53 protein-coding genes and 1 riboswitch (1 of these 54 running past the window's edge) are annotated in these 57104 nt (G+C 56.3%); of the genes, 22 read left to right on the top strand and 31 right to left on the bottom strand.

Features of this window, described 5'->3' with window-relative positions; translation table 11 throughout:
* Positions 1-1015 carry the 5' portion of an ABC transporter transmembrane domain-containing protein gene (locus tag ACFSOY_RS10080; RefSeq protein WP_386046218.1) on the bottom strand. It extends 785 nt beyond the left edge of the window, so the window shows 1015 of its 1800 coding nt (coding positions 1-1015); it begins with the start codon at positions 1013-1015; the stop codon falls past the left edge of the window.
* 423 nt (positions 1016-1438) lie between these two features.
* Here ACFSOY_RS10080 and ACFSOY_RS10085 point away from each other — a divergent pair, with 423 nt between their 5' ends.
* The 4 genes from ACFSOY_RS10085 to ACFSOY_RS10100 all read left to right on the top strand — a co-directional run bounded on the left by ACFSOY_RS10085 (position 1439) and on the right by ACFSOY_RS10100 (position 4959).
* Complete coding sequence (locus ACFSOY_RS10085; protein WP_386046221.1) at positions 1439-2056, top strand: GNAT family N-acetyltransferase; 618 nt, start codon at positions 1439-1441, stop codon at positions 2054-2056.
* Between the two features lie 22 nt (positions 2057-2078).
* On the top strand, positions 2079-2957 hold the full coding sequence (locus ACFSOY_RS10090; RefSeq protein ID WP_386046223.1) for a carbon-nitrogen hydrolase family protein: 879 nt from the start codon (positions 2079-2081) through the stop codon (positions 2955-2957).
* A 201-nt stretch (positions 2958-3158) separates the two neighbouring features.
* Positions 3159-3773, top strand: a complete 615-nt coding sequence (locus ACFSOY_RS10095) for a DsbA family oxidoreductase (protein WP_386046226.1) — start codon at positions 3159-3161, stop codon at positions 3771-3773.
* Positions 3766-4959, top strand: a complete 1194-nt coding sequence (locus ACFSOY_RS10100) for an MFS transporter (protein ID WP_386046228.1) — start codon at positions 3766-3768, stop codon at positions 4957-4959. Before ACFSOY_RS10095 ends, ACFSOY_RS10100 begins: the two co-directional genes overlap by 8 nt.
* Positions 4960-5004: 45 nt before the next feature.
* On the opposite strand, the gene pcp is transcribed toward ACFSOY_RS10100, so the two are convergent.
* The 7 genes from pcp to ACFSOY_RS10135 form a co-directional block, all read right to left on the bottom strand.
* Complete coding sequence (pcp, locus tag ACFSOY_RS10105) at positions 5005-5652, bottom strand: pyroglutamyl-peptidase I (RefSeq protein WP_386046230.1); 648 nt, start codon at positions 5650-5652, stop codon at positions 5005-5007.
* A 53-nt stretch (positions 5653-5705) separates the two neighbouring features.
* A complete protein-coding gene (locus tag ACFSOY_RS10110) occupies positions 5706-6662 on the bottom strand; it encodes a DUF979 domain-containing protein (RefSeq protein WP_386046232.1) in 957 nt (318 codons plus the stop codon).
* A gap of 6 nt (positions 6663-6668) precedes the next feature.
* A complete protein-coding gene (locus tag ACFSOY_RS10115; protein ID WP_386046234.1) occupies positions 6669-7358 on the bottom strand; it encodes a DUF969 domain-containing protein in 690 nt (229 codons plus the stop codon).
* A gap of 51 nt (positions 7359-7409) precedes the next feature.
* On the bottom strand, positions 7410-8171 hold the full coding sequence (locus tag ACFSOY_RS10120; RefSeq protein ID WP_386046237.1) for a LamB/YcsF family protein: 762 nt from the start codon (positions 8169-8171) through the stop codon (positions 7410-7412).
* Between the two features lie 95 nt (positions 8172-8266).
* Positions 8267-9274, bottom strand: coding sequence for a 5-oxoprolinase subunit C family protein (locus tag ACFSOY_RS10125; protein WP_386046239.1), 1008 nt, complete (start codon positions 9272-9274; stop codon positions 8267-8269).
* A 30-nt stretch (positions 9275-9304) separates the two neighbouring features.
* Positions 9305-10045 (bottom strand): 5-oxoprolinase subunit PxpB, encoded by a 741-nt coding sequence (gene pxpB, locus ACFSOY_RS10130; RefSeq protein ID WP_386046241.1) that lies wholly within the window; start codon positions 10043-10045, stop codon positions 9305-9307.
* Positions 10046-10060: 15 nt separating this feature from the next.
* Positions 10061-10831: an IclR family transcriptional regulator gene (locus ACFSOY_RS10135; RefSeq protein ID WP_386046244.1), complete on the bottom strand. Its 771-nt coding sequence runs from the start codon at positions 10829-10831 to the stop codon at positions 10061-10063.
* 140 nt (positions 10832-10971) lie between these two features.
* Between ACFSOY_RS10135 and mscL the strand changes: the two genes are divergently transcribed.
* The gene (gene mscL, locus ACFSOY_RS10140) at positions 10972-11424 is read left to right on the top strand and encodes a large conductance mechanosensitive channel protein MscL (protein WP_386046804.1); all 453 of its coding nucleotides are present in this window, start codon (positions 10972-10974) and stop codon (positions 11422-11424) included.
* A gap of 61 nt (positions 11425-11485) precedes the next feature.
* Here mscL and ACFSOY_RS10145 read toward each other — a convergent pair whose 3' ends face one another.
* From ACFSOY_RS10145 to ACFSOY_RS10160, 4 genes are read right to left on the bottom strand one after another with little or no spacing between them, the layout of a single operon-like run.
* Positions 11486-11920: a DUF350 domain-containing protein gene (locus tag ACFSOY_RS10145; RefSeq protein WP_386046246.1), complete on the bottom strand. Its 435-nt coding sequence runs from the start codon at positions 11918-11920 to the stop codon at positions 11486-11488.
* 18 nt (positions 11921-11938) lie between these two features.
* A complete protein-coding gene (locus tag ACFSOY_RS10150) occupies positions 11939-13180 on the bottom strand; it encodes a glutathionylspermidine synthase family protein (protein ID WP_386046248.1) in 1242 nt (413 codons plus the stop codon).
* A gap of 12 nt (positions 13181-13192) precedes the next feature.
* A complete protein-coding gene (locus ACFSOY_RS10155) occupies positions 13193-13660 on the bottom strand; it encodes a hypothetical protein (protein WP_386046250.1) in 468 nt (155 codons plus the stop codon).
* Positions 13660-14124, bottom strand: coding sequence for a hypothetical protein (locus tag ACFSOY_RS10160; RefSeq protein WP_386046252.1), 465 nt, complete (start codon positions 14122-14124; stop codon positions 13660-13662). The genes ACFSOY_RS10155 and ACFSOY_RS10160 overlap by 1 nt, the downstream gene beginning before the upstream one ends.
* A gap of 151 nt (positions 14125-14275) precedes the next feature.
* A riboswitch (purine riboswitch) is annotated at positions 14276-14378 on the top strand.
* A 194-nt stretch (positions 14379-14572) separates the two neighbouring features.
* Between ACFSOY_RS10160 and ACFSOY_RS10165 the strand changes: the two genes are divergently transcribed.
* Both ACFSOY_RS10165 and ACFSOY_RS10170 read left to right on the top strand, forming a co-directional pair.
* Positions 14573-15169: a xanthine phosphoribosyltransferase gene (locus ACFSOY_RS10165; protein ID WP_386046254.1), complete on the top strand. Its 597-nt coding sequence runs from the start codon at positions 14573-14575 to the stop codon at positions 15167-15169.
* Positions 15163-16467 (top strand): nucleobase:cation symporter-2 family protein, encoded by a 1305-nt coding sequence (locus ACFSOY_RS10170; protein ID WP_386046255.1) that lies wholly within the window; start codon positions 15163-15165, stop codon positions 16465-16467. Before ACFSOY_RS10165 ends, ACFSOY_RS10170 begins: the two co-directional genes overlap by 7 nt.
* Positions 16468-16574: 107 nt before the next feature.
* Here the strand turns inward: ACFSOY_RS10170 and ACFSOY_RS10175 are convergent, their stop codons facing one another.
* Complete coding sequence (locus ACFSOY_RS10175; protein WP_386046257.1) at positions 16575-16766, bottom strand: hypothetical protein; 192 nt, start codon at positions 16764-16766, stop codon at positions 16575-16577.
* Positions 16767-16871: 105 nt separating this feature from the next.
* Here ACFSOY_RS10175 and ACFSOY_RS10180 point away from each other — a divergent pair, with 105 nt between their 5' ends.
* Both ACFSOY_RS10180 and ACFSOY_RS10185 read left to right on the top strand, forming a co-directional pair.
* Entirely contained in the window at positions 16872-17735 is an 864-nt protein-coding gene (locus ACFSOY_RS10180) for a serine/threonine protein kinase (RefSeq protein WP_386046259.1), read from the top strand.
* A 51-nt stretch (positions 17736-17786) separates the two neighbouring features.
* On the top strand, positions 17787-19109 hold the full coding sequence (locus ACFSOY_RS10185) for a hemolysin family protein (RefSeq protein WP_386046261.1): 1323 nt from the start codon (positions 17787-17789) through the stop codon (positions 19107-19109).
* A 55-nt stretch (positions 19110-19164) separates the two neighbouring features.
* Here the strand turns inward: ACFSOY_RS10185 and ACFSOY_RS10190 are convergent, their stop codons facing one another.
* The gene (locus tag ACFSOY_RS10190; protein ID WP_386046806.1) at positions 19165-19344 is read right to left on the bottom strand and encodes a hypothetical protein; all 180 of its coding nucleotides are present in this window, start codon (positions 19342-19344) and stop codon (positions 19165-19167) included.
* 459 nt (positions 19345-19803) lie between these two features.
* On the opposite strand from ACFSOY_RS10190, the gene ACFSOY_RS10195 reads away from it, so the two are divergent.
* The 3 genes from ACFSOY_RS10195 to ACFSOY_RS10205 are packed head-to-tail and all read left to right on the top strand — an operon-like array spanning position 19804 to position 23478.
* Entirely contained in the window at positions 19804-20931 is a 1128-nt protein-coding gene (locus ACFSOY_RS10195) for a GerAB/ArcD/ProY family transporter (RefSeq protein ID WP_386046262.1), read from the top strand.
* Positions 20897-22333, top strand: a complete 1437-nt coding sequence (locus ACFSOY_RS10200; protein WP_386046263.1) for a spore germination protein — start codon at positions 20897-20899, stop codon at positions 22331-22333. Before ACFSOY_RS10195 ends, ACFSOY_RS10200 begins: the two co-directional genes overlap by 35 nt.
* The gene (locus tag ACFSOY_RS10205; protein WP_386046265.1) at positions 22330-23478 is read left to right on the top strand and encodes a Ger(x)C family spore germination protein; all 1149 of its coding nucleotides are present in this window, start codon (positions 22330-22332) and stop codon (positions 23476-23478) included. Before ACFSOY_RS10200 ends, ACFSOY_RS10205 begins: the two co-directional genes overlap by 4 nt.
* A gap of 34 nt (positions 23479-23512) precedes the next feature.
* On the opposite strand, the gene trhO is transcribed toward ACFSOY_RS10205, so the two are convergent.
* A complete protein-coding gene (trhO, locus tag ACFSOY_RS10210) occupies positions 23513-24508 on the bottom strand; it encodes an oxygen-dependent tRNA uridine(34) hydroxylase TrhO (protein ID WP_386046267.1) in 996 nt (331 codons plus the stop codon).
* A 68-nt stretch (positions 24509-24576) separates the two neighbouring features.
* Positions 24577-25806 (bottom strand): PAS domain-containing sensor histidine kinase, encoded by a 1230-nt coding sequence (locus ACFSOY_RS10215; RefSeq protein ID WP_386046269.1) that lies wholly within the window; start codon positions 25804-25806, stop codon positions 24577-24579.
* Between the two features lie 603 nt (positions 25807-26409).
* On the opposite strand from ACFSOY_RS10215, the gene ACFSOY_RS10220 reads away from it, so the two are divergent.
* Positions 26410-27081, top strand: a complete 672-nt coding sequence (locus ACFSOY_RS10220; protein WP_386046271.1) for a TerC family protein — start codon at positions 26410-26412, stop codon at positions 27079-27081.
* 119 nt (positions 27082-27200) lie between these two features.
* On the opposite strand, the gene ACFSOY_RS10225 is transcribed toward ACFSOY_RS10220, so the two are convergent.
* The 5 genes from ACFSOY_RS10225 to ACFSOY_RS10245 all read right to left on the bottom strand — a co-directional run bounded on the left by ACFSOY_RS10225 (position 27201) and on the right by ACFSOY_RS10245 (position 33324).
* Positions 27201-28250 carry a phosphotransferase enzyme family protein gene (locus ACFSOY_RS10225; protein WP_386046273.1) on the bottom strand — a complete coding sequence of 350 codons (1050 nt, stop codon included), beginning with the start codon at positions 28248-28250 and terminating at the stop codon, positions 27201-27203.
* Between the two features lie 170 nt (positions 28251-28420).
* Complete coding sequence (deoD, locus tag ACFSOY_RS10230; RefSeq protein ID WP_386046275.1) at positions 28421-29134, bottom strand: purine-nucleoside phosphorylase; 714 nt, start codon at positions 29132-29134, stop codon at positions 28421-28423.
* A 152-nt stretch (positions 29135-29286) separates the two neighbouring features.
* A complete protein-coding gene (locus ACFSOY_RS10235) occupies positions 29287-30006 on the bottom strand; it encodes a D-Ala-D-Ala carboxypeptidase family metallohydrolase (protein WP_386046277.1) in 720 nt (239 codons plus the stop codon).
* A 354-nt stretch (positions 30007-30360) separates the two neighbouring features.
* Positions 30361-31725 carry a 4-aminobutyrate--2-oxoglutarate transaminase gene (gabT, locus tag ACFSOY_RS10240; RefSeq protein ID WP_386046279.1) on the bottom strand — a complete coding sequence of 455 codons (1365 nt, stop codon included), beginning with the start codon at positions 31723-31725 and terminating at the stop codon, positions 30361-30363.
* Between the two features lie 216 nt (positions 31726-31941).
* A complete protein-coding gene (locus ACFSOY_RS10245; protein ID WP_386046281.1) occupies positions 31942-33324 on the bottom strand; it encodes a glycine--tRNA ligase in 1383 nt (460 codons plus the stop codon).
* 397 nt (positions 33325-33721) lie between these two features.
* Between ACFSOY_RS10245 and ACFSOY_RS10250 the strand changes: the two genes are divergently transcribed.
* Positions 33722-34288, top strand: coding sequence for a GNAT family N-acetyltransferase (locus tag ACFSOY_RS10250; RefSeq protein WP_386046283.1), 567 nt, complete (start codon positions 33722-33724; stop codon positions 34286-34288).
* A 24-nt stretch (positions 34289-34312) separates the two neighbouring features.
* On the opposite strand, the gene pdxR is transcribed toward ACFSOY_RS10250, so the two are convergent.
* From pdxR to ACFSOY_RS10270, 4 genes are all read right to left on the bottom strand, one after another.
* A complete protein-coding gene (gene pdxR / locus ACFSOY_RS10255; RefSeq protein ID WP_386046285.1) occupies positions 34313-35749 on the bottom strand; it encodes a MocR-like pyridoxine biosynthesis transcription factor PdxR in 1437 nt (478 codons plus the stop codon).
* Between the two features lie 78 nt (positions 35750-35827).
* The gene (locus ACFSOY_RS10260; RefSeq protein WP_386046287.1) at positions 35828-37234 is read right to left on the bottom strand and encodes a sensor histidine kinase; all 1407 of its coding nucleotides are present in this window, start codon (positions 37232-37234) and stop codon (positions 35828-35830) included.
* Positions 37216-37926, bottom strand: a complete 711-nt coding sequence (locus tag ACFSOY_RS10265; RefSeq protein ID WP_386046288.1) for a response regulator transcription factor — start codon at positions 37924-37926, stop codon at positions 37216-37218. The genes ACFSOY_RS10260 and ACFSOY_RS10265 overlap by 19 nt, the downstream gene beginning before the upstream one ends.
* 20 nt (positions 37927-37946) lie before the next feature.
* Positions 37947-39209: a hypothetical protein gene (locus tag ACFSOY_RS10270; RefSeq protein WP_386046290.1), complete on the bottom strand. Its 1263-nt coding sequence runs from the start codon at positions 39207-39209 to the stop codon at positions 37947-37949.
* A gap of 343 nt (positions 39210-39552) precedes the next feature.
* Here ACFSOY_RS10270 and ACFSOY_RS10275 point away from each other — a divergent pair, with 343 nt between their 5' ends.
* The gene (locus ACFSOY_RS10275) at positions 39553-40179 is read left to right on the top strand and encodes a pyridoxamine 5'-phosphate oxidase family protein (protein ID WP_386046292.1); all 627 of its coding nucleotides are present in this window, start codon (positions 39553-39555) and stop codon (positions 40177-40179) included.
* Between the two features lie 135 nt (positions 40180-40314).
* Here ACFSOY_RS10275 and ACFSOY_RS10280 read toward each other — a convergent pair whose 3' ends face one another.
* Positions 40315-41145 (bottom strand): aldo/keto reductase, encoded by an 831-nt coding sequence (locus tag ACFSOY_RS10280; RefSeq protein ID WP_386046294.1) that lies wholly within the window; start codon positions 41143-41145, stop codon positions 40315-40317.
* A gap of 74 nt (positions 41146-41219) precedes the next feature.
* Between ACFSOY_RS10280 and ACFSOY_RS10285 the strand changes: the two genes are divergently transcribed.
* Positions 41220-41495, top strand: a complete 276-nt coding sequence (locus tag ACFSOY_RS10285) for a hypothetical protein (protein WP_386046296.1) — start codon at positions 41220-41222, stop codon at positions 41493-41495.
* Positions 41496-41629: 134 nt separating this feature from the next.
* Here ACFSOY_RS10285 and ACFSOY_RS10290 read toward each other — a convergent pair whose 3' ends face one another.
* On the bottom strand, positions 41630-42589 hold the full coding sequence (locus tag ACFSOY_RS10290; RefSeq protein WP_386046298.1) for a methyl-accepting chemotaxis protein: 960 nt from the start codon (positions 42587-42589) through the stop codon (positions 41630-41632).
* A gap of 600 nt (positions 42590-43189) precedes the next feature.
* On the opposite strand from ACFSOY_RS10290, the gene ACFSOY_RS10295 reads away from it, so the two are divergent.
* Entirely contained in the window at positions 43190-43858 is a 669-nt protein-coding gene (locus ACFSOY_RS10295; RefSeq protein WP_386046300.1) for a FusB/FusC family EF-G-binding protein, read from the top strand.
* Positions 43859-44064: 206 nt separating this feature from the next.
* Here ACFSOY_RS10295 and hrpB read toward each other — a convergent pair whose 3' ends face one another.
* On the bottom strand, positions 44065-46515 hold the full coding sequence (gene hrpB / locus ACFSOY_RS10300; protein ID WP_386046807.1) for an ATP-dependent helicase HrpB: 2451 nt from the start codon (positions 46513-46515) through the stop codon (positions 44065-44067).
* Between the two features lie 233 nt (positions 46516-46748).
* Between hrpB and ACFSOY_RS10305 the strand changes: the two genes are divergently transcribed.
* The 4 genes from ACFSOY_RS10305 (at position 46749) to ACFSOY_RS10320 (ending at position 52772) form a co-directional block, all read left to right on the top strand.
* Positions 46749-47609 carry a GNAT family N-acetyltransferase gene (locus tag ACFSOY_RS10305; RefSeq protein WP_386046302.1) on the top strand — a complete coding sequence of 287 codons (861 nt, stop codon included), beginning with the start codon at positions 46749-46751 and terminating at the stop codon, positions 47607-47609.
* A 269-nt stretch (positions 47610-47878) separates the two neighbouring features.
* Positions 47879-49402, top strand: coding sequence for a radical SAM protein (locus tag ACFSOY_RS10310; RefSeq protein WP_386046304.1), 1524 nt, complete (start codon positions 47879-47881; stop codon positions 49400-49402).
* Positions 49403-49531: 129 nt separating this feature from the next.
* On the top strand, positions 49532-50770 hold the full coding sequence (locus ACFSOY_RS10315; protein ID WP_386046306.1) for an MFS transporter: 1239 nt from the start codon (positions 49532-49534) through the stop codon (positions 50768-50770).
* 442 nt (positions 50771-51212) lie between these two features.
* Positions 51213-52772 (top strand): ABC-F family ATP-binding cassette domain-containing protein, encoded by a 1560-nt coding sequence (locus tag ACFSOY_RS10320; protein WP_386046308.1) that lies wholly within the window; start codon positions 51213-51215, stop codon positions 52770-52772.
* A 195-nt stretch (positions 52773-52967) separates the two neighbouring features.
* Here the strand turns inward: ACFSOY_RS10320 and ACFSOY_RS10325 are convergent, their stop codons facing one another.
* Both ACFSOY_RS10325 and ACFSOY_RS10330 read right to left on the bottom strand, forming a co-directional pair.
* The gene (locus ACFSOY_RS10325) at positions 52968-53480 is read right to left on the bottom strand and encodes a hypothetical protein (RefSeq protein WP_386046310.1); all 513 of its coding nucleotides are present in this window, start codon (positions 53478-53480) and stop codon (positions 52968-52970) included.
* Between the two features lie 65 nt (positions 53481-53545).
* Positions 53546-55153: a DUF6345 domain-containing protein gene (locus ACFSOY_RS10330; RefSeq protein WP_386046312.1), complete on the bottom strand. Its 1608-nt coding sequence runs from the start codon at positions 55151-55153 to the stop codon at positions 53546-53548.
* A gap of 973 nt (positions 55154-56126) precedes the next feature.
* On the opposite strand from ACFSOY_RS10330, the gene ACFSOY_RS10335 reads away from it, so the two are divergent.
* Positions 56127-56558, top strand: a complete 432-nt coding sequence (locus tag ACFSOY_RS10335) for a GNAT family N-acetyltransferase (protein WP_386046314.1) — start codon at positions 56127-56129, stop codon at positions 56556-56558.
* A gap of 315 nt (positions 56559-56873) precedes the next feature.
* Here ACFSOY_RS10335 and ACFSOY_RS10340 read toward each other — a convergent pair whose 3' ends face one another.
* Positions 56874-57071, bottom strand: coding sequence for a YwbE family protein (locus ACFSOY_RS10340; RefSeq protein ID WP_386046316.1), 198 nt, complete (start codon positions 57069-57071; stop codon positions 56874-56876).
* Between the last annotated feature and the right edge of the window lie 33 nt (positions 57072-57104).

Genomic DNA, 57104 nt, shown 5'->3' on the forward strand with positions numbered 1-57104 from the left:
GGTAGGCGATATCGCCGCTCGGCACCGCTTCGATCGCCTCCTCCTTGTGCCAGACCTCGGAGCGAATCCCGAGCAGCGCATCGACGCGATCGTAGGAAGCGCGTCCGCGCTCGACGATGTTGAACAGCCAGCCGAACGCGAGCATCGGCCAGATCAGGTTGCCGAGCAGGATCGTAAACTGGGTGAGCTGCCCGAGCGTGATGCGATCTTGCACCACAAAATAGGCGCCGAAGAAGACGGACAGGAAGAAGGAGATGCCGACGATCAGCGAGATGGTCGGATCGAACAGGGAGTCGATCTTCGCCACCGCGATGTTTTTCTCAGCGGTGTCCTTCGTCAGCTTTTCGAACTCCACCTTCTCCGGCTCCTCCTGACCGAACGCTTTGATCACGCGCATCCCGGAGATGTTCTCCTGCACCTTGTCGTTGAGCGTGGAGAACGCTTCCTGCGCTTTGTGGAAGCGCTTGTGGAGCATCGTGCCGTAGCGCGAGGTCGACCAGGCCATCAGCGGCATCGGCAACAGCGCGATCAGGGTCAGCTCCCAGGAGACCTGCACCGCCATCGCGATGACGACCGCACCGCCCATCGACAGGGAGTCGACCAGCGTCAGGACGCCGTCCCCCGCCGTCAGCTCGATCGCCGAGATGTCGTTCGTCGCGTGCGCCATCAGATCGCCGGTGCGCCGCTTGTGATAAAACTGCGGCGACAGGTTGGTAAAGTGTTTGTACAGGCGGTTGCGCAACAGTCTGCTCAGACGAAACGCCGCCCCGAAGATGAAGATGCGCCAAAAATAGCGCAGGACGTAGACGGTGACCCCGACGACGAACAGCAGGATCATCCATTTGGTCAGATCGCCAGACGTCAGAGTACCCTGATCGATCTCATCGACGATCACGCCGATCACATAGGGTGGAACCAGAATGAGCGCAGATACGAACAGCAGGATGATGATCCCCGAGCCGTACGCCTTCCTCTCCATCTTGAAATACCACCATAAATCGCGAAAAATGCTCATGATTTCTCAATTCCCCCCTCTTTCCCGATCAAAAAAGAACCATTGGCACACAGGCCTATGGCTCCTCGGGAACTACAAGAATACAAAAACCACAGGCGCGGACAAAACCTCTCCTGTGGTGATCATCAGCAACTCATATGTAGACATGATTATGGCTGAAGAATGAGTTCTTCCCACACGGGCGGTTCTGCGTCGATATGCAATTGTGTGCGGTTGATCAACATGCCTCTATTGAGCAAAACGGTCATTTGCATCGCGCGAACCTCCTTTCGGGAATTTAGAATGAATTGAGTATACCTGTTCGGGTGGTAGGTTGTAAAGCTGAATTTCACAACTTTTCCACTTTTTCTGTTATTACTGATTCTCCCCCCTATCTGTGCTACAATTCCATAGACGTATCTCTTGAACGAGGAGGGCTGCTCGGTGACGGTGAAAGTTCGTCCTTATACGCTTGCCGATTTTGATGCGCTGCTCGACGTCCAGCGCGAGGCGTTCCCGCCTCCCTTTCCGGAAGAGCTGTGGTGGAAGCGCGAGCAGATCGCAGCACATGTCGAAACATTCCCACAAGGGGCGATGCTCGCCGAGGTGGACGGCGTGGTCGCAGGCTCGGCGACCAGCTTGCTGATCCGCTATGATGGCAAGCCGCACACCTGGGCAGAAGTGGCCGACGATGGATGGATTCGCGGCAGCCATCGCTCAGACGGGGATAGCCTGTACGGGATCGACGTCTGCGTGCGCCCGACGTTTCGGGGAAAAGGCGTGGCCAAAGCGCTGTATCAAGCGCGGCTCGACCTGGTTCAGCAGCTCGGCCTGACGCGCTTTTTAGCCGGATGCCGGATTCCACACTTCCATCAGCATGCCGACCGGATGAGCGCCGAACAGTATGTGGAGCGAGTGGTCAGCGGTGAGCTGTACGATCTGGTGCTCTCGTTTATGCTCAAGCAGGGCTTGCGTCCGCTGCAGGTGATGGATCAATATTTAGAGGATGAAGAATCTTTGAACAAAGCGGTGTTGGTCGAATGGCGCAACCCGCATCGATAAATGGGACTGGGGGAGTGAGGCGATGACAACTCCGTTGGTAGGAACGGTGACCTATGAGATCTGTCCGCTGCAATCGAAAGAGGAGTATTGGCAGGCGGTACACATGCATGTGCACTCTGCAGCGCGACAACATGTGAAGCTGTTGGTGTTTCCGGAATATCAGACCGCCCACCTGCTGGCGCTGATGCCGGTGATGTCACACGCGGAGGCGGTCGCCTATCTCGATAGCTTGACCGAAGAGTATGTGGAGGGGTTCTCCAAGCTGGCGCGGGAACATCAGATGACGATCCTCGGCGGAACGCACATCGTCAAAGAGGGCGATGGGTATGTGAACAGAGCGTACCTGTTCTATCCGGACGGTCGCATCGCGACGCAGAACAAAGTGCACACCACGCCGGAGGAGCGCAACGTTTGGCACCTGAAGCCGGGCGAGTCGTTCGACATCTTCGAGACCGAGGTGGGCAAGGTGGCGATCCTGACCTGCTATGATATCGAGTTTCCCGAGACTGCGCGGATCGTGGCCGACCGCGGCGCGGAGCTGATCCTCTGCCCCTCCTACACCGACGCGGCTGCCGGATTCTACCGGGTGCGCTACTGCGCCCAAGCGCGGGCGGTGGAAAACCAGCTGTTCGTGGTGATGAGCGGCTTGGTCGGCAGCGTGCCCGGCGTGGAGCAGATCGACATGGCCTACTCGCAAGGCGCCGTCTTTGCGCCGTGCGACTTCCCGTTTCCCGCAAACGGTCTGCTGGCAGAAGGCGTGCTGAACGCGAGCATGGTGACGACCGCTCCTGTCGATCTGCACGCGCTGCAGGAGAACCGCACGCACGGGAACGTCTCGCCGTTTTACGATCGCAAGCCGGATGTCTATGCGGCCTGCGCGAGTGCGAACATCCTGCCTTGACCCGCTGCACGATCCTGACGGCGCCGCTCGTCAGATCAGCGGGGCGGATCGGCGCCTCACTTTTGCCTGCTCGGCTCACGAGCAGGCTTTTCCTATACATCCGTAATGTTCCTTACTGCAAAAAAGGAAGTGGCTTTCTATACTGATAGCGTGAAGAAAGCGGTGCGAGGGTACGATACAAGACAAGGAGGAGATGGAGAGATGGCATTTCAGGTGACGATTTTTTCAGACTACATCTGCCCTTTTTGTTTTGTCGGCAAAGGGGTTTTCCAGCAGTTACAACAGGAGTTTCCCATCGAGGCGACTTGGAGGAACATCGAGATTCATCCCGAGACGCCAGTAGGGGGAATTGCGCTCGCCGATAAATTCCCCGGCATGGATCTTCAGGCGACGTTTGACAACTTGCGCCGTGCAGGCGCTCCGTACGGCATCCAGTTTGGTCAGGTCGATCGGATGCCTAACTCTCGCCTGGCGATCGCAGCCAGCGAGTTTGCCCGCGATCACGGTTCCTTCGAAGCGTTTCACGCGCGGGTGTTCGCCGCCTATTTTACCGAGGGTCGCGACATCGGGGAGCTTGACGTGTTGCTCGACATCGCGCGCGAGATCGGGCTGGATGTCGAGGCGCTGAAGGCTGCGCTTGCGACGAACGCCTATCAGGAGCGGATGCAAGCTGCCCAAGAAGAGGCGTACCGCTCCGGGGTGTCGGGCACGCCGACCTTTTTGATCAACGGCAAGTACCGGCTGGTGGGCGCACAGCCGATCGAGTCGTTCCGCAATGCGCTCAAGCGCATCGAAGAGGAAGCGTCCCGTGGCTGATCCTGTAGAAAAACAAGCGCTGTGGACGCGAGCGTTTGTCGTCACTTCGATCTCGAACTTATTTCTGTTCCTCAGCTTTCAGATGTTGATTCCCACCCTGCCGATCTTTGTGGAGCGCATGGGCGGCGATGCGACACAGGTCGGGCTGGTGATCGGCGTGTTCACGATCTCCGCGCTGTTGGTGCGACCGTTTGCCGGAAAGTGGCTCGATACGATCGGTCGTCGCAACGTGCTGCTGATCGGGCTCTCGCTGTTCATCCTCTCGGTGGTCGGCTATTACTGGATGACGGTCGTGTCGCTCGTGCTGTTGATTCGCGTGGTGCACGGCTTCGGCTGGGGCATGACGACGACCGCCTACGGAACGATCGCATCTGATATCATCCCGCCCAAGCGGCGCGGGGAAGGCATGGGCTACTTCGGCCTGTCGTCCAACCTGGCGATGGCCTTGGCGCCGCTCTTGGGCATCTGGCTCATGGATTCGTTCGGCTTCGGCTATGTGTTCAGCATCTCGACAGCGCTCGCCGTGACCTCGATGCTGCTCTCGCGGCTGATCACGATCCCGCCGCCGATCAAGCGGGACGTCATCCCCGATCAGGCGGGTGCGAAGCGCGAAGGGCTGTTTGAGAAAAAGGCGTTTTTCCCCTCCTTTCTGGTGATGTTTCTGGCGGTCTCCTACGGTGGCATCGTCAGCTTCATCACGCTGTTCGGCGCTGAGGTCGGGATCGCAAACGTCGGTTGGTACTTCTTTGCCAACGCTCTGATGGTGATGTTGGTGCGCCCGTTCGCCGGGGTGATCTTCGACCGCAGAGGACATGCTTGGGTCCTGCTGCCCGGGGCGCTGCTGACAGCGACCGGATTGCTGGTGCTCTCCTACACCGACAGCTTGACGATGCTGATCATCGCAGCGCTCTGCTACGGAGCTGGGTTTGGCGCCGTGCAACCCTCTCTGATGGCATGGACGATCAACCGCGTGCCTCCACATCGGCGCGGGGCGGCAAACGGCACCTATTTCTCCGCCTTCGACCTCGGCATCGGCGCAGGCGCGATGCTGCTCGGCACCGTGGCGCAGCTGACCTCCTATTCGATGATGTATCGCCTTTCTCTGCTGTTGGTCGCAGGGTTTTTGGTCACCTACCTCATCTATCTGCTGCGCGGAGGCAAGATCAAAGAAGCTGCTTCCGAATAGAAAAAGCTGGCGTCTGCCTCCTTGCAGATCGCCAGCTTTTTTTGTTCAGCAGACCTGTCCGCCGCCGATGGCGAGATCCTCCTCGGTCGTCGCCGCCGTCCGCACTGCGATCGTCAGCCCTTCGACGATCTGAGCGAGCGCCATGCTGGGCTGACCGGGCTTGACCACCGCCTGTTCGGGCAAGAAGGGGATGTGGATAAAGCCGCCGCGCAGCTGTGGGTAGGCGGTGGCGATCAGGTGGGACAGGCCATAAAAGATGTGGTTGCAGACAAAGGTGCCCGCCGTCTGCGAGACAGATGCGGGGATGCCCGCCTCGCGAATATTCTGCACGATCGCTTTGATCGGCAGGGTCGACCAGTAGGCGACCGGCCCCCCTTCGATCACCGGCTGGTCGATCGGCCGATTGCCCTCATTGTCGGGGATGCGCGCGTCGTCGATGTTGATCGCCACGCGCTCCACCGTGATGTCGCTTCGCCCTCCCGCCTGTCCGACGCAGATGACCAGATCGGGCCGCTCGCGCTCGACCAGCTCGCGAAGCTTGATGATCGCCTTGCCGAAGACGGTCGGGATCTCGCTCGTCATCAGCGCAACGCCTGCGATCTGCGCCCCCTCAAGCTTCCGCACCGCCGCAAGCGCCGGGTTGACCGACTCCCCGCCAAACGGGTCAAATCCTGTGACCAACACTTTTTTCATGCTCTATCCCTCCTGTAGAAAAACTGCTCCCTGTATCGAAGCTGATCCGAATCCTATAAAAAGACCAAGAAGTACATCAGAAACACGTTGATCAGCAGCAGCAGCACCGCGGTCGGGAATTGCGCTTTGATCACCGCATTTTTATCCGGCAGATCCAACAGGGCGGCCGGCACGATGTTGAAGTTGGCTGCCATCGGGGTCATCAGCGTACCGCAGTACCCGGAGAACATGCCGATCGCCGCCACCACGGCCGGATTGCCCCCATGCATGCTGATGATCAGCGGCAGGCCGATCCCGGCGGTGATCACCGGAAAGGCGGCAAACGCGTTGCCCATGATCACCGTGAACAGCGCCATGCCCACACAGTAGGCGACGACCACCAAGAAGCGGTTGTCCACCGGGATCGCCCCGCTGACCAGGTCGGAGATCACCGCGCCGACGCCAGCTGCGCCAAACAGCGCCCCGAGCGTCGCCAGCAGCTGTGGCAACACAGAGGCCCAGCCGATCGCATCGACCAGACGGCGCGACTCGGCGATCGGCTGCAGCCCTTTGGATCGCGTCATCATCATGCCGACGATCAGCGCGATGATCGAGGCGACGCCGAGCGCCACCAGCGTCACATGCTTCTGATCGAACAGAAAGGCGCCGCCGAATTGCAGATCTTTTAACCACACGGCGCCGATGATCGTCACCAGCGGGATCAGCAAGGCGGGCAGGAACAGCTTGTTGCCGAGCCGTTTCGCGCTCTCCTGCCGCTCCTCCGCAGTCGTCTGCTCATAGCGCCCGAGCCGAACGCCGCCAAACCCTGCGATCAGCACCATCACGATCACCAAGATCCCCATGTACAGCGACGGGATCAGATTGCCGAACAAAAACGTGATCGCATACAGCCCCCAAAAGGCCCCGGTCAGCAGTCGCCTCGGGTTGCCGCGATCCCGAACCGACATCACGGCGATCACCGCCAAGAAAATCCCCGCGACATAATAGATCAGATCGAGCGAGATCCACATCTTCGATCACGCCTCCTTCTCGGTGCGCGACTCGTCCGCGACCCGCTTGATCTTGCGGTCGAGCATCACCAGTCGCGTCGAGTGGATCAAAAAGGCGGCGACCGCTGTGGGAATCCCCCAGACGGCGATCTGCAGCGGCTCCATCCTGATCCCGTATTCATTGAAAAAGCCGACCATCAGCAGGATGGCGCCGATCGCGATGAAGATGTCCTCGCCAAAGAACAGCCCGACATTGTCCACAGCTGCCGAGTGTGCGCGAATCTCATGGCGCACCCGATCGGGCAGGCGGCCATGCTTCGCCTCCGCCGCCCCTTCTGCCATCGGCGCGACCAGCGGCCGCACCATCTGCGCATGGCCGCCCAGCGAGGTCAACCCGAGCGCAGCCGATGCTTCGCGCACGAACAGATAGAGGATCAGCAGGCGGCCGGTCGTCGCCACCTTCACTTTTCCGATCAGGTTTTGCGCCTGCTCTTTCAGCCCATAGCGCTCCAGCAGCCCGATCACCGGCAAGGTCAAGATGAACAAGGACATGTAGCGGTTTTGCACAAACGCATCACCAAACGTGGTCAAGATCTTCTCAAAAGGCAGTTTGGCCGCAAGCCCAGTTGCCAGACCAGCTACTGTCACCACCAACAGCGGATTGAAGCGCAAGGCGAATCCGACGATCACGATCAATACGCCAATCAAAGTCAGCATGCTGTCTTCCCCCTTCTTGATGTCTCTACCTGCCGACCGAGTGAACTGTCCTTAGCTGCCGACCGCTCGGATCTCCACACCTGCCGCTTCCAGCAGGCGGCGAATGTGACCTGCAAACGCAAGCGCATGCGGCCCGTCGCCGTGGATGCAGACAGTGTCCGCCTGAAGCGACACATCGCTGCCCTGCTGTGCGCGAACCTTCCCCTCGCTGATCATGCGCACCACCTGGTCGGCCGCTGTCTGTGGATCGGTGATCAGCGCGTCTTCCTGCTTGCGCGAGGTGAGCGACCCGTCCACCTGATAGGTGCGATCTGCAAACACCTCCTGCGCCACGCGCAGACCGACCTGCTCGCCCGCCTTGATCAGCGCGCTTCCCGCCAAGCCGAACAGGATCAGCTCAGGTTGTACCGCATAGACCGCCTCGGCGATCGCCAGCGCCAGCGTCGGTCGCTTCGCCGCCATGTTGTACAGCGCGCCGTGCGGCTTCACATGCTGCATCGTCCCGCCTTCCGCTCGCACAAAGCCGCTCAGCGCCCCCAGCTGATAGACCGTCATGTCGTACGCCTCCTGGGCGGAGATCTCCATCTCGCGCCGGCCAAACCCGACCAGGTCGGGAAGGCCAGGGTGCGCCCCGATCGCGATGCCTTTGGCGAGCGCCATCTTTACCGTCTTGCGCATCACCGCCGGATCGCCCGCGTGGAATCCGCAGGCGATGTTCGCCGACGTGATATGCTCCATGATCTGCTCATCAGTCCCGATCGTGTACATGCCGAAGCTCTCTCCAAGATCACAGTTCAGATCGACTCGCAACACGATTCACACCTCCTCCGTTTTCATCTCGGTCAAAGCGCCGCCTTTGCAGCTGCTCACACCAGACGGCGCGGATGACCCCGCAGCAGCGCCCAGCCTCACAGCGCAAGTGCAAGCCGAAGCTTGGCCAAGTTCCGCTCTCGCTCCAAGAGCGCCGCATGCGCTTCCCCGATCGTCACTTGGCGAAAGCGCACGCTTCCCCCCGGCTTCACCTGTGCCAACAGCGGCAGGTCGGCGGTGATCACCTGCGCGATGCGCGGGTAGCCGCCGGTGGTCTGCCGGTCGGCGAGCAACAGGATCGGATTGCCCTCCTGCGGCACCTGAATCGTGCCGATCGACACCGCCTCCGAGATCAGCTCAAACGGCTTCGCAAGCTGGAGCGCCCCGCCTTGCAAGCGGTAGCCCATCCGGTCTGACTGCGGCGTGACCGCATACGCCTCTTGAAAAAAGCGCCTCCGGCTCGCCTCGTCAAACCGTTCGAACTCGCGCCCCAACAGCACGCGCACCTCCGGGGTGAGATCGTAGTTGGGAAAGATCTCCCACGCCGGAGACACAGGCTCGGCGAGCATCGGCGATCCGTTCGCTTTGACCCGCAAACGCTCGATTCGCTCCTCCTGCCTTGCTGTGCGAGCCCCAAGTTCCAACACGTCGTTGCTCTCTAGGGCACGGCCAGAAAATCCACCGATCTTCGCCCGCAAAAATGTGCTCTTGCTGCCCATCACCTGCGGAACGGACAGCCCGCCTGCGATCGCGAGGCATGCTCGACAGCCCGCCTTCGCCTGTTTCCATTCGAGGGTGCTTCCTGCCGCTACCCACACCGGCTGCCATTGCGGCACCGGCACGCCCTCGCGCGTCGGTGACAGATCACCGCCGCAGACCGCGATCAGCGCTTCCTCTCGAAAGTGCAGCGCCGGGCCGATCATCGTCATCTCCAACACCGCTTCCCGCTCGGCGTTGCCGACGAGCAGATTGGCCACCCTCAAGGCGAACTCATCCATCGCGCCGCTCACGATCACCCCGTGCTTCTGATATCCCTGCCGACCTGCATCCTGCACGGTGGTCAGCATACCCGGCTTTCTCACCTCGATGATCAAACGACCTGTCACCTCCCTCACGTTCTCCTCTCCCGTTGAAGCTCACTTCTGTTGCGCCGTCCATGCGGCGTACTCCTCCGCCGTGATCGACTTAAACCGCACCACATCGCCCGCCTGCAACAGGCTGGGCGGATCGGCGTCGGGCAGAAAGAGCGGGATCGGCGTTCGACCGATCAACTGCCAACCGCCCGGCGTCTCGATCGGATACACGCCCGTCTGCCGCCCGGCGATGCCGACGCTCCCTGCCGGAATCTGCAGCCTCGGCGACGAGCGGCGCGGGGCGGCGATCCGCTCCGACATGCCGCCCAGATAGGGAAAGCCGGGCGCAAACCCGATCAGGTAGACCCGATACTCACCGCTGCAATGGATGCGCACCACCTCATCTGCCGACAGACCGTTGCGCTCCGCCACCTCCGCCAAGTCGGGCCCGTACTCACCGCCATAGCAGACGGGAATCTCCACTTCCCGCGCCTGAAAGGAGCCTGCATCCGGCATCTGTCGCACCACCTGCTCCACCATGTCGCAAACGCTTTCATAGATGCTCGAAACATCCCCGCTCGCACCTTGACCGCACCGTCTCACACTTTGCATCACCAAGAGCGGATCATAATATACGGTCACCGACGTGAAGGCGGGCACCAGCTCGATCAGCCACGGAAGCGATCGCTCTTGCAGACACCTTGTCAACACCTGCACTCTGCGCTGGATCTGCTCGCCGATCACATCGCCGAAGTTGACGACCAGCGCCGCGTCCCCCAGCGGATATAGCTCATAAGCTTCCATCCCGCTCCCCCATTCCTAGCCTTGATACCCCAGTTCTCTGGAGATCGACAGCGCAGTTCGCTTCAGCTTCTCCGCCAGCTCTCCCAGATCATCCTGCTGGAAGCGCGCCTCCGGACCGGCCAAGCTGATCCCGGCGACGGCGCACCCCGCATGGTCAAAAATCGGCGCGGCCAGCGCTGACGAATATTCTTCCAGCTCCGAGTGAGAGATCGCATACCCGTTCGCACGCGCCTCTGCCAACACTTGCCGAAGCTCCCCTTTATCTGTCAGGGTTCCCCGAGCGATCGGAACCAACTCCACCCTTTGCAAATACGCTTCCAACTGCTCTTCCGACCAATGGGCGAGCAAAATCCGCGGACAGGCACCTGCGTAGAGCGGAGCGCGTCGCCCAATGCGCGTGTAGACCCGCACCGGCTTATCGGTCTCCATCTTCTCGATATAGATCGCGCAATCCCCATCGGGCAAAATCAGGTTGACCGCCTCGTCCACCTCATCGCGCAACCGCATCATGTAGGACCGCGCCACCTGCCGCACATCGAGTCGCTCCGCCACCAGCTGCCCGTACTGCAAAAACAGCAGCCCCAGCCGGTAGGAACCGTCCGCACTTCGCTCCACAAATCCCATCTCTTCGAGCGAACCGAGCATCCGATGGACGGACGACTTCGGAATGCCCGACAGCCGGACCATCTCCGGCAATGTCAACGACGCGTGTGCCAAAAAGAGTTCAAGCAGTTCTTTCGATCTCATCACCGTCTTATTCTTGCTTACAACCACATAGCTCACCATCCCGAATTTCGGTACATTCGTTTCATATTTCGAATCTACTGTCAGAAAGTTTATCACAATCGTAAATAGATTGACAAGAATCATCCTGCTCAGTTTCTGTTACAATGATAAGATTACGATAACAAAAGGAGCTGGTCCCCATTCTAAAAGAATTCAAAGAGTTTGCCGTCAAAGGGAACATCGTCGACCTGGCGATCGGTGTGGTGATCGGGGCGGCGTTCGGCAAGATCGTCACCTCCTTCACCAACGACATCCTCATGCCGCCGATCGGACTCCTGCTGGGCAAAGTGGACTTTTCCAACCTTTTTATCAACCTGTCCTCCACAGACTATGCAACGCTTGCAGAAGCGCAAAAAGCGGGCGTTCCTACGATCAACTACGGCCTGTTCCTCAACAACGTGCTCGACTTTCTGATCATCGCCTTCTCGATCTTCCTCGTCGTGCGCCAGATCAACAAGCTGCGATTCAAAAAGGAGGAAGCGCCAGCAGTTGCGACGACCAAAGAGTGCCCCCACTGCCTGGAAACCATCCCGATCAAAGCGAGCCGCTGCGGACACTGCACATCTGTCTTGCATGAAGAGCAAGCTTCGTAACACAAAAAAGCACGGAGCCTCGACAAGAAGCTCCGTGCTTTTTCATCTCTTCGCCAATGATCTAATAGGAGATCAGCGCTGCCATCAAGATCCCGGAAGCGATGCTCAGGCGGGATGTGAAGATCCCCACCGACACATTGCCCTTCGGAATCTCGGAGACCACTTTAAACGGCGTCACCAACTCGAACAGATAGAACACCGCCACTTGGAAGACGGTGCCCAGCACGCCCCAGATCACCAGGTCGATCAGGTTGAGCGAGTGAAAGATCACCGATGCCAACACGATCGCAAGGCCGATCAGCTTGCCGCCGAGATCGTGAGCGGCCGCCTTGGCTGCCGCGACCTTCTGCGGGTCGCTCAGATCTGCGCCCTCCGCTACGAGCTTATACTCTTTATAGGGCGTCGTGATCATGAACACGAACAGACCGAAGCCCAAGATCGGCAACGACACACCCAGATAGATCAAAAAGTTAATGATACTTTCCCATTGTGACATGAAAAAATCCTCCTCTCATCAGCATTTTGCTTCGATCGCAACAGGTAAAAAATAAGAAAGATTGCCTGTGATCCGCCCGCCTGCGCGCGCCCAGACGGCAGACGCTTCCCCGCCGATCCAGAACGAGCCGTAGAGCAGGTGACCGCGATAGGCGCCTTGTAAAGTCTCCACCTCGACCTGCTCCAGCTCCACCAGCTCCTGGTAGATCATCGGCTGCTCCCAATAGAACTCCTCGCCATCCTGTTCGATCGGCGTTCCATCTGCAGCATAAAGCGTGACCGCTCCCCCTTCGCGCCCGAAGATCGGTTTGGCCACATGCGGCTTCTGCCCGAGAAAGCGATTCTCCAGATAGGTCGGAATAATATAGCGCTCGATCAGCTCATGCTCTTCCGCCGTGAAAAATTGTCCCGTCTCGTGCAGGCTCCAGATCAGCGCTTGCAACGCCTTGGTCTGGGCGAGAAATCCGGAAGGCGGGTTGATGATCGCCACCTGTCTGTCTGCGATCAGCGACAGCAGATGCTCTCCTGTCGGGTAGCCGTCCACATCCCGATCTTCGACCAGCTTCTCCAGCGCATGCAGCCGATAGAGCACATCGACCGGAACCATCTCCTCACCGTCCAGCGCGTAGAGGCGATCCTCGTTCACCCGCAGGTCGGCCAAGGCGACAAATCGGCCAGGCAATCCAGAGGCGGCGAGCAAGTAGCGGGTCGTTCCCGCATCTTCCTCATGCCAGTCGAGCGCCGAAAACCAGATCTGCTCACAGGGCAGGCCCTGCTCGGCGTACGCGCTCGTCACACCCTGAAACGCGCGGGTCAACTGCTCGACCATCCCCTCGTTCGGGTCTTGGGCACCGTAGTGCTCACAGACCTTCCCGTTGGCGTAAAACGCCTCGACGATCCCGGTCGGCGTGTCGGCGTTGAGCTCCAGCATCTTCAGACCTTGCGCCGTCGGGGCAAAATCGAACCGCCCGACCACCGTCGCATGCGGGACGGGCATCTCAAGCCGCACCGCCCGCCAGGCTGCCTCCGGTATGCCCAGCTCGGCGAGCAGTTCGTCCGCCCCCTGTTGAATCACTTGGACCATCTTGGTGAAGATCGCGCCCAAGCGCTCCGTCGCCTCGGCGATCTCCTGCCGAAAAGCGGGGCTGATGCGATGCAGATCGGCCAGGGCGTACTCCTCACCGTACATCCAGTCCCATGTGAACGTGCCCTCTTCCTTCAATCGACTGTAGATCTGCTCACGGCGCACCTCGTAGCTCATCCGCACCTCCGCCTATGAGGAGCTCGAAGACGAAGACGAGCCGATTCCGCCTTTCGAGCCGGAGGAAACGCCCGTTTTCGAGGAGCTCTTCGAACCGGAGGACGAGTTGTTCGAGCCGGAGACGACACTGCCCGTGCCTGAGCTCGACTTGGGCGGCTGGGGCTTGTTGGTCGATGTCGTGCCGCTACCCGAGCTGCTGCCGGTACTCTGCTTCGCTTTTGCCGATTTGTAAACTTTGCCGTCCTTCGGATAATACCCCTTTTTGTAGTATTGCTTATGATTGCCGATGTAGATAAACCCGAACGAATGGTCAACATCTCCGCCGCCGTCGTCACAGTAGCCGTCATCATCATCGTCGTTGCAAACAGCCTGAGCTTGCTCGCCCACTTCTTCATCGCGGTCGTCACCGCAACCGGAGAGTGTGCTTGCGACCAATACCGCAGCGACGAACAGCCCGGTCAATTTGGTCGTCTTCTCCATCAAAGCTCCCCCTTCCAGGCGGTAGGACTGCCGTAGAAGACATACACTTGGCGGTCTTCATCCACCTCAGTCGATGTCCTTTCCCACTCTCGCCCCCCAAGATATAGATAATTGGCAAACAGATGCAACAAAACATCCTCTTCTGACTTGAACTCATACGTATGAATCAATGGATAATGGGCGGTGCCGTCCTGATATTCTCGAAGTTCCAAACGAATGCCTGCCTGATGAGCCAGCGGATGCAGCGACGAATCGACGACGCGCTCATCCTCCGCCTGCTCGACATAGATCACGAAAAGATCGCCTTCGACAGCACATGATGTCTTGGCATAGATGATGCGCTCCTTGACAAAATAATCGCAAGCGTTGCGCATCAGCACTTCGCGCTTTTCGATGCCCTCATAATAGTAGAGCACAGGAAAGTCCTGCCCTTCGTCGAGCAGGCGATACTCCAGCCTCGCCATTCATCTGTTCCCTCCCCTTTTTCGTACAATTGATATACGAACGACCGGATAAAAAGATTCAGGTCTGATCACAATCTTTTTCCTTGCCAAAATAATCTTTTGCTCGCCCTCTCTTGTGTTCGCTTTCGCACCTGTGGTAGATTGAATGTGAAATGATAATCGAATAGAACCTCGTATAATTTTGGGGATATGGCCCAATAAGTCTCTACCAGGCAACCGTAAATTGCCTGACTACGAGTGAAAGCGCGTCTAGGGTTCCGTTGTGCCTTTTTTTTGTGGCACTTGCTGGTCCGAGCGACGCGGCCACATGGCCATGCCATGTGTGACACCAGAGGGAGAAAAGCCCAGACGGACAGGTTTCACTTGTGTAAAACAAGCTACCTGCCTTCGTCTGGGCTCTTTGTATTTTCAGACTATTTACTTTCCGGAAGGAGAAAAGGAGAACATCATGAGACGCTTGCAAGAACAAATTCTCCGCGACGGACAAGCACTTTCCAACACGGTGTTAAAAGTGGACAAGTTTTTAAACCATCAGGTCGATCCAGAGCTGACGATGGAGATCGGCCGCGAGTTTGCCCTCCGCTTTCAGGGCGAGCCGATCACCAAAGTGTTGACCATCGAGGCGAGCGGCATTCATTTCGCGCTGGCAACTTCGGTGGCGCTCGGCGTTCCTTTCATCTATGCCAAGAAGAAAAAGGCGGTCACGCTGACCGAGGATCTGTACACGGCAGAAGTGTTCTCCTTCACGCGTCAGGAGACGTTTCAAGTCTCCGTCTCCAAGCGCTATTTGAGCGAGCAAGACCGCGTGTTGATCGTCGATGATTTTCTCGCCACCGGCGATGCGCTGCTCGGCCTGATCAACATCGTCGGTCAGTCGGGCGCACAGCTGGTCGGCGTCGGCGCGGTGATCGAAAAAAGCTTCCAAGACGGCCGCGGCAAACTGGAGGCGGCTGGCGTGCGCGTTCACTCGTTGGCGCGCATCGCCTCGATGTCGCCCGCTCATATCGAATTTATCGAGGAGCAGGAGGAGGGGCGCTCGTGCTGACCAAGCGAAAGACGTTCACCCTCGGCCTGCAACATGTGCTGGCGATGTATGCGGGAGCGGTCATCGTCCCGCTGATCATCGGCGGCGCGCTCGAACTCACCCCGGCTCAGATGGCCTACCTGATCGCAGCAGACCTGTTCACCTGCGGGATCGCCACGCTGCTGCAGGTGATCGGCACGCGCTATGTCGGCATCAAGCTGCCCGTCGTGCTCGGCTGCACCTTTACGGCGGTCGGTCCGATCATCGCCATCTCGCTGACATCAGACCTTGCCACCGCCTACGGGGCGATCATCGTATCCGGCCTGTTCGTGCTGCTGGCCGCTCCGCTGTTCGGCAAGCTGCTGCGCTTCTTCCCGACGGTCGTCACCGGATCTGTCGTGACGATCATCGGCCTCTCCCTGATCCCGGTCGCGATGAACAACGCGGCCGGCGGCCAGGGTGCAGCCGACTTTGGCGCCCCGCGCAACCTGTTGCTCGCGCTCGGGACGCTGGTGCTGATCCTGCTGGTCAACCGCTTCTTCACCGGATTCATCCGCGCGATCTCCGTCTTGATCGGCCTGATCGCTGGCACGATCGTCGCCTATTTCTTCGGCATGGTCAGCTTTGCTGCCGTCGGGGAAGCGTCTTGGGTCAACATCGTGCAGCCGTTCTACTTCGGCACTCCGAAGTTTGACCTGTTCGCGATCTTGACGATGATCCTCGTCAACCTGATCTCGATGGTCGAATCGACCGGCGTCTACTTTGCGCTCGGCAAGATCGTCGGCCGCGACATCGGCGAGCGCGACATCGTCAAAGGGCTGCGGGCAGAGGGCATCGGCATCCTGCTCGGCGGCATCTTTAACGCCTTTCCCTACACCGCCTATTCGCAAAACGTCGGCCTGGTCTCGATGACCCGCGTGAAGACGCGCAACACGATCATCGCAGCTGGCATCATCCTCGTCGTGCTCGGCCTGTTGCCGAAGCTGGCCGCCTTGACCACCGTGATTCCCAACCCGGTGCTCGGCGGTGCGATGGTCGCGATGTTCGGCATGGTTGTCGCCTCGGGCATCAACATCTTGGGCAACGTCGATTTCAAGCAGAACGAAAACTTGCTGATCGTCGCTTGCTCGCTCGCGGTCGGCCTCGGGTCGGCTGCGGTGCCGCAGATGTTCGACCAACTGCCGACCACTATGAAAATGCTGATGCAAAACGGCATCGTCACAGGCTCGATCACCGCCATCCTGCTGAACATCTTCTTGAACATGCGGCGGGATCGCGCGGCGGTCGAGACTGCTTCCACCGCTGTTACTGAGGTCTAAGACCTCTTTAACATATATGTAGTTCTCCCCAATGTGGAGACCCTTCCTTTGCGAGAGAGGAAGGGTCTTTTTCATTGAGGTGTGACAGGAAAGCTGCTGCTTGCTTGCTACTTGCCGTTCATGTTCGGCGCGAGGCCTGACGCGTTTGTGCTGCTGATTCCGCTGATCGTAGTCCCACCATCCCCTATCAAATCTGAGCCCGCGCCATGCACCGAATTGGAAGATGTGCGCGTGCAGACGCACCCGACTGTGCCAAACACTACCGTACCGCCTGAGATCGTCTGAATCTGGACCGCCAACACAGTTCACCTCCTCTTCTCTATCCTATTAAAAATCGAGAGGGACAGGCACGGCTTGTACCGTGATACAATAGCAATATTCTTGCAAGAATAGAGGGGAAGCGGATGCAAAAGCTAATCGCCTGGTGGTCACAGCTCTACGCGCGGCTCGTCGATCGGCCCTTCGCCGAACGGACGGTGATCAAAGGTCGTTACCGGGTGGAAGCGGTGCTCGGCATGGGCAGTTACGGCATCACCTATCTGTGTGAAGACAGCCACAGCGGACAGCGCTGTGTGCTCAAACAGGTGCGACCGAGCAAGCTCGGCAGCAAGAAAGGCAGACCGGTCTACGAGTATGAGATCTCCGTCTTGCAGGCGCTCGACCATCCGCAAATCCCCAAGCTGCTCGAAAGCTTTGCGGATCGCGGACAACTTTTTTTGGCGATGGAATATAAAGAGGGCAAAACTTGGGAAGACCTGATCTTTGAAGAAGGTTACACGATCTCCGAGCGCGAGGCGCTTCAGGTGATCCTCGACCTGCTCGGCATCGTCGAGTATGTGCACCAACATGGCTTGGTACACCGCGATGTCCGCATCCCGAACGTGATCATCAAAGACGGTACGATGCACCTGATCGATTTTGGTCTCGCCCGCTATCTCGGGGATTCGGCCACCTATATCGAGGAGAGCCTCGACGCCTATCTCCTCGAAAAACAGATCAAGCGGGAAGTGGCATTTCGCAGCGATTACTTCGGACTTGGGCACTTTTTGCTGTTCCTGCTCTATACATCGTTTCAGCCGGCAGACGAGGCGGAGGAGCTTCCGTGGGAAGAGGAGCTCGATCTCACGCCTAAGACTCGTCAGCTGATCCGCCGGATGATCCAGATGGATGAGCCGTATGAGAGCGCAGATGCGCTGCGCGCCGATCTGCTGATCGCCCTCGCTCATTCGGCCAATGTTCACAACTCCGCCCCGAAAAAAGAGATATAATATAACTATCTGAATACTTAGGAGGTGGAGTCCCGATCTCGGGACGCTTCGTTGGACAGTACAACCTTAACCATTCTTAACCTTTTTCTCGTCGTATTTCTGGTGCTCCTCAACGGCTTTTTTGTCGCAGCTGAGTTTGCGATGGTCAAAGTCAGAGAGAGTCGGATTCAACAGCTGATGCTGGAAGGCAACAAGCGGGCCACGCTCGCCCACAAGGTAGTCAAAAATCTGGACGCCTACCTGTCCGCCTGTCAGCTCGGCATCACCTTAGCGTCTCTCGGACTCGGTTGGCTCGGGGAGCCGGCGATCGCCAAGCTGATCGAAGGTCCACTGGTTGCTGTGGGTGTCCCCGACATCGCCATCCACACGGTCGCGTTTATCATCGCCTTTGCGATCATCACATTCCTGCACATCGTGCTGGGGGAACTGGCACCAAAATCTTTGGCGATTCAGAAATCGGAAGGTATGGTTTTGAACATTTCCGCCCCCTTGATCCTGTTCCACAAGCTGATGTATCCGTTCATCTGGGTGCTGAACGGGGCGGCGAACTGGATCTTGAAACTGATCGGAATTCAGCCCGCCACAGAGGCGGAGCTTGCACATACGGAAGATGAGATCCGCATGCTCGTCTCCCAGAGCCATCGCAGCGGCCTGATCGACCAGACGGAGAAGGTGCTGTTTGAAAACGTGTTCGACTTCTCGAACCGGATCGCTCGGGAGATCATGGTGCCGCGCATCGACATCATCACCGTCAGCATCGAGGAGACGCTCGATGAGATCTTGGCCAAAGTGGAAGCGGAGCAGCACACCCGCTATCCGGTCATCGACGAGGACAAAGACCACATCATCGGGTTTTTGAACGTCAAAGACCTGTTCATCCGCTTCAAGCGCGGCGAGGATTTCAACCTGAGCCGCATCCTGCGCAAAGTCACCTTTATCTCCGAGTCAACCGAGATCTCAAGCGTGCTCAAACAGATGCAGAAAAACAGAACGCAGCTGGCGATCGTCGTCGATGAGTATGGCGGTACGGCCGGTCTGATCACGATGGAAGACATCATCGAGGAGCTGGTCGGAGAGATCCAGGACGAGTTTGACAACGAGCTGCCGCCGATCGTCCCCTTGGCTGAAGGAAACTATTCGGTCGAAGGGCGCCTGCTGCTCGATGAGGTGCAAGAACTGCTCAGCGCGAAGATCGATCACGAAGAGGTCGACACGCTGAGCGGCCTGATCTACACCTTGCTCGGCAAAGAGCCACAGCCGGGCGACACGGTGCGACTTGAAGGCTATGCGTTTACCATCGAGAAGATGGATCAACACCGCATCGTGCGCGTGAAGATCTCTCCCTCCCCGGAAGCGCCAGCCGATGAGCTCTAAGCGAACACAAAAAGGAACTTCCCTGCGGGGAAGTTCCTTTTTTCCTGCCGTTCGATCAGGAGCTAAAAAATCCGATCGACGTATGTTTGCGCTTGTAGTGCTTGTGGCCATGGCCATATTTTTTATAGTCTGACGAGCTGAACTTTTGGTAGCCGTGTCTCTTTTTGTAATCGGAAGAGCTGTAGCGATGGTGCTTTTTCGACCCCAAGATCTCGCGAAACAGTGATTTGAACAACGATTTCATCCTGTTTTCCCCTTTTTTACGTCAGAGTCTTAGCGCTGTTGCTTCTTGTTCTTGTCGGACGAACTGTCGATGCTGATGCAGGCGGAGATCGTCGTGCCGATCATGAGCGACAGGATCGGATGGCAAGCTCTAGCAAGCTCTCTAGCGGCTCCTCGAACTCCTGCTCCCACCTGTTTTCTAGTCTATCTGCTTCTGGTGCATGATAGCACACTTCCTCCGGGCAATTTAGTGAATTTTTTATGATCTTTGCGTCAAATCAGCAAATCCACAACTCCGCCTCGCTCGGCCGAAGCTTTGTTGCTCCCCGCAAGGAAGCGCTCTTGCAGCACGCAGAGGCTCCATCGACAATCGCCTATCCAGATATACGCAACTCCCCCTCCAAAAGTTGCATAGTTCCATTTCCTTGCGGGGAAATATAGGAAAGCGACAGGAAGGGAGGGCTCCGAAATCATGAAGGGTGTAAAGATTGACTTTCTTCAGCTGTTGATGATCTTCGTCATGTCGACCGGTCTGATCAACCATGTCATCCTCATCCCCATCCTGTTGGAGTCGTCGGGGCGAGACTCGTGGATAACGTCGATCATCGCCACTCTGTTCGCTCTGCTCTGGTGTTTCCTCCCCTCCTTCATCATCAAAAAGATGGACGGCAAGCACGTGCGGGATTGGCTGAAAGATTCGATCGGCTCTCTGTTCGCCTACCTGTTGATCGGGCTGTTGGTCGCGTTTCTGTTCATCCATTTTTTTGCGACGCTGTTCGACCTGATCTACTGGACAAAAGCTTCTTATCTGCCCAACACCCCGGTATACGCGTTGGCGATTCCCATCCTCGTCTTCTGTGCGTTAAACGCGATGCATGGCATTCGGTCGGTCGGCAGGATGTGTTCCTTGCTGCTTCCGTTCGTCATTCTGTTTGGCATCTTCGTCGCGACGACCAACATTCCGCGCAAAGACTACACGTTGCTCAAACCGATTTTAGAACATGGGATTCACCCGATCCTCGATGGCATGATCTATGCCAGCACAGGATTTCTCGAACTCTTTCTGGTCGTGCTGTTGCATCACCGCGTCTCTTCCAGTTTTTCGTGGAAAAAGTTTGCTCTGCTCGTGCTGCTGCTGCTCGGACTGACCTTAGGGCCGCTCACCGGAGCGATCATCGAGTTCGGCCCGGCGGAAGCGGCTCGACTTCGCTATCCGGCGTTCGAAGAGTGGCGGCTGGTGCGCATCGGCGACTATATCGAGCACCTCGATTTTCTGTCGATCTACCAATGGATCGCCGGTGCATACATCAGAATGTCGCTGTTGATCTATCTGATCACCGAAATGTTTATTCCTGAAGACCCGCAACATCAGAAGCAGCGCACCTGGATGCTGTTTTCGCTGATCGCCGTCTCGTTGCTGGTGTTTACATTGCCGATCAGCGATATGGTGTTTATCGACTGGCAGAAGAAATTTATTCTCCCCGTCACTTGCTTGGGGATGCTTTTCTTCTCGTTTCTGTTTGCCATCTTGGCCTTACTCCGAAAAAAAGAGGAGGGCAAAGAAGATGTCTCAAGTCCAAAAACTCGTCAAATTGTTTGAACGCAGCATAGATGTGCGGATCAGAACGATCCCGTTCGGCGCCGATCAAGAAGTGGTCGCGCTCGCCTATTGCGACGGGCTGTGCGACAAGGCGCGCATCGAAGAACTGATCATCCCACGCCTTCATCAGTTTTATCAGAAGCATCGATCGCCCACCGCAGAAGGGGAGATGATGCAACAGCTGCTCCCGCTTTCCTCCTTTGTGGGCGACGAGGAGTCGATCGTACAGCATGTGTTCGATGGGAATCTGGTGATCCTGTTTGAAAAGACGGGCAACTACTATTCGGTCGATCTCACCAACAAGCCGAATCGAAGCATCGAAGAGGCGAACACCGAGTTTTCGGTGCGCGGGCCGCGCGATGGATTTATTGAGGACCTGCCGACCAATGTCGCGCTGATCCGCAAGCGGTTGCGTACCATCTCGTTGCAACACGACCAGTTTGTGCTCGGCAGAAGGTCGAAAACGCGCGTCGCCCTGCTCTACCTCTCTGATGTCGCCTCGCCGCAATTGATCGACCGACTCAAGCAGCGAATTGAAAAGATCGATATCGACATCCTCACCAGCGCCTTGCAGCTCGGGAAGTTGGTCGATCAGTCTGCGTTCCGCTTCTTTCCCGCCTTTGTCTACACCGGACGCCCAGACTACGCGGTGGCCGCGCTCACCCGCGGCAGAGCGGTCTTGATCATCGACGGGGAACCTACCGGCCTGATCGCACCTGCCGACCTCTTTTTTGTGATCAAAACACCTGAAGACATCGAGGTGGCCACCCTCTATGTGGGGTTTGAGCGATTTATCCGCCTCTCCGGGTTGGTGATCGCCATCTTTTTGCCCGCCTTTTGGACCGCCTTGACGATCTATCATCAGGACCAGATCCCGTACCGGCTGTTGGCCACCTTGACGATCTCACGGCAGGGTGTACCGATGCCCGCCTCGCTGGAAGCGTTCGTCATGCTCTTTCTGCTGGAGCTCTTTCGCGAAGCGGGCGCAAGGTTGCCGAAGACGGTCGGACAGACGCTCTCTGTCGTCGGCGGCCTGATCATCGGCGAATCGGCGATCAGCGCCGGATTGACCTCGCCTGGCCTGGTGGTCGTCATCGCCATCTCGGTGGTCGCCACCACCACCTTGGTCGACTATTCGCTAGCCGGGGTGGCCAGCCTGATGCGAATCATCGCGCTGCTGTTCGCCAGCGTTCTGGGGATGTACGGCACCATCCTCTCGATGATCGGCTTGCTGCTCTATCTGAGCAACACCAGCTCGCTCGGTGTCCCCTATCTCGCACCGCTCTCGATCAAAGATTGGCGTCAGACGTTGGCGACGCTCTTGGTCATTCCGTTGCCGCTCAAAAAGAAACGACCGAAATATTTAAATCCGATCGATGATACTTCGGGGGATCAGTCATGATCGGCAAGCGTTTGCTCTGTTGCCTTCTGGTGCTGACGCTCTCGGTGTTTTCTGTCGGCTGTTGGGATACGAAAGAGATCGAACAGATGGTCTATGTCAATGCGATCGGCATCGATTTTAAAGATGGGCAATACTCGATCTATGCGCAGGCGATCAGCTTTTCCAACCTGGCGAAAAAGGAGGCGGGCGGTCAACAGTCCCCCGATCAGATCTGGGTCGGACGCGGTTATGGGCGGACGATCGACCGCGCGACAGACAACCTCTACCCGAGCTCCCAGACTCAAGTTTCTTGGGGCCATATGAAAGCGGTGATCTTGAGCGACTCCGCGCTCAGACGCGGTGCCTATCACGAGATGTTAGACGCCTTTGCCCGCTTCGGTGAGATTCGCTCCGAGCTCTACGTCTTTGCGACCAAAGAACCGCTGGTCGATCTCTTGACGGCGCATCCGATTCTCAACCTCTCCTCCCTGTTCACTCAGATGGTCAACCCGGAGAGCAACTATCAGCAGTTTTCGATCATCTCTCCCGTTTCGATGCGCGAGTTCAATGCGTATCTGCGCGAACCTTCCCGCACGCTGGTCTGTCCGTACCTTTCGGTCACCAAAAAAAGATGGAGCGTCAACAAAAAATATTTTTCGGTGATGCAGATCTCCGGAGCGGCGCTCTTGAAGGAGGGGAAGTACAAAGGGGATCTGATCGGCGATGAGATGCGGGGGTTGCACTGGACTCAGAAAAAGGTCGGTCGCGCCGTCCTCTACGTCTATGAGCAGGATCATCCGATCGCCACCATCAACTTTGAACATCCGAAATCGAAGATCAAAGTTCACATCGAGGGGGGCGTTCCTCGCTTTTCGATCGAGATCAAAGCGACGGGCGCTATCAACGAACTGATGCAACCGCGCTCACAGCAAAATCTGACCAAGCAATCTGAACAGCTGATTGCCGATCACGTTCGCAAGACCTATCAGACCGCGTTGAAAAAAGGAGCGGATGTCTTGCAGCTGGAAGCGGCACTTTATCAAAAGGAGCCCCAGCTGTGGCGTACATTGAACAAAAAAGGTTCGATTTTGGATGAACAGTCTTTGCAATCGATCGATGTGAAGGTGAACCTCGCATCGTCGGGCGCGCTGAAACTGCTAAAATAACCCCCCATCGATCGATGGGGGGTTGTTGTGCGCATCACGCCTGATGTTGTGTTGTCTGATCGTCCAGCACTTTCAGCCCTGCTTCCTTTTCCAAGCGATATTCCTCTTCGCGCTTGCGAAGGATCTCGTTGTCAAGATCGTACCGATTGGCCGGATGCTCGCGACATTCGTCAGAGCAGGAGCGGCGGAACTTGGTCTCGCACTCTTCGCAGCAGATGTGCTGCAGGTGGCAGAACGGGTTGGCGCAGTTGACATAGCGATCTTCCGCCTTGCCACAGTGATGACAGGTGCCGATCACCCGATCTTCGCGCCTGTTGATCGGCACGGAGATCCGCTCATCAAACACGTAGCACTTGCCGTCGAACAGATCGCCTTGCACCTCTTCGTCTTTCGAATACTTGATGATCCCGCCGTGAAGCTGGTTGACATCGGCAAATCCCTCTTGCAGCATGAAACCGGAAAACTTTTCACAGCGGATGCCGCCGGTGCAGTACATCAAAATCTTTTTGTCCTTGTGCTCCGCGAGGTTCTTGCGCACCCAATCGGGAAACTCTTTGGTCGTCTTCACCTCGGGGCGCAAAGCGCCTTTAAAGTGGCCGATGTCATATTCGTAGTCGTTCCGACCATCGATGATGATCACATCCTCCTGCTGAAGCGCTTCGCGCCACTCCTGCGGAGACAGGTGTCTGCCGGTCGTCTGGCTCGGATCGACATCGTCCTCCAGCCGCCAGGTGACGATCTCCTTGCGGGCGCGAACGAACATTTTGCGAAACACGTGATGATCGACCGGGTCGATCTTAAACTCGACATCCGCAAAGCGCGGGTCGCGAGTCAACTCTTTTTGGTACGCCTCCGTCTGCTCCACCGTGCCAGAAACGGTTCCGTTGATCCCTTCCTTGGCGACGAGCACCCGGCCGCGCAGACCGTTCTGCTTGCACCACTCCAGATGTTGTGCTGCAAACTCTTCCGGGTTGTCGATATGAACGTATTTATAAAAGAGCAGGACTCTATAAGGATGTTGTGTGGACATATCGGTTCCTCCCATCTAAAAGTAGTGTGATCTCTAACCCGATATCTTACACCTTTTTAGACGGCGAATCAAAACGAGATGGGCAAGATGATATCGATCGTCGTGCCCTTGTTCACAACGCTGTCAATCTTGACAGAGCCTTGGTGGTACTTGATGATCTTAAACGACACCAACAGCCCAAGGCCGGTACCTTTCTCTTTCGTCGTATAAAAAGGTTCTCCTAGCCGTGGCAGCATCTCTTCCGGAATGCCGCTCCCCTGATCGATGAAGCGAAACATCACCTGATTCGAGCCGACCGGAAACACTTTGATCATCACCATGCCGCCCCCTGGCATCGCCTCGACCGAGTTTTTCAACAGGTTGAGAAAGACCTGCTTGATCTGAGTCTCCTCACATTTGATCAAAGGCAAGTTCTCCGCAAACTCGGTGAAGATCTGCACGTTGTGCAAGAGCGCTTCCGGTCCGAACAAGCGAGTCAGCTCCTCGACCAGCCGCTTGGGATGCTTCTGTTTGTAGTGGTCTGCCTGCGGCTTGCCGAGCATCAGCAGTTCGGTGACGATAAAGTTGATGCGATCGAGCTCCTCTAACATAATACCGTAGTAGACGCTGTATTTGGAAGCCTTCTCTTCGTTCATCAGCTGCACAAAACCGCGCAAAGAAGTGAGAGGATTGCGAATTTCGTGGGCAACTCCTGCTGCCAGCTCGCCGATCAGCGACAGCTTCTCCGTGTTGCGCAGCAGTTCTTCGGTGCGCTTCTGCTCGCTGATGTCGCGCAGGATGTTGGCGAATGCGACCACATTCCCTTCCCGATCGCGAATCGGGGTGTAGGAGATCGACACATCGACCAGGCGGCCATCTTTGCGCTTGCGCACCGTCTGGAAGCCGGAGATGTCGCCACCTCTGCGCAGATGGCGATGCATCGCCCGCACCTCTTCTCGGTAATCTTCGTTCGGCAAGGTCTGAACATCTTTGCCGATCTGCTCTTCGACCGTATAGCCGAAGATCAGCTCTGACGCTTTGTTTACATGCACCAGCTTGCCATCGAGGTCGAACAGCCCGATCGCATCTGTCGTATGGTTGATAAACGACTCCAGATATTCCTTTGAGCGGCGCGACTGCTCCTCAGCCCGCAATGCTCGCGAATAGAGAATCGAGGCTAAAAAACCGAGCATGATCGCGAGCAATCCGGCGATGGAGAGGATGAGCAGCGAGGAACACAGATAGCCGTAAACGATAAAGACCAGAAATAAAACTGCGAGACTGCTCGGGATGACTTTTGATTGAATCTTATACTTCAACAATCTCTTCACCCATTTTTCACTCTGATTAATGAAAGATACTGAAAGCATACCATAGAAAACGCAAAAATGCCTCATCGACAGCGCGGTGGCTGATGAGGCCATTTTTCGACTGGCTGGCTCGCTGTATCGATTTGCTGAGCAGCTGATCGAACTGCTTCCAGCTGAGGTCGCATGATCGATTCTCTCGCTTCGCTCGTCGCGGCTCGATCTGGCTTAGCACCTTCATGCTCGATCCTCGCGGTAAGTCAGAAAGCGTGAAATCTCCTTTTCTCTCGCTCGGCACATCTCATTCTCTCAGTTATGAAAAATAGCGAGATTACCCCTTGACAAAACAGCTTTCACCTGCATATACTAGATTCGTAAGCTACAAATGAATAGCGTCCTCAAAGGGGAGTAGCTGGTACAGCAAAGTCGTCAATTCGGGATCATATCCTCGGCTTTGTTGGCAACGATTTCGTTGTTTGCAAGACCTTTGCCATTTTTTTGGTAAGGGTCTTTTCTGCGTAATTTGACCACAAGTTGCGGCGACCTTTACCAAAGATCGGTTTGGTAAAGGTCGCTTTTCATTTGGGTAACCTATGAAACGAGGAGTGGTCAACGATGGATTTTTTGTCAATTGAGTTTTTCTCCGCCCTGCTTTCGATCATCATCATCGATTTGGTGCTTGCAGGAGACAACGCGATCGTCATCGGCTTAGCAGCCCGCAACCTGCCCAAAGAATTGCAGAAGAAAACGATCATCTGGGGATCGGTCGGCGCGATCGTGATCCGCGCGATCGCGACATTGCTCGTCGTCTGGCTGTTGGAGATTCCGGGGCTGTTGCTCGGCGGCGGTCTGATCCTGATCTGGATCGCGGTCAAACTGCTGGCGGAGGAGAAAGAGCATGACGTCAAGCCGAGCCAAAGCTTGTGGGGCGCGATCCGCACGATCATCATCGCCGATGCGGTGATGGGGCTGGACAACGTGCTCGCCGTCGCAGGCGCTGCGCACGGTTCCTTCTGGCTGGTCATTCTGGGACTGCTGATCTCCGTGCCGATCGTCGTCTGGGGATCGACGGTGATCCTGAAGCTGATGGAGCGCTTTCAGTGGATCATCTTTGTCGGCGCTGGCGTGCTCGCCTACACAGCCGCGAAGATGATCGTCGATGAACCGTTTCTGGCAGACTTCTTCGCAGCCAATCCGCTGCTCAAATGGGGACTGATCGCCCTCGTCGTCATCGGGGTCTTGCTCGCAGGCTTCTGGAAAAAAATGCGCACCAAAAAGTCGGCCTAACGACCGATGCAAAGAGCCACCGCTGATCAAGCGGTGGCTCTTTGTTGATCTTGCGAACCGTGATGCCCGAAGCGAAAGGGCGGATCGAGCAGAACGGCCCAGCCGCTCCTCTGCTCTGCTTAAAACAATGTGAGCTTGAGGTCGCTGGCAAGCCCTGTGAGCAGCTTCCCGCGCTCGACAAAGCGATCAAGATGATCGACGAGCTTGTCGCTGTCGCTTTGAATCAGCTTCACCGTCTTCTGCACAAAATTCCAGTTTAAGCAGCCGGACAGCCAGAGGAGCGCCGGGAAGCGAGCATAGTCATCATCGGTCAGCAGTTCGTGTGCGCGATACCCGTACATCAGCGCTTGGGCGAGCTGGTTGCTCACCTTGTGGGAATGCATGCCCTCTGTGCGCGAATACCATTTGATCAACCAAGTCAGATCCTGCACGCGGTCTGACAGCGAGAGGTGCTCAAAGTCGATGATGCCGTTGATCGTGCGCGACGTCTCCTCCCACAGCACGTTCACCGAGTTGAGATCGGAGGTCATCACCAGCAGATCGCTCTCCGACGGATCGCGATGCCCGCTTCTGATCTGCTCGTTCGCATGCGCGATGTACGCATTGAGCCGTTTTCGCACCTTGCCGGTCAGCGCTCGTTTGTCCCGCTCCCGACCGAGGAGCTCGATCATCTGCAGATAGTTTTCCGTGTGGATTTTGCGGGGCAGCACGTCTGTCGCAAACCCTTGCGAAGCGTCATGATAGCGCCTGGCCATCTCGCCCATGCGAAAGGCGACCTCCTCCGTGTTGACGGTGATGTGAACGCCGTCCATCCATTCGAACAGCATACAGCGCCTGATCACGCCTCGGTCATCTTCCACCAGCACAAACGCATCGCCCTCTGTCGTCTTCACCCGCTTCATAAACGGAATCCCGCGCGCCAGCAGATGATCGACATACCGCATCTGCTCCCGCAGCACCTCATCTGCCAGGTTGGCAAAGGGCGATGCATCTTCCTTCGCTCGCTGATAGGCCATAAACCGCGCCGAATAGCTCTTGCCCTCGACCGCGATCTTATAGTGCAGATCGCCATGCCAATTGTCGGGCAACTTCCTGCGCACCACCAACGTATTCGAATCGAGTCCAAAACCACCCAGCGCCTCTTGGATCATGCGAAACTTTTCGCTCATCGCCCGCTCCCCCTTCGCTCACTCCAGCTCATGTCCTAACATTTTAATCGCTTCTAATTTAATTTTCAATCACCGCTCAAACAAAAAGGAGCTTCCAGCATTCCTGCACAAAAAAAGACCCGGCAGATTCTCCGGGTCCTTTTGCATTTCAGTTCGTTGCTGATCTCAAGCTAGTTGGTGATCTCTGCCGCCGTGTCCAGTGCGACTTTGATCATCTGGTTGAAGGTCAGTTGGCGCTCTTCCGCCGTCGTCTCTTCGCCGGTGATCAAATGGTCGGAGACGGTGAGGATCGACAGCGCGTTGCGGCCAAACTTGGACGCGAGCGTGTACAGCGCCGCCGTCTCCATCTCGACAGCCAGCGTGTTATAAGATGCCATCAGGTTGATGATGTCGCGCGTGTCGTTGTAGAACGTGTCAGAGGTGAAGACGTTGCCGACCGCAACTGGCATCCCTTCTTTTTTCGCGTTCTCATACGCGCGATACAGCAGGTCAAAACTTGCTGTCGGGGCGTAGTCAAGCCCGCCAAAGCGGTGCTTGTTGACTGCCGAGTCGGTCGATGCGCTCATGGCGAGAATCATGTCGCGCACCTTGATGTCCTTTTGATACGCGCCGCACGTGCCCACGCGAATCAAATTTTGCACGCCGTACCCGTTGATCAACTCGTGGGCGTAGATCGAGATCGACGGAATGCCCATCCCTGTTCCTTGCACGGAGATGCGCTTGCCTTTGTACGTGCCGGTAAAGCCCAGCATGCCGCGCACTTCGTTGTAGAGCTCCGCGCCCTCAAGGAACGTTTCTGCGATGTATTTGGCCCGAAGCGGATCGCCCGGCAACAAGATCGTCTCGGCGACCTGTCCTTCTTTCGCCCCAATATGAACGGTCATGTTGTAGTCCTCCCATCAATGTTGGCTGTTTTAGAAAAATAAGCCTTGTACTAATCTACCACACGATCCCAGCCAATGATACATCGTATGTTCGATCTCTCGCGGGAAGGGGCGACAATCTGCCGTTCACAGGGCGACCTGCCTGTTGCATCCTACGGCCAGTAGAAGCTCGGAGACCCGTAGCTCGCATATTCTGCGCGGCTGTCGACATGCGTGAAGGAGCTGTAGAGGATCACCCCGCTAAACCCGCTCGTCTTGGCGAAGTTGGCCACCGAAGGCGGCGTGTATCCGCTGACCACGATGTCTGCTGCGATGCCGTACATGTGCTGCGAGTTGGACGCCCCGCCTACAGAGGCGTTGTGGTTGATGCTGCGGAACCCGGAGTTGATCGTGATCGACTTGTTGCCCGACTTCTTGCGAACCGCCTCCAGTTTATACATCAGACGGCGCACGTTTTCTTTGACGGTGTTCGCATCGACCTTGCCGCCGCTAAACCCGGTGCCGTCCTTCGAATGAAACTCGGTAAAATTGAAGTTCGAGGTGGAGCCATCGCTCGATTCCAGCCCGTTGAGCACCGCTTGGGTTGCCGGACCGACGACCCCGTCGGCGGTCAGACCATAAGCGCGCTGAAAGCGAATCACCGCCGCTTTGGTGCCTGGCCCAAACTGGCCGTCAACTCCCACATAGGTCTTCGAAGCAGAATCGGCCGCCCAGCCGGCCACGCGAACTTGCAGTTCTTTGACGTCCGCACCGCTCGTCCCTTCGGACAAAGTGCGCGTCCACGAATAGGCGGATGCATCCTGCGCGCTGAACAGCGGAACGACGATCGCCATCGCAAGCAGCAGCCCCGCCCATTTTGCCATCAATTTCATAATACAACCTCCCTCTATTTTTAGAAAATTTTTATTATATGCTTCTATATTCTATCTTTTTATTGTGAATTTTTCAATAATATTGAGTATTTCTTTTGGTCATTTTTATCTCTCGACTAAAAAGTTGCCTCGGCAGGGTGAAGTTTGCGAGCAGAAAAAAAGGAAGCGCGTTGGCGCTTCCTTCGATGCGAGCTGGCAGCCACCGGTTGCTCAACCAAATACAGCAACCGATCATCGCTCCTGCTCACCAATCTGATCACGACGCAATTCAGCACCTGTCTCCGCGGCGGGACGGCAGGATCGCCGACCTCCTCCGCCCAGAGCGAGCTGCTCGATGCGATCGATCCCGCTCGCTTACACGCAGGCGGGGTTGGCGTTGCGCGCTTCCACTTCCCGAATGGCGTTCGTCAACACGTCGAGCGCCTCGTCGAGCTGCTCGGGGGTGATCACCAGCGGCACCAAGAAGCGAATCACGTTGCCATACAGCCCCGCTTTGAAGATGATGATCCCGCGCTGCAGGCACAGCTTGATGATCTCCGCCGTCTCTTCGGTCGCAGGCTCGCGGCTGTCGCGATCGCGCACCAGCTCGATCGCCTGCATCGCGCCTACGCCGCGAATCTCGCCGATGAGCGACGACTCTTCTGCCAAGGCGGTGAAGCGCGCGACGATCTGCTCCCCGATGCGCTTCGCCCGCTCGCCCAAGCGCTCTTGATCATACACCTGCAGCACCGCAAGCGCTGCTGAGCAGGCGACCGGATTGCCCACATAGGTGCCGCCGACCGATCCGTCTCCTGCCGCATCGAGCAGTTCGGCACGGCCGACGACGCCAGAGAGCGGCATCCCGGCGGCGATCGACTTGCCCAGCGTGATCAGATCCGGCTCGATCCCATAATGCTCAGATGCCAAAAACTCGCCTGTGCGGCCATAGCCGGTCTGCACCTCATCGCAGATCAGCAGGATGTCGTAGCGGCGGCACAGCTCCTGCACGCCTTTTAGATAGGCGGGCGGCGGCGTGATGAAGCCGTTCTCCCCTTGAATCGGCTCGATGATGATCGCTGCCGTCTCAGCGGGTGAAACCTGCGTGTACAGCGCACGCTCCAAGTGCTCCAGCGCCTGTTTGCAGACTTCCTCCTCCGACGGGTGGCCCGGCCAGCGATAGACATATGGGAACGGCACGCGGTAGACGTCCGGCGCAAACGGCCCCATGCCTTCCTTGTAAGGAACCACTTTCGAGGTGAGCGACAGCGCCATCAGGGTGCGGCCGTGAAAGGCGCCTTCAAAGCAGATGATTCCGCGCTTGCCCGTCGCTTTGCGGGCGATCTTGACCGCGCTCTCCACCGCCTCTGCACCTGAGTTCATAAAGGCTGCCTTCTTGGTGAAATCGCCAGGTGCGCGACGGCAGATCTCTTCTGCCAGCTGAATATAGGAGTCGTAAGGAAAGACCGTATAGTCGGTGTGCGTAAAGCGCGCAGCTGCTTCTTGGATGGCTTCCACCACCAACTCGTGGCTGTGACCAACGTTAAGGACACCGACACCGCCGGCCAGATCGATAAACGTGTTACCGTCGATGTCGGTGATCAGAGCACCTTTAGCGTAGTCGATAATTGCCGGAACCAGCGTTTTTTCCGCCTTCGCTTTCCCGACAGACTGGTACATGCGCTCCATCCATTCTGTGGAACGCGGGCCTGGCAATGCAGTCCTGAGTTGAATGTACGTCATGTGACACTCCTCCTGTGCATGGTGGGGGTTCCCACTGCGTTGTAGCCGACATTATGTTTTTAATCCAATTTATTGATAATTATATTATCACACGTGACATTCTTTCGAAAGGCACTAGGGTTAGAGAAATAAAAATATTCAACATTTTTTAATTTTATCTGGTGAAAATCGGGTGAAAAAAAGTGCCGTGCTCGCGCACGACACCTTTCCACTCGTTTAGAACTGAAGTTTCGATTCGATAAACGCCTTCAACTCCGCAATCGGCATCCGCACCTGCTCCATCGTGTCGCGGTGGCGAACGGTCACCTGACCATCCTCTTGGGAATCGAAATCGTAGGTGATGCAGAACGGCGTGCCGATCTCATCGTGGCGGCGGTAGCGCTTGCCGATCGAACCGGCATCATCATAGTCGACCATGAAGTGTTTCGCCAAGTCGGCAAACACCGCTTGCGCCGGCTCTGCCAATTTTTTCGACAGCGGCAGCACAGCCGCCTTGAACGGCGCGAGCGCCGGGTGGAAGCGCAGGACGGTGCGGGAATCTCCGCCTTCCAACTGCTCCTCCTCATACGCGTCGATCAGGAAGGCCAAGGTCACGCGGTCGGCGCCGAGCGACGGCTCGATGCAGTACGGGACGTAGCGCTCGTTCGTCTCCGGGTCGAGGTAGCTGAAATCTTCACCGGAGTGCTCCATGTGCTGCTTCAGGTCGAAGTCGGTGCGGTCGGCGATGCCCCACAGCTCGCCCCAGCCGAACGGGAACTTGTACTCGAAGTCGGTCGTCGCCTTCGAATAGTGGGACAGCTCATCCTCCGCATGATCGCGCAGGCGCAAGTTCGCATCCTTCACGCCGAGGTTCAAGAGCCAGTTGTGCGCCGTCTCGCGCCAGTAGCTGAACCACTCCAGATCCTCGCCCGGCTTGCAGAAAAACTCAAGCTCCATCTGTTCAAACTCCCGCGTGCGGAAGGTGAAGTTGCCCGGCGTGATCTCGTTGCGGAACGATTTCCCGATCTGAGCGATACCAAAGGGCAGCTTCTTGCGCATCGTGCGCTGCACGTTTTTAAAGTTGACGAAGATCCCTTGCGCCGTCTCCGGGCGCATGTAGATCTCGTTGGCGCTCGACTCGGTCACGCCTTGGAACGTTTTGAACATCAGGTTGAACTGACGAATTTCGGTAAACTCATGCTTGCCGCAGTCGGGGCAGGCGATGTTGTGCTCGGCGATCAGGTTGGCCATCTCCGCGAAGGACAGGCCGTCCACGATCATCTCAATGCCTTTTTCCTGCAAGGCATCTTCGATCAGCTTGTCGGCGCGATGGCGCGCTTTGCAGCTTTTGCAGTCGATCATCGGATCGTTGAAGTTGCCGATGTGACCGGATGCGACCCACGTTTTCGGGTTCATCAGAATCGCCGCATCCAGACCGACGTTGTGCGGGGACTCCTGCACAAACTTTTTCCACCATGCGCGCTTAACGTTGTTTTTCAGCTCGACGCCGAGCGGGCCGTAATCCCACGTGTTGGCCAGGCCCCCGTAGATCTCCGAGCCGGGGAAGATAAAGCCGCGATGCTTGGCTAGGGCGACAACTTGCTCCATTGTGATGCTCATCAGAATCAACCTCTTTTCGAAAGAATAAAAAAGCTCCCGTCCCCATAGGCACGGTGACATGCCTAGGGACGAGAGCGTCAGCACCCGCGGTTCCACCCTAGTTGATGCGAGGCAGGAGCGTCCGCTCTCTCGCATCCTCTTTTTTCAAACAGGCAGCTCCGAATCGCCTTTTCCCCGCGCCATGCTCCGGGCTTCCACCATCCCCGAATCGCTGTGCCAGTGGGCAGTCAGGTACTATTCATTCCTCATCGCCGCATCCATTTTGCTTATCACCATCTTATGAAAAAGCGCGCCTGAAAGTCAAGTCGATCGAACTGACCCCCTAAAAATGTGCGAAACTGACACTTTAGGCGGACAGATCGATGTCCTACAGTTGTCAGTAGAGGAGGGATTGATCATGAACGTTTGTCTACGCGGAGAAAAAGTCATCCTGCGCGATGTGCGGGAGGAGGATGTGCCGAAGATCTATCACTACGAGTACGAGGCGGCAGATCGCGAGCATCAAAGATGGAACTCGCCCTACACGCCCCGCGAACCGATGACTGTGGAGCAGTTTGCCAGCTTCAAATACGGCGAGTCGCTCGCGCAGGTTGGCACCGACCTCCCGCGCAAGCAGCTGATCATCGAAGCGGATGGCCGGGTGATCGGCTCGGTCGGACGCTACTGGGTGTCGGAGAAGACCAACTGGTTTGAGATCGGCATCTCGATCTACGATTCCAGCTATTGGTCGGGCGGCTATGGCACCGATGCCTTTCGGATGTGGATGGACTACCTGTTCACCCATCTGGACACGCCGCGGCTCGGCATCGGCACATGGTCGGGCAATTTTCGTATGATCGGACTGGCGAAAAAGCTCGGCATGATCGAAGAGGCGCGCGTTCGCAAAGCGCGGATCGTAAACGGCGAATATTTCGACGCGATCAAGATGGGCATCCTGCGCGAAGAGTGGGATGCCCTGCGATAATGACAACTTGTAATCATCGACAGCTCAGGTGCGCTCCTGCCCTGCTGAATCGGGAAACCACGCCCCCTTCAGCACCGCGATCCCCTGTTGAATCTGCTCGATCGACAGCCCGCCAAACCCGAGCAACAGGCGAGGGGAGGCGGGCTGTTGCGCGCCGATCCAGTTGCGGGAGATCGCATAGACCTTCACCCCCGCTGCCAGCGCCCTTTGCACCAGCTCTTCCCCGCTGTGCGCACAGCGCACCTCCAGCAGCAGGTGTAAGCCTGCCCCCTGTGCGGTGACCGCAGCTTGACAGCCGAATTGCTCCTCGACCGCCAAGAGCAACGCCCGCTGCTTGCGCTCGTACACCATCCGCATCTTGCGGATATGTCGCTCCCAGTGCCCCTGTTGCATAAACAGCTGCAGCGTTCGCTGCTCCACGCGCGACACCGGGTTGGAGTAGCGGTCATAAAAGCGCCGATACGATTCGATCAGCATTGGAGGCAACACCATGTAGTTGATCCGGATGGCGGGGGACAGCCCTTTGGAAAAATTGCTGACATAGATCACCGCTCCCTGCTGATCCAGCCCCTGCAAAGAGGGAACTGGCTTCACACCGTAGCGAAACTCCCCGTCATAATCGTTCTCCAAAATCAGTCCGCCGCTGCTCTTCGCCCATTCTAACAGCTTGATCCGCTTGGCGATCGGCATGATCATCCCGTGTGGATACTGATGCGCGGGCGTCACATACACCAGCTGCGCCCCGCTTGCTCGCAGCGCTTCGATCGAGATCCCGTCCGCCTCCAGCGGGATCGGCACCACCTGCAATCCATGCTGTTCGAACACCTCCCGCACATCCGCATACCCCGGCTCCTCGATCGCCACGATCCGCACCGACTTGGCCAGCAGCAGGCAGAGCGAGCCGACCGCTGGCAGCAGCCCCGTGCCGACGACGATCTGATCGGGGGTGCAGTTGACCGTTCGCGCCTTGCGCAAGTAGCTGGCGATCTCCACCCGAAGCTCCGGCTCCCCCAGCTTCTCGCCGTAAAACGACAGGTCATCGCGGTACCGATCGAGCGCTTCGACCATGCATCTGCGCCATGCGCTGAACGGAAACGACTCCAGATCGATCACCGATCCATGAAAATCGTAGCGCACCTGCTCCTCCCGCTCACTCGTTTTGACGACCTGCTCCAGCGGGCGCGGCGCTTCCGCCTGCCAGGTGCCAAACTCCTCCGCCTCCACCACAAAAAAGCCGCTGCGCGGGCGGCTTTCCACAAACCCTTCGGCCAGCAGCTGCTGATAGGCGGTCTCCACCGTGTTTTTGCTCACGCCTGCCGACCGGCACAGATGGCGCACAGAGGGCAGGCGCGTCCCCGCCCGAATTCTTCCGCTCAGGATCTCATCGCGGAAATATTGAGCGAGCTGCCCATAGAGCGGCTCGCGCTTTTGCTCATCCAGCACCGGCGTGATCTCCGCCATCGTTCCATCCCCCTGTCAGCACAGGTCTCTTCGTCGCGCCCGATCCAGCGCAGCGAGCCTTCCCCATCGCCCAGCAGGTCAGACCAGCGGCACGTAGACCAAGACGGTCGCCCCCTGTCCCGGCTCGCTCTGCACTTCCAGGCGACCGCCATGCAGTTCGGCGATCTCCTTGGAGATCGACAGCCCGAGGCCGCTGCCGCCCTGCTTGCCGCTGCCCTTGTGAAACTTTTCGGTGATCAGCGGCAACTCCTCTGGCGCGATGCCCTCTCCGCTGTCGGCGACAGCGAGCACCGCCTCCCGCCCTGACCGCTCGGCGCGCAGCTCGACCAGACCGCCTTCTGGCGTAAATTTGAACGCATTGTCGAGCAGATTGACCAGCACCTGCTTCAGCCGGTTGGTATCGCCGAGCACCAACAGCGGCTCCTCGGTGAGCGACAGTTCAAGCTGAACGCCGCGGCTCTCCGCGCGCTGGCGAAACTGCTTCCAGATCTCCTCCATCAGCGGCTGCACCTCGACGCGACACATCTCCATCCTCAGCCGCCCCGCCTGAATTTTCGACACGTCGAGCAGGTCTTCCACCAGCACGATCAGCCGATTGGTCTCCTTGACGATCACCTGCAGGCCCATCTCCGTCTCTTCGCGGTCTTCCAAGCCGCCGGAGACGAGCGTTTCGCTCCACCCTTTGATCGACGTGAGCGGCGTGCGGATCTCATGGGAGATCGAGGAGATAAACTCGTTTTTCAGGTTCTGCCCCTTCACCACCTCTTCGGCCATCGCGTTTAGCGTCTCGGCCAACTGCCCGACCTCGTCATCATCGCGCTTTTTCGCCCGCGCAGAAAAATCGCCCTCCGCCATCTTCCGCGCAGCTGCCGTCACTTCGACGACCGGCCCGGCGATGCGCTTGGCCAGCCACAAGCTGGTCGAGAGCGCGACCGCGACCGCCATCGCCCCGACCAAAAGCGCCGCGATGGTGATCTCGTGAACGGTGCTCTTCACCCCTTCCAGCGAGCTGGTGTAACGCAGCACGCCGCTCATCCGCTCCCCCCGCATCAGCGGCAGGGACACCGCCGCGATCTCCTCGCCGGTCGCCTCGTTCTGCCCGGTCCACACGCCGACCTGCCCGCTGCGCGCTGCGGCGACATCCTCCGTCTGCACCCAGTTCGATTCGACCAGCCCATACGAGTCGAGCAAAACTCGACCTTCCAAGTTGAGGATCTCCACTTTGACCGGCTCGCCGCGCTCCGACGTTTCCAAGATGTAGCGCGACTTTTCCGCTAGGTTTTGATCCTTCATGTACTGGTTGACCACCGCCGCTTTCACCGTCGCCCGACGCTGCAGCTCGGCGACAGCGCCGCCCTCAAAGTATTGATCGACAGTCACCAGAAACACCGTCTCAAACACGACGACCAGCAGCACGATCACCATGCCGAAGCTCCAGAGGATCTTGCGCCTGATCCCGCCAGCTCTCAACCCCTTTGCTTCCACCTGTATCCGTACCCCCAGATCGTCTCCAAAATCTGTGCCTCATCGCCGCCGAGCTTCTGCCTGATCCGTCTGATGTTCACATCGACCACCTTCGGGTCCCCAGTAAAATAGCGCCCCCAGACCGCGTCGAGAATCTCGTCGCGGCTCAGCGCGTGATTTTGATTTTCTAAAAAGAGCTGGACGATCTCAAACTCTTTCGGCGTGAGCATCACCTCTCGCCCCTCCTGCAAAAAACGGCGCTCATCGACCTGCAGCACGAACGGCCCGCTGATGATCAGATGACCGCTCTGCTCCGGCGATTGCACCTGCGCTCTCGCTTTCGCTTCCGTCCCCATCCGGCGCATCAACGCCTGCAGGCGCGCCACCAGTTCGAGCGGTGAAAACGGCTTGACCACATAGTCGTCCGCCCCGGCGTTCAGCCCTTCCACCTTGTCCAGCTCCTGCCCTTTGGCGGTCAAAAGGAGAATGCCCATCAGCGGGTACTTTTCCCGCAGCATCTGGCACACTTCGATCCCGCTGATCGTCGGCAGCATCACATCGAGGATCGCCAGGTGCAGATCCGCCTCGCGCTCCACCGCAAGCAGCGCCTCTTCGCCCGTCTCCGCCTCGATCACCGTAAACCCGTTGCGCTGCAGGTTGATCCGCACGAAGCCGCGAATCGACTCCTCATCTTCCAACACCAAGACTTTCACGCCTCACACCTCCGCTACCTTCATCGGTTCAACTGGTGATAACATGCCCGGATCTCCGCTTCTGGCATACCGCCGTTCAATTCTGCCGTCATCCGCCACTGCTCATTTTCGCCGAGGAACAGCTCGTTGGCTCTCGCTGCCTCTCCGATCGGGCGCACCCAGATCTTCACCTCGATCCCCGCTCGCTCAAACGTGATCGAGCGGCTCGTCGCGAGGTATTCTTTGCGCACCGAATAGTCCATGCCCCACTCCTTCGGGGGGTCAAACCGAAATTCGGCATCGTAATCGTAATAGTTGCGATAGACCGGGATCAGCCCGTGTCCGCCATCCCAGCGGCCCCATTCCTGCAGCCAGGGCGTGCCCGCCATCGATTCGCCCTCCGATCCTTTCGGCATCACGAGCTTGCCGATCTCCAAGATCCCGTCGTGATCAAAATCGTCGTTCTGCGTCGAGTAGGGGCTAAAGGTGATATCTGGCGTGCCCCCCTCCCCTTCTCTGGCGAACACATCGATCAGTTTGCTCCCATCCCAGACAAGAAGTGAGGTGAATGCAGAGTGCGCTCCGATGCCCACCTGGACGACGACGCCAACTCGATCTGCCGCAACCTTGCCGATCTGCACCTCTGTAAAACCGTTGATCCCATCGTAAAAGTTTTGCGTGCTCGACAAGCGCAGGCTTCCCTCCTTCGCCTGCCAGAGCTCCGTCTTCGCCAACAGCTTGTCCCGGTCATGATGCAGCAGCACGATCTCCGCTTGCCCGTCTCCGTTCAGATCGCCGACCGCAATCTCCGTATAGCTCTGTTTGCCGAGCTCCTTCATCCCTTCCGCTCCGAGCGCAAACACGCCGACCTTTTTCTGCAGGAGCGCTCCGCCGCGAAAGCCGACGATCAGCTCTTTCCCCGGCTTTCCATCCAGCTCCACCGCTTCCAGATAGTCGATGCCGCCTGCCACCTCCTGCACGCTGCCCCGCTGCACCCACTTTCCGCCCTGCTTGCCGAGCACGAGCACGCCCGCTTCTGGCGCCTGTCGCTCATTTTTAAACAGGGCGAACAACTCCTCTTGCCCATCGCCGTCCAAGTCGGCCATCTGAATGGCCGCCTGCCCCGCAGGCTTCGAGGGAACGGTCAACACCGCCCCTTCTGGCAAAAACGCTTCGACCGCCTTTGCCGCTTGCGGGTCGCCCGCCTCGGCGAGCGGTGCTCGCAACATTTCCCCTGGCGCTCCCCAGAAGGAACAGCCTGTCAAAAAGAAGCCGAGACAGGCTGCCAGCCAATATTTTTTCATCCGCACCGAACCTCCTTCCCCCTTATTGTAACGAAACTCGCTCGCCAATAGGTATCAAAAAGATGACACCCCGCCTTTTCCGCTCGGCAACACATACCCGCCCACGACCAATCGAGCCTGCTGACGAAAGGCGACCGGTGGACGGCGGTTGCGCTCGGCAAAAACGACTATTTCCCAAGCCGAGACGCTCCTGTCGAGCTGGACTCCGCCCCGGTTTCGGTCGGCGGCTCCACCTCCGCTCCCGACGCATGTATCTCCGATGTGCTAAAATAAGTAAACACCCCGTTCGGAGTGTTTTTAAGTGATGTTTTTTTGGAGGATGAGAAGAAAAGGAGTGATCGCCATGAACTTTCCAAACATCATCGCAGATGAGCAAGAGCTTCGCGACCTGATCGGACATCCTGGCCTGCTTGTCCAGAACAAAACGATCGACCATCTCGATCAACACTGCCGCGACTTCCTCGCCATGTCGCCCTTGCTCCTGCTCTCCACAGCGGATGAGACGGGAGCTTGTGACGTTTCGCCGCGCGGGGATCAGCCCGGGTTTGTCAAAGTGCTCGACGAAAAGCGCCTGCTGATCCCAGAGCGCCCCGGCAATCGCCGCGCCGATACGCTGCTCAACCTGCTGGCCAACCCGCAGGTCGGGATGCTCTTTCTGATCCCAGGTCTCGAAGAGACGCTGCGAATCAATGGTCGCGCCTGCATCGTGCGCGATCAGGAGCTGTTGGAGCAGATGGCCGCACATGAGAAGGTTCCGCTGCTCGCCATCGGGGTGGAAGTGGAAGAGTGCTTCATGCACTGCGCCAAAGCGTTCAAGCGATCGAAGCTTTGGCAGCCGGACGCATGGCCTGCACCATCCACCCTGCCCTCGCCCGCGCGCATCATCGCCGATCATGTTAAGCTTCCCGACATCGGAGAGGCGGAAGTCAAGAAATCTCTGCACGAATCTTACACTCAGCGCCTCTATTGAGCAACCAGCCTTTGAGCAGCCAGCCCTGTTCGGGTCGAACTTTCGATCCACAGCGCTCAGCCGCTTTTGGGCACGATGCACGCGACCGTCCCTGCGCTCTGTCGCGTGCATCGTGCGCATTAAAAATCGTGCGCATTAAAAGCTGAAATGGTCAGGATGCGAGCCGAAGCGCTGATCCCTGTGCAAACGATCCAAGGCGTCCATGTCGTCAGCCGACAGCTCAAAGTCGAAGATCTGCGCGTTCTCTCGCACCCGCTCTGCGCGCACCGATTTCGGAATCGTCACCACATCGTGTTGCAGATCCCAGCGCAACACCACCTGTGCCGGCGTCTTTCCATACTTCTCTGCCACTCGGAGGATCGTCGGCTCCTCGACCGCCGCTCCGCGCATCAGCGGGCTCCACGCTTCGAACTGAATCCCCTGCTCTCCGCAAAACTTCCGCAGTTCCCCCTGGGTCAGATAAGGATGAAACTCGCATTGATTGACCATCGGTTTGATCTCACAGCGCGCGAGCAGATCGCGCAGGTGGTGAACTTGGAAGTTGGACACGCCGATCGCGCGCACCCATCCGTCCCGATAGAGCTTCTCCAGCGCCCGCCACGTCTCTTGGAAGCGATCGAGCACCGCCCAATGGATCAGATACAGATCCAGATAGTCCACGCAGAGCTGCTTGCGGCTCTGCTCAAAAGCGGCGAGCGTCGACTCATAACCCTGCTCCGTATTCCACACCTTGGTCGTCAGGAACAGCTCCTCCCGGGCGATCCCCGCATCTTTCACCGCATTGCCGACACCCGTCTCATTGCGATAGATCGCCGCCGTGTCGATGTGCCGATAGCCAGCTTCCAGCGCATAGTGAACTGAGCGCTCCACCTCCCGTCCTTCCGGCGTTTTAAACACGCCGAGCCCCAGCCAGGGCATTTTGACACCGTTGTGTAGAATTGCACAATCTGTCATGCTTTTGCTCATTTTGCCTTCCCCTTTCGCGATCCGTTTTTGGTACAATAACAATAGCATGACCAAGTATCGGGAGTGAAGAATCTATGGCACAAGAAGCAACGCAAGGCGCCCCGAAAACGAAGCAGCCACCCGTTTTTGCTTCCAAGTGGCAAGAAGAGCTGCACTACGCGGGCAGACAGTTGATCAAAGCGATCTCGATCGTGATCGTGCTTTCGATCATCCTGTACATCACCCACTTTCTCTCCACCGGGTTCACGATTCTATTCGCCGTGATCGGCTTTCTCCTCTTCCTCGTGACCGCCACCTATTCGGTCGGCCATTTTGTCCGCTTTATGGTCTTCAAGTCGCGAGGTGTCTGATGAAAAGAGTAGCCCGTTCGGCTGCTCTTTTTGTTTGCGCCGCGGAAAAAACGGAGACCCTCGTCGCGCTGCTGGCTTGAGGGTCTCTAACTCCGATCGTACATTCGATTGTAAGATTGCCTATTTCACCCGATTTATCTCTTCCGATTGGCAGCCGCCGCGCGCAAGCTCTCATAGGAGCGCTCCAGTTGCCGATCGACAACCTGGGCTGCTTTTACATGATCGATCAGATCGTTATGCATTTTGCTCAACAGTTCATTCGAAGTGGCCAGCTCTTTGGTCAGCGTGCCGGAAAGCTTCTTCTGGCTCTGGATGATCGTCATCACCTCGTCCACCTCGTGCGTCACTTCGTCAAAGGCGGCAAACAGCTCGTCCATCTTTTCGGAAGCGTCTTTGCACACGTGCAGACCGCGTTTGATCGACTCCTGGTTCGAGTTGCTGCCAGACAGCGCTTCTTTCGTGTCCTGCAAGATCGAGTTGACCAACTCGGCGATGTGCTTGGTGGAGTTGCCGGTCATCTCTGCCAGCTTGCGCACCTCGTCCGCTACGATCGCAAAGCCGCGCCCCTGTTCTCCCGCCCGCGCCGCTTCGATCGCAGCATTTAAAGCGAGCAGGTTGGTCTGCGAAGCGATCTCTCCGATCACGCCGACGATGCCAGACACTTCGGCAGAGCGCTTCTCCAGTCGGCTCATCACCGTCTGGGTGCGATCCGACTCCCCCTGAACATCTGTGATCACCTCGACGATCTCGTCGAGGGATCGCTTGCCTTGCTTGGAAAGTTCGGACGATGCTTTTGAGATGTGGGTCAGCCGTTGACCGCGCTCATAGAGATGATCGGACGTCTGGTTCGACTCTGCTGCGATGCGCTCCATGTTCTCAACGCTCGCCTTAAACTTGCTGGCCAGGCTGGAGAGCGTACCGTGCTGGTTGTTGACCGCGCCGTTCTGCTTGATCAACTCGCCCATCTGCTCATACAGCGTGACCATTTCACGCTTCAGCGCCTCCACGTGCTCCTCCTGTGCTGCTTGTGCACCTGTTGGTTGCAGGGTCGCGCTCACTTCTGCCTCCACCTGCTTCTTGCTCCAAAATGCCATCCGACTCCATCTCCCTCCATTGCACTTCTTCTCAATTTTGAGCCATTTTAACAAGAAACGCAACGAAGCATTGCCAAGTATGCGAAAAATTCTCAAACCTTTTGCTCGCCTGCCCCCAAATAGAAAAAGGCGACTGTTCGTACAGTCACCTTTAGCGGTCTATGAATTTTGCTTAGCAGCCGCCAGCTGCACCTGCATACGGAACGAGCAAGAAGAACAGGACGAAGATGATCAGGAATACAACAGCCCAACGGGTGTAGCCGCCAAAAGTACCGTACATGATCTCACCCCCTCGTGCTTCTACCCTACTGTACGCACCTCCTGTCCGGTTGGAAACGGCATTCGCCCGGCTCTCGTCCAGTTCAGCACTTGCCTACCGCGATGCTGCGCCCGTTCCGATCGCTCCGCATTAAAATTGCCATCCGGTCAGGAATGCTATATACTTTTTCCAACTCTAACGATGAAACGGGGGTCTAATCCTATGGCAATACGCACTGTACTGTTTCGGTAGAAACAGAAGGATTCCATAACCTCGAAATTCTTCTGTTTCTACGATCGTGTCCAAACTACGAGCGAACAGAAACAGGAGGTACTTTGACCATGAAACAGGATACAACGATGGTGCCCTTTTTGCACCCGCATCAGATCAATGCGATTCGGCAACAGCTTCACTCGCTGATCGGAGCGTTTTACTTCGCCGGCGACTACCGCGTGTTGGAAGCATCCAGGCAAAACGTGCAGCACACGCTGCTCTCGATGGTCCCTGAAGCGACGCCCGCACAGCGCCAACTGCTGGAAGACGCGAAAAACGTCCGCGACAGAGATGAGCTGAAAGCGTACATGGCTCGGCTTGAGCCGTATGTGATCCCCTTCCAGGAGATCACGGCGGCAGAGATTCGTAAGCTGTTTCCCAAGGTGAAAAAGCTGGTGCTGCCTCCCTTGGCGGAGCTGGATCGAACCAAGCTCACCTACCTCGGCTGGCGTGACATCGCGACTCACTCGATCTATCTGGTTCATCAGATCGATGGCAGATGGGTCGGCACCGAGTGCAAGTATGTGCCCACGCCAAAAAACCGCACGATGATCTGCATGTGGTGCAATACTGTCGGTCAAGGAGACGAAGTGGCGTTGGTCACCGCGCAGGTGAAAACGCGTCAACTGGACGGATACAAAACGTATGGCAACCATCTGTGCCTGAACAGTCACACCTGCAATAGCAGACTCACCTCGACAACGGAGATGGAGGCGTATCTCGCTTCCTTGCGATAGTGGCGAGCGAAGGCATGCCGCCTTCCCGCTCGACGACAGAAAAAGATCGCCCCACCCCCGCAACTACTGCGGGCTGGCGGGGCGATCTTTTTGCATGTCGGTTCGCAATTCCTGATGCTCGCCTCACTCTTTTCCCGAGCGATCGGAAGCATTCTCCTCGAAAAGCTCATCAAAGCGAAGATTCTGCCGGGTCGCGCTGTCGCCCTTCACTTCCCCCTCGGCTTGGCGCGATGAGTCGGGAGGGCGCTGTGCGGATCATCCGGCCAGTAATGTTTCGGATAGCGCCCCTTCAGATCTTTTTTCACCTCAAAATAGGCGTGTTGCCAAAAGCTCGCCAAGTCGCGCGTCACCTGCACCGGTCGGTGAGCAGGGGAGAGCAGATGCAGGGTTAACGCCACCTTGCCGCCGGCGATGTGCGGCGTCTCGCGCAGGCCGAACAGCTCCTGCAGGCGAACGGCCAGCACAGGTGCCTCCACATCCGCATAGTCGATCAGAATCCGCGAACCGCTCGGGACGGTCAGATGGGTCGGCGCCGCCCGTTCGAGCTCTTGCCGCTGTTCCCAAGAAAGCATCGCTTCCAGCAGGGTCACCATCTGCAGCCGCTGCAGTTCCTCTCTGCTTTTCATTCCATACAGATGGGGAGCGAGCCAGTCGGGGAGCGTCTCGATCAGCGCTTTGTGCGACACGTCGGGCCAGTCCGCTCGATGATGATGTAAAAAAGCGATCCGCTGCTGCAGCTGACGCGACGCCTTCGTCCACGGCAACAAGTCCAGCCCCTCTTCGGCGATCCCGCTGAGCAGAGCGTCTAGCGTTTCCTCAGCGCTGGGGCTGGCGAGCGGCACTTCCTTCAGCAGCATCGCCCCGAGCCGCTCACGCTTCCGCGCGCGCACCGCCTTGCTGCTTCGATCCCACTCGACCAGCCGCTCCACCTCGATCTGCTCGCCAAAATGCTCGATGATCTGCCCTTCCTCGACCGGGGCGGCTAAAAAGATGCGGCTGTCCGTTCCTCTGTCATCCAGCTCTGCCGCCACCAGATAAGAATGGAACGCGAGCGGCTGCTCCTGTGCGAAGGCGGCGCCTCGCCCGTTGCGCAGGAGGTACCTGCCGTTCCCTCTGCGCTGTGCGATGCGGTCTGGAAAGGCAAAGGCGAGCAGCAGGCCAGAGCAGTCCACCTCTTCTCGCACATCTGGCGCAAGGGACAGCGTTCGCTTCCAGCGATTCGCCTCGGCGATGATCCTGCGGTCGACCTGCCCTGCGCGGAGAGCCTCCACCCGCAAGCGCAGATCTGCGCTCGGCTCGCTCAAAGCGTCTCGCTCGCTGAGCAGAGCGGCCAGCTCGCAGGCCAAGCCGCCCAGCTGCAGCCGCTCCCCTGCAAGCATCATCTGGGCCAGCCGGGGATGCAGGCCGATCGCAGCCAGCCGCTTTCCGTGCGCCGTCAGCGCGCCATCCGCCTCCAGCGCACCCAACTGCACCAGCAGTTCGCGCGCTTGCGCAAACGCGGCGCGCGGGGGCGTATCGAGCCAATCGAGCTCCGCCGGATCGCGCACGCCCCATACGGCGAGCTCAAGGGCGAGCGGTGCGAGATCCGCCTCGTAGATCTCCGGCGTGCTCTGCGCCGCCAGCCGCGCGTCCTCCTGCTCGGCCCACAGCCGATAGCAGATGCCAGGTGCGACGCGTCCCGCTCGTCCCCGCCGCTGATCGGCCGAGGCGCGAGAGACAGCGATCGTCTGCAGATGGCTCATTCCGGTGCGCGGCGAAAAGCGCGGCACGCGCATCAGCCCGCTGTCGATGACCACCCGCACCCCTTCCACCGTCAAGCTCGTCTCGGCGATCGAGGTGGCGAGCACCACTTTTCGCTCGCCTGCTGCACTTGGCGCGATCGCCGCATCTTGCTCCTCCCGCAACAGGCTGCCATGCAGCGGCGCGACTCGCACACCGGCTCCCAGCCCCATCTCGCGAAGCGATGCTTCCACCCGCCTGATCTCGCCCGTCCCCGGCAAGAAGACGAGCAGATCGCCTTCCTCCTGCGCCAACGCCGCTTTGATCGTTCGCGCGACCAACTGCTCGATGCGCCCTTCCGCCCTTCTGCTCAGATAGCGCGTCTCGACCGGGAACGAGCGCCCCTCGCTGATCAGGATCGGCGCCTCGCCCAACAGCTTGGCGACCGCTCCCGCCTCCAGGGTGGCCGACATGACCAAGATGCGCAGCTCTTCCCGCAGCAGCCCCTGCGATTGCAAGCAGAGCGCCAACCCTAGATCCCCATGCAGGTTGCGCTCATGAAACTCGTCAAAGATCACGATCCCCACTTCCTCAAGCGCTGGATCGTCCTGAAGCATGCGCGTGAGCACGCCCTCTGTGATCACTTCGATCCGCGTCTTCGGGCCGACTCGCGCATCCATCCGCACCCGGTAGCCGACCGTCTCCCCCACCGACTCGCCAAGCTGTCGCGCCATATACGCGGCTGCCGACCGCGCCGCCAACCGTCGCGGCTCCAGCATCACGATCTTTTTTCCCAGCAGCCACGGTTCATCGAGCAGGGCGAGCGGCACGCGCGTCGTCTTTCCCGCACCTGGCGCTGCGACCAGCACCGCGTTCTGACGCGTGCGCAGCGACTCGCTGAGCGCTGGCAGCACCGTATCGATCGGCAGAGTTACCATCATCTCGTTCACCCTTTCATTGACAAGAAACGCCCCATCGGGCTATAGTTAAATTGCAAAACATTCCATTTTGGAGGTGAGGGTACATGAAAACGACAATTTTGCCTTTTTCATTCGTTGCCCCCTCGATACCGGTGAGAACTTTCTGCCGCGGGTGACAGACCTGCGGCTTTTTTATTTCTGCGGTCGAGGGGAGCGTTGTCCATCCACTTATCGACAAAGGAGATTCGCACATGACAACCTTTCACATTCTCACCAAAACCGCTTTTTCCGAACAGGAGATCGCCGACGTAGCCGCTTTGGAACAGCTTTGTGACGAGCGCGACCAGATCACCTTGCGCATCGGCACCGAATATCTGAGCAGCCGCCCAGGTGATAAAGCGCACGATTTCCTCTGTTATGACCACGGGCGGTTGATCGGCTATCTCTGCTGGCTGTCGTTCGATGACAAGGAGGCGGAGATCAACGGCATGGTGCATCCCGATTTTCGTCGCCGAGGAGTGTTCCGCTCCCTGTTGCAAGCGGCAGAAGCGGAGATGCGACCGCGCGGCATCGACACGCTCGTCTACCTGATCGATGACCGCTCCAGCTCTGGGCGCGATTTCGCCCAGCACCTCGGCGCTGTCTACCGCAACGCGGAGTACACGATGACGCTCGGAACATTCGCTCCGCCCGTGACGCGCGACGCCGCGCTTCGACTGCGCCCCGCGGCAGAGGCGGATTTCCAGTTCATGGTCACCTGCTCTGCGCAGGCGTTTGGCGATACGGAAGAGTGGACGCGCGATCTGCTCACGCGCACCAATGAGCCGAACCGCACCGCCTACATCGCCGAGCTTGGAGGCGAGCCGATCGCCATGATTCGCGTGCTCCGCGACGAGCGGGAGGTCGCTGACATCCACGGCTTCTCCGTGCTGCCAGCCTTTCAAGGGCGCGGCTTCGGTCGGCAGATCTTAGCCGACACGGTGCAGTCCTTGAAAGGCGAAGGGCGCACCACGATCCGGCTCGATGTCGTCATCGAAAATGAGCGCGCCCTCGCGCTCTATCAAAGCGTCGGCTTTGCCGTCAGCTCCGCCGTTCATTTCTATGTCCGCTAAACTCGACCCCTTCTGCTGTGTGCAGAAGGGGTTGTTTTATGTTGTGTACACAGAAGAGTGTACCGACTCCCCCGCAGTTTCTCAACAGCGAGTATCAGGTGCTCCTCCCGCGCCTGACCGTTCCCGATAACAGATTGATTGAAAATGAGCCGTTGTGATCTGTCTATGCTTTCTCGCCGCTCAGAGCTTTGCACGGAGTGATTCTGTCTGGGCATGATGCTTTTTGGTTCATCTGAACATGGGAGAAAGAATGAAGCGAATTAACCTACATGAACAAAACAATGTTTGTTATAAAAACGTTTACAAAGTTACTTATTTTTTGTATTATAACTTTGCTGTTGCATAAAACCATTTGCGAGGTGACTATTGTGCCGCTACGCTCAAATCCCTCTACATTTATTCCCTTGCAAGAGATGGAGAAGGAAGCCTGGGTGCCTTCTCGATTTAATGCGCAAAGTCGATCCGATGATGGAACCCTGATCCTCTACAACAGCTTTACTGGCAATATGGGGGGAGTACCGATTGAAAATACGGACGAGGCCCTCACCTTGCTCAAACAGGGGATCGAAGGTCCGGCAACCGGCTTTGCTGCTGATCTGGCTGCCGGTGGAATCTTGGTCAAAAAAGGGACGGATGAGTTCCAACGGGTCAGCTTTCAACGCACCGACCTCAATCGCCCAGACTATCTGCATCTCATACTCATGCCATCCGAGGAGTGCAACTTCCGCTGCACATACTGTTATGAGACGTTCCCGCGCGGACGGATGCACGATGAAATTGTGGAGGGTGTAAAGAATTTAATCCAGTCGCGAATACAAAAGCTCACGAAATTGGCGATCAGCTGGTTTGGCGGAGAGCCGCTATCTGAGCCAGACATCTTGCTCGAAATCACCGACTCCTTTTTGCCGCAGATCGAGAAGTTCAACATCGAATATCAGAGCATTGTGACCACCAATGGCTATCACCTGACCGCAGAGCTCTGCGAGCAGCTCGTTTCTCGGGGAATTCGAACGTTCAACATCACGCTCGACGGTTTGCAAAAAGACCATGACTCGACCCGAATATTGCGCGGCGGTGCGGGTACGTTCGATACGATTTTCACAAACCTTCGGGCGCTCAAACAAACGAGCCTCCCCTTCAAGATCAACATTCGAAATAATTTTCACCCCACTACCGACATCGATCAATTCCTCGCTGCCTTGAGTCAGGAGTTCGCTGGTGACCCGAGGTTTCATGTCTACTTTCGACCTGTTGGGAAGTGGGGCGGTTCGAACGACGACCATCTCACCGTCTGCACAGAGCGCGATGCGCGAAAAACGATGTTCGAGGCGGACAAAAAGGCGATCGAACACGGTCTCCCCGTCGTTACCCTCAACGAGTTTCTCCAACCGTTCGGCGCAGTTTGTTATGCCGCAAAACCATATTCATTTGTGATCGGATCGGATGGCATGGTGTACAAATGCACCGTCGCCTTTGATAGCGACTTCAACCGAGTTGGCCGATTGTACGCTGATGGATATCTGGAGTTGGACTACGATAAATTGGCACTTTGGGTGATGGGTGGAGGAGCGGACGAGGATTCGATCTGCCAGCGTTGCTTCTTCCGCCCTTCTTGCCACGGGATGGCTTGTCCGCTCGTGCGAATCGAATCGGGCAAGCGCCCTTGCCCGCATGAGAAGACAGGGATCAAAGAAGTGCTCAGAGTGCTGTGGGAGCAGCACAAAAGGTTTCCCGGCAAAAACGAAGAGCCAACAACGCTCAGCTATCTTCCATCCGCACTTGAAGGGAGGTGACTCGAATGATTTGGATGGCTAAAAAAGTTTCTCGTGACGCCTATAAAAACCACTCCTGCGGCGGCGGTTGCTAGCCCAAAGCCCCCCAAGGGGGGCTTTCTTTCTATCCTTATTGAGGAGGTTTCTTGAATGAAAGCAAGTTGGAAGCGAGTCATGATCAGCCAAGATTACTTCCTCCTTCTGATCAGCCGGTTTATTTCGCAGTTGGGGGACAAAATGTTTATCCCCGCCATCCTCTGGCTCTCGTTGACCGGAGAGGACGGCTCTTCCCAAAGGTTGGGGATTGTCTCTGTCGCCTTGGTGATCGCTCCTCTCGTCAGCGCTCTCGTCGGCGTCTATGTGGATCGACTTCCGAAAAAAACGGTGATGATCGTCAGCGATTTACTTCGCTTCTTGCTTTGTGTCATGCTGTTTCTCAACCAATGGCAAGGAGGATATTTTTGGTTCCTCGTGGTTGGGGTGGTGCTGATCGAAATCATCGGGCAGTTTTTTGCTCTTTCGTCCGCCTCCATGCTCCCTTCTCTTGTCAAAAAAGAAGAATTGATCAAAGCGAACTCCTTTTTCTCCACCACCGACACCCTCACATCGCTGATCGGATATTCGCTTGGCGGCGTTCTGATCACGTTGCTCGGCAGCAGCATGTTAATCCTGCTGAATGGCGTATCCTTTGCGCTTTCTGGTCTTCTTTTGGTAGGCTTGCCTAAAGCGATCGCCTCGATCGATAAACAAGTGCGAATTGGTTTTTTTCAAGAGTTCGCATCAGGTCTTCGATTCACGTTTCGCAGTCGGCTTCTGCTCAATCTGCTGATGATGGGATTCATCTTAAACACGGTCTCAGCCTCACTAGAAATGCTGGTCACGATCTGGTCGTACGATGTGCTTGATGTAGGCGCGACAGGGTATGGACTGTTGAATACCCTGATCATGGTTGGCGCGCTGGTCGGCGGCTTGTCGATGAATCTCTCCTTCATGAAACAGATCGGAGTCGCCAAACTATACTCGGGAATGACCGTCATCTTCGGCTCGCTTTTTGCCTTGATGGCTCTCTTTGATACCCTTTGGGTGAGCATGTGCGCCTTCCTGATGGTCGGCATCTGCTTTTCTGTCACGAGTGTCAGTTTCTCCACCTTGGTCATGACCCATGTGGGAAAAAGCGACCTCGGTAAAATATTCGGGCTGATCAACACCGTCTCACGAGGCGGCCAACCGATGGGGATCTCGTTGGTCACCGCCCTGTTGCTCTCCTATTCGGTGCATTCCATCCTCTTCAGCATCGGTGCCATCATCGCGCTCGGAGGCGTGTACTTGCTGCTGGTGCTCGTGCCCACCGCCAAGAGCACTGCTGAGATTCGCAGTGGACTCAGCTAGCGATCTGCGATCTCCCTCCCTTCTCTCCACAATCGACGCTGCAGAAAGCGGCCCCTCAGAAGACGTTCCGGCGGCCGCTTTCTCGTCCCATTGGGAGTCGCTCCCTTCGCACCGATGCTTTTGGTCGGTCGTATCGCTGTCGCCGCTCTCCCGATAATCCCCACCAAAAGTCTTCCCGTCCCCTCGTGAACTCCCTGCTTCCTGCCAATCACATGCCTCCTATCCTTTCGCAGATCTCCTGCCTACCACCGCCGAGGACGTACCCCAATCTCGGCTGTGATCTCCACTTCCTCCCTTTTTTGATTCTGCCCGCACGAAGTTCGTTGACTCGCTGCCAAAAAGTGTGCCAACTCTCCAGTGATTTCTCAACAAGAAACAGGTCAGAGATGGTATGATATTTTATTAGATATCCTTTATTAGATGATTTCGGAGGAAAGCGATCATGAGTATTTTAAACGTTGAAAATATCGGTCACGGCTTCGGTGCACGCCACCTGTTCTCCGGCGTTTCCTTTCGCCTGTTAAACGGTGAGCACGTCGGGCTCGTCGGTGCGAACGGTACCGGCAAGACCACGCTGATGAGCATTTTGACCAGCAAGTTGCAAGCAGATCATGGCAAGCTCGAATGGTCGAATCGCGCTACCATCGGCTACCTCGACCAGCATGCGGAGCTCGTTCCTGGCAAGACGATCCGCGAAACGCTGAGCGATGCATTCAAGCCGCTCTTTGATATGGAGGCGGAGATCGGCACCATCGCCGAACAGATGGCAGATGCCGATCCGGACACGCTGGAAAAACTGCTCGAAGACATGGGTGAGATTCAAGACCGCTTGGAGAACAGCGGCTTCTATATGATCGATGCGAAGGTCGAGGAGATCGCCAAAGGGCTTGGCCTGACTGCTGTCGGGCTGGAGCGAGAAGTACAGGATCTCTCTGGCGGTCAGCGCACCAAAGTGCTGCTCGCCAAGCTTCTGCTTGAGAAGCCGAACGTTCTGCTCCTCGACGAGCCGACCAACTATCTGGACGTCGAGCATATCGAATGGCTGACCCACTATCTGCAAGACTATCCGTACGCCTTTATCCTGATCTCCCATGACGTGGAGTTTATGAACGATGTGGTCAACGTGGTGTACCACCTCGAAGGCGGCAAGCTCTCCCGCTATGCGGGCAACTATGAGAAATTTGTCGAAGTCTACCTCGCCAAGCGCGCCCAACAGGAAGATGCGTTCGAGCGTCAGCAGGAAGAGATTAAGCGGATGGAGATGTTTATCGCCAAGAACAAGGCGCGCGCCTCCACCTCCGGTCGCGCCAAGTCCCGCCAGAAGATGCTCGACAAGATCGACCGCCTCGAAAAGCCGGTCACCTATCCGCGCCCCAGCTTCCGCTTTCAGGAGACGCGCCTGTCTTCCAAGCTGGTCTTTGAAGCGAAAGACCTGCAGATCGGCTACAACCACCCGCTGTTGCCGCCGCTCTCCTTTACGCTTCAGCGCGGTGAGAAAGTGGCGATCACCGGCATGAACGGGATGGGGAAATCGACGTTGATGAAGACGATCCTCGGCCTGATCCCTCCGCTGAGCGGCAGCATCGAGCGCGGCGACTATCTGGAGCCGGTCTACTTTGAGCAAGAGGTACAGCCGCGCTCCGGCGTGACGGCGCTGGAGGACGTGTGGGACTCGTTCCCGCACATGCAAAATCAGGATGTGCGCGCCAACCTCGCTCGCTGCGGGCTGGGCAACGAACACATCACGTCCAAGCTGACTGCGCTCTCCGGCGGTGAGCATGCGAAAGTTCGCCTTTGCAAGCTGATGCTCACCGCTTCCAACTGGATTCTGTTTGACGAGCCGACCAACCACTTGGACGTCGCAGCCAAAGAGGAACTTGCACTCACCCTGAAGAACTATCGCGGCACCGTCCTGCTCGTCTGCCATGAACCTGAGTTTTATAAAGATTGGGTCACCACCGTCTGGAATGTTGAAGACTGGGCGAAACAACTGCAAAAATAGAGGGAAGCCTGTTGGCTTCCCTCTATTTGTAATAAAGTGCGCTCATCCAAACCGATGTTATATGCGAAACATCCCCCCATGATTCCCTTTTCAATCATGCATTCTTCATGCTCCAGTAAAATCGTTCGTTTATCCGAGAGGAGAGGATTCAAACCTGCGTCTGGTTATCCCCTAACGATTTTCAAGACTTTGTTTCTATTTCCCATTTTTCACATGTACGCCTTGCTCACTCAGATAACCGTCTATCAATTCTTTTATTTCCTCCAAAGTTGCTCTCGATGTCCTATACATTCTTAGTCCATTTTCATCTCCAACTGTTATTACTTGGCTTTGCTCATAGTCAGCACCTTGTAGTGGTAGTACAACAAGTTCAGGTTGTAACTTTGCTGAACCTGTATCACTTGGACTCACCCTCACTATTGTACCTGGGTTGACTTTAAAAACCATTGTCTGAACCGAATCTGTATATTGAGCAGGAGTTTCTCGTATCCCTTTATAGGTTCCTTTTACATCATCTAGTGCTTCTTCAACTAAGCTGACCAAATCTGGAACAATTGGATTGTCGGAGGGGAGATCATATTTTTCTTTCTCATAATAAATTGTGATCTTTTCAGGATCTGACAATTTATTTGAAAAAGGGTCAATAAAAAAATATATCAAGATAATCCCAATGATAATAAGAGTGAATATGGATGACCTTCGATTCATTCGCCACGCTCCCTTCGAAAGATCTAGCTATACAAACATGTATAACTAGATCTTGTTCAGATTGTTTATTTTTTTGAAGATCCCTCCAATATGCTATCTTCATCAATGACAAAACGATTAGATGCTTTTAACAACGGCTCTTCATCTAGAATTTGACCATTATGAGCGTCGATGTAAATATCCCCCTGATTTGTACTGACCTTCCACGCGGGAGACAATTCTTCCTGATCAACCATAAATGGCTTTGACCAATAGACAAGCTCAACATTTCGGAACTCAATCTCTTTCTCTGCAATACCTTTCATTTTCTTTGGTAAGTTCTTTTTCGCTAGTTCAATTACCCTCTCCTCATTGATAGAATCTTTAATAGAATTCTCCACTTTAGAGTCAACCTGTGTCCAGTTTCTAAAATAAAAACGAATCCCACTATTATCAACAAGAAGGGTGATAGCGTCCCCCATTTCCCCCGAGATTGGAACCCCCTCGAAGTTGTGTTGATATTTTATCTGATAGGCATATACCTGCTCCTGATTTCCTTCTTGTTGGACCATTTTAAATGGGATTACTTCTTTCAGCAAAGCATCACTGGGTAGTCCTCCATGTTCATTTATGAACTCTTCCGCTTTCTTTACCGCGGTTTCTTCTCCGAAGTTCACACTTTCAAGACTATTTCCTCTAGTTTCAAAGAGTATCGCTCCTGAAGGATAAACACTTAAATCTGAAAGGCCGTCGCTATAAACTATTGAACCAAACTCAGATCCACCTAATTCCTTGAATTTACCCTTGAATATTTTATCCAAAAGTTTCGTGTAGTCTAGTTTTTCATGTTTGATTTTCAACTTACCTAACGGTCTGTTTTTTTCTTCTACATCTTTAATCATTGATCCACTCTTTGAAACGTCTAAATAGTAACTGCCTGCCCCGGACCAATGATAGATATCGCTTGTTCCTGAAATATCTGCAGTAGCACCTGTACTTACGAAGTGAAAATAGTCTCTCTCATTTCCTTTGTGACCTGTTATTGCCCAGTTGGGTTCCTGACATAAGACATTTGCATTGATCCAAGCATTAATCATCGTCTCAGGAGTTCTATTAATTCCCATAAATCTAATTTGAAAGGAGTTGATTACCGAATCATCTTTTGTTTCATAAGAAATTCCTTTGTATCCAAAAATGTGATGAACACCATTTGCTAGTGTTCTCCCCCAACCATTTTGAACTAAATCATCACAAGACATAAAGACTGCCCACTCTAAATCATGGTCAACAGTATCATCCCACCCTATCCATTGACTACCGATCGTATTCCAGTCTACATAATTTATTCGCGGGTTTGGGTTTGTTGTTCTATATTGAGCCAAACACAATCGACCTAAGATGCTTCCGTGACCCGTAAACATTAATATATCACTTTTATTTCCATAATTAACAAAATCCGTATCCCAAACGTTACTATCGTAGAATTCCTTGGTTAAAGACCAGTTTGAATTTGAAAGCAAATTATTCCGAAAAACATAGGCATCATCGTTGTCAAGATTCCCCATCGTTGGCGCGTCATATTTTGAAACCCCGAGTACAGTAAATGTACCTCCTGCACTTACGCTATCTGCAGTCATTGTAGCGGCTACTAAAAAAACGACTGAGCCAAAAGTCCATTGTTTTTTTCTGTTCACAATTCACAACTCTCCTTCTCCCATTTTTGCTCATAATAACATATTTATTACAAATGGAAAATGTTTTTTATTTTATACTTTTATAATGCACCGTTCTATGTATATCAACGGCCGGCAAATATTATTTCATAAGAAACCGAGTCCTCTTTTAGATGAACCCCTTACAACACAAAAAAACGACAGGATTTCTCCTATCGGCACGAATAACGGATTCCAAGGATGATGAGTATACAACCTTTTCGAACTATAATTCTCTTGATTAACTACCCTTGCTTCTTTAGTTTTACTTTTGCGTAAAGTGACTCGAATATTGGACAAAAGAAAAACCTCTCATGTTTCGCCATCAGGAAGTTATGACACTTGATTCACCACAACAAACCAGCCTATTCGTCAAATCGAACTAATCATTTCCTCGTTTAATTCGTTGGAAGGGAACTCTCTAAAGGAACCCCATTTCCTTACGCTTGCTTCTGCAACTCGCTCTTATCATATATACCACGGCCTAGCCCGCCTTTGCATTCAAAGATTCGGATCGATTTCACCTTGCGCAAGTCGATCAGGGTGAACCAGCACCGGGTGTTGGTCGGCAAGGGGATCACCTCGAAATACACACCATCATTCGACTCTAGCTATCGACGATTTCGACTCTAGCTATCGACGATAAAGTGTACTTACTCTTCGCTTGCATGAACTTAAAAGCTAGCGAATTGTATAGGTATATATGAAAAAAGATAAGGCATAAAGCCCGCGTTATCTTTTTGCGAATTTGACTGCAGTCCGAAAATAGCGGAAATCCTGCATGCCTCCCTTTTTCATCCGATGTCTCCCCAACTTTTTCATCGCGCACTCCCTTCTTGACTTCCCACTGCGAAATGCGCAACACTGAGATCAATCTCGCTCCACGCTCCAGCTGCGAGAACATTGATCATCCGAGCGAGAAGTTGCAAAAATCTTCAGGAATCGGGGTGTTGTGATGAAATCTTTTCAACCCAAAGCGATCCGCTATGCACATCCGGACGAAACGCTCGATGCGTCCGTGTTTCTCTCCTTGGCCAATGAGGTTTGGCCTGGCGACTATCGGGTCGAATCGGTGGCGCAGGCGTTGGCGAAGACGATCAATTTCACCGCCTGGGATGGGCAGCGATTGATCGGCTGTGCACGGCTCTTGACCGATGGATATTTTTTTGGCACGATCCCCGAAATTTTGGTGCATCCAGCCTATCAAGGTCGCGGCATCGGCAAACGACTGATGGAGTCTGTCTGGGAGCTCTCCCCCACCTCGCTCTTTTTTGGCGCCCAACCTGGAAACGAACCATTCTTTGAAAAGCTGGGTTATACAAAATCGATACAATCCTATCACCAGAAAAAGAAGCGCAGGGGTTCCACCTCGCCAACCGATCTGTAAGTTCCCTGCCCACAATCGAATCCTCTCAGCTTGTGGTTGAAGAGCAAGAATCTGGCGAACGATTCCCTGCCATGCTATTGAACACGATTTATCTGGAGCGACTGCAAGAGATGTAGGCAACCCTTTCCTACCTCCCGTTTACCGCTCCAGCATGAAAAAACGACACTTGCCTCTGCCTTTTGGGCGTGCGAGTGTCGTTTTGTGCATCTGTGCTCGCCTCAAGCTGCGAGCTCCTGCAATCCGTTTCGGTTGATCGACATGCAGTCAGTACATGGAACTAGTTTTGCTCGACCATGCAACGAGTCGATCGCACTTTTACTCGATGATCGTCTTCACTCGCCCCACCTGTCCATCTTGCAATCGGACTTTGATGCCGTGAGGGTGCGTCGGCGAGTTGGTCAGGATGTCTTTTACAATCCCTCGCGTCGTCTTGCCTGTGCGTTGATCCTGTTTCAAAACGATGTCCACCTGAAGGCCTGGATGGATGTCTTTGCGATTTTGTCCGCTCTTCATATCCTCACTCCTTCCTCGATCTAGTTGAGGTCA

The organism is Tumebacillus lipolyticus (assembly GCF_042682745.1).
GTDB classification, from domain to species: domain Bacteria; phylum Bacillota; class Bacilli; order Tumebacillales; family Tumebacillaceae; genus Tumebacillus_A; species Tumebacillus_A lipolyticus.

Excerpts from the sequence above, each read along its gene's own strand:
- ACFSOY_RS10280 (WP_386046294.1), bottom strand. The coding sequence starts at position 41,145 with ATGAGCAAAAGCATGACAGATTGTGCAATTCTACACAACGGTGTCAAA.
- ACFSOY_RS10325 (WP_386046310.1), bottom strand. The coding sequence starts at position 53,480 with ATGAATCGAAGGTCATCCATATTCACTCTTATTATCATTGGGATTATC.
- ACFSOY_RS10290 (WP_386046298.1), bottom strand. The coding sequence starts at position 42,589 with ATGGCATTTTGGAGCAAGAAGCAGGTGGAGGCAGAAGTGAGCGCGACC.
- ACFSOY_RS10145 (WP_386046246.1), bottom strand. The coding sequence starts at position 11,920 with ATGTCACAATGGGAAAGTATCATTAACTTTTTGATCTATCTGGGTGTG.
- ACFSOY_RS10205 (WP_386046265.1), top strand. The coding sequence starts at position 22,330 with ATGATCGGCAAGCGTTTGCTCTGTTGCCTTCTGGTGCTGACGCTCTCG.
- ACFSOY_RS10340 (WP_386046316.1), bottom strand. The coding sequence starts at position 57,071 with ATGAAGAGCGGACAAAATCGCAAAGACATCCATCCAGGCCTTCAGGTG.
- pcp (WP_386046230.1), bottom strand. The coding sequence starts at position 5,652 with ATGAAAAAAGTGTTGGTCACAGGATTTGACCCGTTTGGCGGGGAGTCG.
- ACFSOY_RS10335 (WP_386046314.1), top strand. The coding sequence starts at position 56,127 with ATGAAATCTTTTCAACCCAAAGCGATCCGCTATGCACATCCGGACGAA.
- ACFSOY_RS10110 (WP_386046232.1), bottom strand. The coding sequence starts at position 6,662 with ATGTGGATCTCGCTCGATCTGATCTATTATGTCGCGGGGATTTTCTTG.
- ACFSOY_RS10200 (WP_386046263.1), top strand. The coding sequence starts at position 20,897 with ATGTCTCAAGTCCAAAAACTCGTCAAATTGTTTGAACGCAGCATAGAT.
- ACFSOY_RS10250 (WP_386046283.1), top strand. The coding sequence starts at position 33,722 with ATGAACGTTTGTCTACGCGGAGAAAAAGTCATCCTGCGCGATGTGCGG.
- pxpB (WP_386046241.1), bottom strand. The coding sequence starts at position 10,045 with ATGGAAGCTTATGAGCTATATCCGCTGGGGGACGCGGCGCTGGTCGTC.
- ACFSOY_RS10270 (WP_386046290.1), bottom strand. The coding sequence starts at position 39,209 with ATGAAAAAATATTGGCTGGCAGCCTGTCTCGGCTTCTTTTTGACAGGC.
- ACFSOY_RS10135 (WP_386046244.1), bottom strand. The coding sequence starts at position 10,831 with ATGGTGAGCTATGTGGTTGTAAGCAAGAATAAGACGGTGATGAGATCG.
- ACFSOY_RS10165 (WP_386046254.1), top strand. The coding sequence starts at position 14,573 with ATGAGACGCTTGCAAGAACAAATTCTCCGCGACGGACAAGCACTTTCC.
- ACFSOY_RS10295 (WP_386046300.1), top strand. The coding sequence starts at position 43,190 with ATGAAACAGGATACAACGATGGTGCCCTTTTTGCACCCGCATCAGATC.
- trhO (WP_386046267.1), bottom strand. The coding sequence starts at position 24,508 with ATGTCCACACAACATCCTTATAGAGTCCTGCTCTTTTATAAATACGTT.
- gabT (WP_386046279.1), bottom strand. The coding sequence starts at position 31,725 with ATGACGTACATTCAACTCAGGACTGCATTGCCAGGCCCGCGTTCCACA.
- ACFSOY_RS10225 (WP_386046273.1), bottom strand. The coding sequence starts at position 28,250 with ATGAGCGAAAAGTTTCGCATGATCCAAGAGGCGCTGGGTGGTTTTGGA.
- ACFSOY_RS10160 (WP_386046252.1), bottom strand. The coding sequence starts at position 14,124 with ATGGCGAGGCTGGAGTATCGCCTGCTCGACGAAGGGCAGGACTTTCCT.
- ACFSOY_RS10245 (WP_386046281.1), bottom strand. The coding sequence starts at position 33,324 with ATGAGCATCACAATGGAGCAAGTTGTCGCCCTAGCCAAGCATCGCGGC.
- ACFSOY_RS10095 (WP_386046226.1), top strand. The coding sequence starts at position 3,159 with ATGGCATTTCAGGTGACGATTTTTTCAGACTACATCTGCCCTTTTTGT.
- ACFSOY_RS10195 (WP_386046262.1), top strand. The coding sequence starts at position 19,804 with ATGAAGGGTGTAAAGATTGACTTTCTTCAGCTGTTGATGATCTTCGTC.
- ACFSOY_RS10305 (WP_386046302.1), top strand. The coding sequence starts at position 46,749 with ATGACAACCTTTCACATTCTCACCAAAACCGCTTTTTCCGAACAGGAG.
- ACFSOY_RS10310 (WP_386046304.1), top strand. The coding sequence starts at position 47,879 with ATGAACAAAACAATGTTTGTTATAAAAACGTTTACAAAGTTACTTATT.
- ACFSOY_RS10275 (WP_386046292.1), top strand. The coding sequence starts at position 39,553 with ATGAACTTTCCAAACATCATCGCAGATGAGCAAGAGCTTCGCGACCTG.
- ACFSOY_RS10315 (WP_386046306.1), top strand. The coding sequence starts at position 49,532 with ATGAAAGCAAGTTGGAAGCGAGTCATGATCAGCCAAGATTACTTCCTC.
- pdxR (WP_386046285.1), bottom strand. The coding sequence starts at position 35,749 with ATGGCGGAGATCACGCCGGTGCTGGATGAGCAAAAGCGCGAGCCGCTC.
- ACFSOY_RS10090 (WP_386046223.1), top strand. The coding sequence starts at position 2,079 with ATGACAACTCCGTTGGTAGGAACGGTGACCTATGAGATCTGTCCGCTG.
- ACFSOY_RS10320 (WP_386046308.1), top strand. The coding sequence starts at position 51,213 with ATGAGTATTTTAAACGTTGAAAATATCGGTCACGGCTTCGGTGCACGC.
- ACFSOY_RS10285 (WP_386046296.1), top strand. The coding sequence starts at position 41,220 with ATGGCACAAGAAGCAACGCAAGGCGCCCCGAAAACGAAGCAGCCACCC.
- ACFSOY_RS10235 (WP_386046277.1), bottom strand. The coding sequence starts at position 30,006 with ATGAAATTGATGGCAAAATGGGCGGGGCTGCTGCTTGCGATGGCGATC.
- ACFSOY_RS10155 (WP_386046250.1), bottom strand. The coding sequence starts at position 13,660 with ATGGAGAAGACGACCAAATTGACCGGGCTGTTCGTCGCTGCGGTATTG.
- ACFSOY_RS10150 (WP_386046248.1), bottom strand. The coding sequence starts at position 13,180 with ATGAGCTACGAGGTGCGCCGTGAGCAGATCTACAGTCGATTGAAGGAA.
- deoD (WP_386046275.1), bottom strand. The coding sequence starts at position 29,134 with ATGACCGTTCATATTGGGGCGAAAGAAGGACAGGTCGCCGAGACGATC.
- ACFSOY_RS10115 (WP_386046234.1), bottom strand. The coding sequence starts at position 7,358 with ATGCTGACTTTGATTGGCGTATTGATCGTGATCGTCGGATTCGCCTTG.
- hrpB (WP_386046807.1), bottom strand. The coding sequence starts at position 46,515 with ATGGTAACTCTGCCGATCGATACGGTGCTGCCAGCGCTCAGCGAGTCG.
- ACFSOY_RS10220 (WP_386046271.1), top strand. The coding sequence starts at position 26,410 with ATGGATTTTTTGTCAATTGAGTTTTTCTCCGCCCTGCTTTCGATCATC.
- ACFSOY_RS10180 (WP_386046259.1), top strand. The coding sequence starts at position 16,872 with ATGCAAAAGCTAATCGCCTGGTGGTCACAGCTCTACGCGCGGCTCGTC.